Consider the following 53,885-nt stretch of genomic DNA (forward strand, 5'->3'; position numbering starts at 1 on the left):
CGAGCTGGCCGCCACGGTCGACTACCTGTTCGGCTACGACGCCACGACCGGGGTGGTCGCCGACTGGATGTACGACAAGCTCGCCGAGACGTACGTGCTCGACCCGGAGAACCAGGCGTTCATGGCGCAGTCCAACCCCTGGGCCCTGCACGGCATCGCCGAACGCCTGCTGGAGGCCGCCGAGCGGGGCATGTGGCAGCACCCCGACCCGGAGGTCCTGCGCGGCCTGCAGGAGGTCTACCTCAAGACCGAGGGCGACCTGGAGGACGACACCAGCCGCTGAGCCGTCATCGGCTGCCCGGCCCAGTGCAGGTGCAGGTAGGACGCGGTCACCTGAGCGTCGCCGAATCCGTCGGCGCCGCTCTCAAAGCGGAACAGCGGCTCGCCGGCGTACTCGACGGCGGTGCGGTGGAACTCGTGCCCTCGGAAGCGCTCGCCCGGCTCCGTCAGCGGCGAACGCCTGAGCGCGACCGCGTCCCGGTAGCCGAGCGTCAGCCTCGGCGTCATCCGTGCCCGGCCCGGCACCCGCCCGCACATCCGCTGCCCGTCCAGCTCCTCGCACAGGTAGAGCAGCCCGGCGCACTCGGCGGCGATCGGGCCGCGGAAGGCCGCCACCTGCGCGCGCAGCGGCTCGTTGGCGGCCAGCTCGGCGGCGTACACCTCGGGGAAGCCGCCGCCGATGACGAGCGCCGCGGTCCCGTCCGGCAGCCGCTCGTCCCGCAGCGGGTCGAACACCGCGACGTCCGCCCCGGCCGCCCGCAGCAGCTCGACGTGCTCGGCGTAGCCGAACGTGAACGCAGCCCCACCCGCCACCGCCACCACCGGCCGGTCCGTCCGCTCCCCCCGCGCGGGCTCCCAGGGGACGGCGTCCAGCGGCGGGGCCGATGCCGCCAGCCGGAGCAGCGCGTCGAGGTCGCACGAGCGGGTCACCAGCGCGGCCAGCCGGTCCACCGCGGCCAGCGCCTCGGCCTCCCGTTCGGCGGCGGGAACCAGCCCCAGATGCCGCGACGGCGTGGAGACGGCGTCGTCGCGGCGGATCGCCCCCAGCACCGGCATCCCCGCCGCGGCCAGCGCGGAGCGGCACAGCTCCTCGTGCCGGTCGGAGCCCACCCGGTTCAGCACCACCCCGCCCACCCGCACCCGGGGGTCGAACGTGGCGAACCCGTGCACCACCGCCGCCACCGACCTGCTCTGCCGCGCCGCGTCCACCACCAGCACGACGGGAGCGTCCAGCAGCCGGGCCACGTGGGCGGTCGAGGCGAAGTCGGTGTCCCCCTTGCCGTCGAACAGCCCCATCACGCCCTCGACCACCGCCACGTCGCACCCCGCCGCCCCGTGCCGGAACAGCGGCCGTACGCGCTCCTCACCCACCAGCCACGGATCCAGGTTGCGGCCGGGACGCCCGGTGGCCAGCGCGTGATAGCCCGGATCGATGTAGTCGGGGCCCACCTTGTGCGGCGAGACGCGCAGCCCGCGCGCCCGCAGCGCCGCCATCAGCCCCGTGGCCACCGTCGTCTTGCCGCTGCCCGACGACGGCGCGGCGATGACGAGCCGGGGAACTACCACTCGATGCCCTTCTGCCCCTTCTGCCCGGCGTCCATGGGGTGGCGAACCTTGCCCATCTCCGTCACCAGGTCCGCCACCTCGATCAGCCGCTCGGGCGCGTCCCTGCCGGTGATCACCACGTGCTGGTTGCCAGGCCGCCCGGCGAGCGCGGCCACCACGTCGTCCAGCTCCAGCCAGCCCCACTTCAGCGGGTACGTGAACTCGTCCAGCACGTAGAACCGGTACGTCTCGGCCGCCAGATCCCGCTTGATCTGCTCCCACCCTTCACGGGCGTCGGCCGCGTGATCCTCCTCGGCGCCCGGCCGCTGGATCCACGACCAGCCCTCGCCCATCTTGTGCCAGGTCACCGAGCCGCCCTCGCCCGTCTCCCCGAGCACCTTCAGCGCCCGCTCCTCGCCGATGCGCCACTTGGCCGACTTCACGAACTGGAACACCCCGACCGGCCAGCCCTGGTTCCAGGCCCGCAACGCCATCCCGAACGCCGCGGTCGACTTGCCCTTGCCGGGACCGGTGTGCACGATCAGCAGCGGCCGGTTGCGGCGCTGCCGGGTGGTGAGGCCGTCGTCGGGCACGACGGCGGGCTTTCCCTGCGGCATGCTCAGACCGCCTTCCTGTGATCGCGCACGACCGAGCCGAGATCGGCCAGGGAGTCGAGGGAGACGAGACGGGCCCGCAACCGGGCCGCCAGCCGGACCGCCAGGCCCAGCCGTACCGGGCCGCTCTCGCAGTCCACGACCACCGCCGCCGTGCCCTCCAGCAGCGCCGCCGCCCGGTCCACGTCGCCGCCCGCCGTGGCGCGCCCGTCCGTCACCAGCACCAGCAGGGGCCGCCGCGCGGGGTCGCGCAGCCGTTCCACGCGCAGCACCTCGGCGGCCCGCACCAGCCCGGCCGCCAGCGGGGTGCGCCCGCCGGTGGGCAGCGAACGCAACCGCGCCGCGCCCGCCTCCACCGACGAGGTCGGCGGCAGCGCGACCGCCGCGCCCCGGCCGCGGAAGGTGACCAGGCCGACCTTGTCGCGCCGCTGGTAGGCGTCGAGCAGCAGGCTGAGGACGGCCGTCTTGACCGCGGTCATCCGCTTGCGCGCCGCCATCGAGCCGCTCGCGTCCACCACGAACAGCACGAGGTTGCCCTCTCTGCCCTCGCGCACCACCTCGCGCAGGTCGTCCTCGCGTAGCACCAGCCCAGGGCCGCGGCGCCCGCGCCGCAGCTGGTGGGGGGCGGCGGCCAGCACCGTCGCCGTCACGTGCAGGTCGCGCACGCGTCCGGCGGGGCGGCGCGAGCCGGTGGCCCGGCCGTGCGGGGTGCGCGAGCGCGACCGCCGCCCCGCCGCGCCCTCGCCGACCCCGGGCACCTCCAGCAACGGCACCCGGTACGGCGCCGCCACCCCGGCCACCCGCCCGGCCGCTTCCTTCCCCGGCCCTCCGCCGTGCTCCGGCACCGCGCCATCGGGCGCTGTGCCCTCGACGCCCGGCGGCATTTCCCTGCTCCCGGCCGCCTGGGCGGCATCGTCGGCCGCCGTCGGGTACCTCCCGTCAAGCGCACGGTCCTGCCGGTGCCCGCCATCCAGCCCGGGCCCGCCTTGGGGACCGCCGCCCTCGGGTCCGCCGCCTTCAGGACCGCCGTCAGGACCGCCTTCCGAGCCGCCGGGTGGCGGGGTGCCGTCTCCGGCCGTCGTCGGCGTGCCCTCCGGCCCACCAGGTCCGGAAATATCAGGACCTCCGCCGTCGGGATCGTCCGGATCCTCCTCATCCCCCGACGTCCTCGCCAGCAGCTCGTCCAGCAGGGCCTCGTCCAGCCCTGGCGCGTCGAACGGATCGCGCCGCCGCCGGTGCGGCAGCGACAGCCGGGCCGCCGCGCGCACGTCCTCGGTGGTCACCACGTCCCTGCCCTGCCAGGCGGCGTGGGCGATGGCGGTGCTCGCCGTCACCAGGTCGGCCCGCAGGCCGTCCACCTCGAACGCCGCGCACACGGTCGCGATCTGCCGCAGCCGCGCGTCGGGCAGCCGCACACCCGGCACCCCGGCGCGGGCCTGCGCGATCCGGCTCGCCAGCGCCGCTTCCTCGGCCGCCCACCGGGCCGCGAACGCGCCGGGGTCCGCGTCGAAGGCGAGCCGCCTGCGCACCACCTCGGCGCGCTCCTCCGGGTTCCTGGACGCCTTGACCTCGACGGTCAGCCCGAACCTGTCCAGCAACTGCGGCCGGAGCTCACCCTCTTCCGGGTTCATGGTCCCGACCAGCAGGAACCTCGCGGCATGCCGTACCGACACCGACTCGCGTTCCACGTAGCACGTGCCCAGGGACGCCGCGTCGAGCAGCAGGTCGACGAGGTGGTCGTGGAGGAGGTTCACCTCGTCCACGTAGAGGACGCCGCGGTGGGCGGCGGCCAGCAGGCCGGGCTCGAACGCCTTCACCCCCTCTGTGAGCGCCCGTTCCACGTCCAGGGAGCCGACCAGCCGGTCCTCCGAGGCGCCGACCGGCAGCTCCACCAGCGCGGCCGGGCGCTCCAGCCCCTGGCCCCCGGGTTCGTGCGGCCCGTCCGGGCATCCGGCGTCGGGCGCGGCCGGGTCGCAGGCGAACCGGCATCCGGGCACCACGTTCACGGCGGGCAGCTGGGCGGCCAGCGCGCGCACGATGGTCGACTTGGCGGTGCCCTTCTCCCCGCGTACGAGCACGCCGCCCGCCCTCGGCGAGACCGCGTTGAGCACCAGCGCCAGCTTCAGGTCGTCGAGCCCGACGACCGCGCTGAACGGATATGTGACGATCAAATCAGAACCTTCCGGTTGACATGGGCGACCCGCCAGCCGGCGCGCGTGACGGTCAGCTCGGTGACGGACAGCGGCGCGAGATCGAAACGGGCGGCGCTCAGCGGGTCCAGCCCGAGCGCGTGGCCGAGCGCGGCCCGGATGGCGCCCGCGTCGCAGACGGCGACGACGCCGGGCTCCGCGCGTACGGACTCGAGCCAGGCGGCGACCCGCTCGGCGTGCGCGGCCAGGCTGTCACCGCCGTGCGGGGCCGCGTGCGGGTCGGTCAGCCAGCTCGCCAGCGCGTCCGGCTCCTCCCGCGCGACCCGCTCGTACGGCAGGCCCCGCCACCGACCGCAATCCACCTCCGCCAGCGCCGGGACCGCCCGCGCCGCCAGCCCGAGCGCGGCGACGGTCTGGCCGGCGGCAACACTCGGAGCCGCCCACGCCACCACCCCGGCCGTACCCACGACCGCCGCCCCCGGCGCCGCCCCGGTCCCCGGCCCCACCGCCGACCCGGCCGCCGCCCTGGCCACCGTCTGGGCCAAGGCGGTGGCCCTGGCCAGGCTCGCCGTGTCGGCGTGCGCGTCGGACGCGGGGAAGCAGGCGGCCCGCATCCCCGGCGTGCTCGCGTGCCGTACGAACAGCACCCCGCTCAGCCCGGCGACGCGGCGGTCACCGGGCGGCGGGACGCCCGGTCGCAGGCCCACCCGAACAGCACGCCGAAGGCCGCCCAGAAGACGAGCTGCGTCCCCAGCGACGCGAGCCTGAACTGCCACAACAGCGTGGCGGGGAAACCGTCGGGCACCTCGTTCACGGTCGGCAGCAGGGTCCACGCCGCGATCACCGGCACCAGGAACGCCGCCACCGCCGCGCCCCACCGCGCCCACGGACCGGCGGTGACCCGGCGCGCGGTGGCCACCGCGATCGCCGTCGCGGCCAGCCCGACGAGGATCGTGACCACGTAGAGCAGGGTGCGGCTGTTGATCGTCTCCGGGTCGCCCACGGCCGGTGGGTTGGCCGGATATTTCACGAACGGCACAAGGATCACCGCCACGAACGCCGTCCCGGCGGCGGCGAGGGCCAGCCCGCCGTCCGACCGGGGGCCGACCCGTCCGCGCAGGCCCGCGTACACGAGGGCGAAGATCCCTCCCACGGCCAGCCCGTACAGGCCCGTGGCCAGGAAGAGCCCGGCCTTCTGTCCCGGCCTGCCGACGAGTGCCTCCTCGCCGTGGTCATGGCCGGGCGCTTCCTGGGCGGCATGGGCCTCCTCCAGCGCGATGGCGCTGTCCACCCCCGGTTCCCCGAAGGCGAAGGCGAAGCCGCCCGCGATCAATCCGGCCAGCAGGCCCAGAAGCAGGCCCCTGACCAGCAGGGTGCGTACCATGCGCGTGCCTAGTGGCAGGGAACGCCGAGCAGGTGGCGTCCGTCGTGCATGAGTTCGTGCAGGTAGGCACCGGTTTGCGAGATGGCCCCGTTGTCCATCAGCACCAGGTAGGCGACCAGCAGCAGCACCGGAACGGCGAGCAGCCACAGCCGCAGACGGGGGAAGGGGATTGCCGAAGGAGTGGACAGACCACTCATACATGCCTCCTCAGGGATGACGCGTCCCAACCAACGAGGTCACGCAAGTCCAAGCGACCTGGCTCCCGGGATCTACGTCCCGGATACAGTGGCGCGTCCGCACCGGCATCTCACCGGATTTCCCTTGGACAACCGTGAAATCTACCGGAATGTATCTCTTACTCCCGTTCGAGTCAATGACGCGAGCGCCGCGTAAGGTACGGGGGATGAGGCGGTTCCTGGATGGGCCGGCCGCGGCGATCGTGGTCGGGATGTTCTGGTTGCCGCCGACGTTCGCCTCCGCGGACCGGTCACGGCTGGTGGCCGGGCTGGTGCTGGCCTGCGTCACAGGCGCGGTGATGGCCCTGCGGCGGCGACTGCCGACCGTGTCGCCGCTGCTCGCCGCGGGCGCGACCATCGCCGGGAGCGTCCTGGGGGTGTGCCAGGACCCGATGCTGGCGGCGGCGTGGTGCCTGTATCCGCTCGCGGTCGCGCGCGCCGACCGCACCCGTACGATCGTCCTCGTCCTCGCCGGCCTCCTCACGGCGCTGGCGGCGGTGGCAGCGGTCCCGGGCGAGGACGCGAGCGGCGCCGGGCAGCGGCTGACGCTGGCCGTGGCCGCGTTGAGCGTGTCCTGGCTGCTCGGCACGGCGGTCGGCAGGCAGATCGCGGCTGCTCAGGAGGCGGAGCGGGCCCGGGTGCAACTGGCGGTGGCGCGTGACGTGCACGACGTCGTCGGCCATGCGCTCGGCGTGATCAGCGCGGAGGCGGGGGTGACGCGGAGCCTGGCCGACGCGAGCGAGCAGGAGTTACGCGACACGCTGGCCGGCGTCGAGTCGCACGCGAGGAGGGCACTGGAGGAGATGCAGGCACTCGTACGCGGGCTGCGGTCCGAGCCCGGCGCGCCGGAAGGTGTCGCGGGGATCGCGCGGCTGGACGGACTCGTGGCGGCGACCCGCGCGGCGGGCGTGGGCGTCGAGGCGCGGATCGAGGTGAACGGCCCGGTCGACGACGTGGCCGGGACGGTGGCGTACCGGATCGTCCAGGAGTCGCTGGGCAACGTGGTGCGGTACGCGGCGGGCGCGGCCTGCTCGGTGGACCTTCGGCAGGACGGCGGGGAGATCGTCGTGCGGGTGCGCGACCACGGCCCCGGGGCCCGGCCGGCGCGCGGCGAAAACGGGCCGGCGCGCGGCGGGGACGGCTCGGGGCTGCGGGGGATGCGTGAGCGGGCCCGGCTGGTGGGCGGCACGGTGACCTGGGGAAACCATCCGGAGGGCGGGTTCGAGGTGCGCGCCAGGCTGCCGGTCCGGAGCGCGCCTTGAGCGGGGCCGTCAGCGTCTTCCTGGCCGATGACGACGACCGCTTCCGGGCCGCGTACCGGAAGTTGTTCGACCGGACCGAGGGATTCCGGGTCGCCGGGGAGGCGGGCGACGGGGAGACGGCCGCGCGGCTCGTCGGCGCGCTCAAGCCCGCGGTGGCGCTGCTCGACGTTCAGATGCCGGGCATGAGCGGCCTGGAGGCGGCGCGCCGCATCCTCCCGGACACGGCCACCCGGGTGATCATGCTGACGACCTTCGACCTGGACGAGTACGTCTACGAGGCACTGACCCTCGGCGCGTCGGGGTTCCTGCTGAAGAACGCGTCCCCGCAGGAGGTGCTCCAGGCCGTCCGCACGGTCCACGCCGGCCACGCCATGCTGGCGCCGGAGGTCACCGCGCGGCTGATCCGCCGTTTCGCGCCCGAGCGGCCCGCGCGGCGGCACGCGTTCGCCGGGCAGGTGCTGTCCGCGCGCGAGGTGCAGGTCGTGCGGCTCGTCGCACGCGGGCACTCCAACCAGCAGATCGCCGACGAGCTGTTCCTGAGCGTGGAGACGGTCCGCACGTATCTGCGGCGCATGTTCGCCAAGCTCGGCGTGAACGACCGCACGCACCTGGCCGTGCTCGCCCACGAGGCGGGACTGCTCTACGAACCCCGGTAGGTGTCTCCTTTCGGGGGACGCGGGCAGGTGCCCTCCCGCCCGAGGCTGGCGACGTCCATCCGAGGCGAGGCAGGCGATGATCGAGATCTCACAACTCAGCAAGCGTTACGGGGCCAAGGCGGCCGTGGAGGAGGTCAGCTTCACCGCGCGTCCCGGCCGGGTCACCGGCTTCCTGGGCCCGAACGGCGCCGGCAAGTCCAGCACGCTGCGCGTCCTGCTTGGCCTGGACGCGGCGAGCGCGGGCACCGCGTTGGTCAACGGGATGCGGTACCGCGACCTGAGGCATCCCCTGCGCACGGTGGGGGCGCTGCTGGACGGAGCCGGCCCGGTGCCCGAGCGCCGCGGCGTCGATCACCTCACCTGGATCGCGCAGTCCAACCGGATCCCGCGGCGCAGGGTCCGGGAGGTGCTCGAACTCGTGGGTCTGGACGAGGCGGCGCGGCGGCGGGTGAGGACGTACTCGCTGGGGATGGGGCAGCGGCTCGGCCTGGCCGCGGCACTGCTCGGCGAGCCCGAGATCCTGGTGCTCGACGAGCCGGTGAACGGGCTGGACCCGGAGGGCATCCGCTGGATCCGGCGCTTCCTGCGGGACTACGCGGCGGGCGGGCGTACGGTGCTGCTCTCCAGCCACCTGATGACGGAAATGTCCGGCACCGCGGATGACGTGGTCGTCGTCAACCGCGGGCGCGTCGTCACCCACGGCTCGCTCGCCCAGGTCACCGCCGGGCACCGCTCGCTGGAGGAGGCGTTCTTCGCGCTGACCGGCGACCCCGCGAGGCCGGGGTGGTGAGCGCCGTGCGGGCCGAGCTGACCAAGATCCTCACCCTGCCGCGCGTGTGGATCGCCACAGGCGTCGTCCTCGGCCTCCACGCGCTGGTCCTGATCCAGTCGGTCCGGCTGAACGCCGAGGCGGTCGCGGACATCACCCCCGACGGCGTCATCGAGATCTTCATCGGGACGCCGCAACCGGCCACCGAGGCGATCCTCGGTCTCCTCGCCGCGTCCTCGCTGCAGATGGGCCTGCTCGTACCGGTCCTCGCCGCGATGATCGCCGGGCAGGAGTTCCGCTCGAACCAGCTCGGGGTGACCGTGCTCGCCGTGCCGCGACGAGGCCGGCTGATCGCGGCCAAGGCCCTGGCGACCGCCACGTACCTGCTCCTCGTGGCGGTCCTGATCGCGGGGATCAGCTCCGCCTTCATGTACGCCGCCGTCGAGGGCTGGAACCCGGGCCTGCTCGTGACGGGCGCCGCGTTCGTCGGCCACGGGAAGTTCGTGGCCTTCGCGGTCCTGTCCGGGCTGACCGGATTCGGGATCACCGTCATCGCGCGCAGCACGCTCGTCGGCGTCATCGTCACCATCGCCCAGATCGCCGTCACCATGACACAGGCACTGGCCGGGGCTGCTCCCGCCCTGGACGCGCTCCTCCCTGTCAGCGCCGCCCGGAACCTGCTGCTCGACCCCGGGATCAACCGGCTCACCGCCGGCCCCGTGCACGCCCTCCTCGTGCTGATCGCGTGGGCGGGGATCACGACGGCGGCCGCCGGGATCACGCTCGGCAGGAGGGATGCGCGATGAGCGCCATCCGGCTCGCGGATCTGCTGCGCGCGGAGCTCACCAAGACCCGCACGCTCCCGGCGACCTGGGTCGCCCTGGGCGTCGCCTCCGCCGCGAACACCGTGCTCGGCCTCCTGGCGGCGACGGACTCCGTACGGCTCGCCGGGCCGGACGGGCCGGTCGCGATCGGGCAGCTGGGTACCCTCATGGTCGCGCCGGTCTACGTCTTCGTCGCGATCGCCGTCTTCGCGGCGGGCAGCGAGTACCGCGCCGGGCAGCTGCGCGTCACCCTGGCCGCCGTCCCCGGCCGGCACCGGCTGGCCGCCGCCAAGCTCGCCGCGGTCACGGCGGCCTGCCTGCTCGCGGCGGGCCCCGCGGTCCTGCCCGGCCACCTCGTCCAGCCGGTCGCCGATCCGGCCGCCCTCCTGACGGTGTATCTCCTGCTCAGCCTCATCGGATACGGCTTCGCCGTCGTCGCGAGAGGCGTCGTGGCGCCGCTCGCCGTGCTGTTCGTCACGCCGGTCCTCATCTCGCCGGCGCTGCGCGGCAGCATGCCGGACGCGGTGCGGCTCCTCCCCCACGAGGCGGCCCTCAGCCTCCTCGGCCTGCCCGCGGACCCGGCCACCGCCCTGGACCGCACGGGCGGGCTGCTGACGCTGATCGCCTGGGCCGGCCTGTCCGTCGGAGCCGGCTGGGCGGCCCTCGTCAGGCGGGACGCCTGAGGTGTTACGTTACGTTCCTTGCTCTTTGATCGGTTGAGGACTGCTGATGAGACAGGACGTGCGCGTACCGCTGCCGGACGGCGGTTCGCTGGAGGCGACGGTGGCGCTGCCGCAGGGGACGGCGCCCGCGGCCGGGTGGCCGGGCGTGGTGGTCCTGCACGAGATCTACGGCATCGAACCGGACATGCTGGACGTGGTGGACCTGTTCGCCGAGCACGGGTACGCGGCCGTCTTACCGGACCTGTACAGCCACGGCACCAGGGTCGGGTGCCTGACGCGGGCCATGCACCAGTTCGTGACGGAGAAGCCAGGCCAACCGGCCGCCGACATCGACGCCACCCGGCAGTGGCTGGCCGGCCGCGACGACGTCGACGGCGGCCGGCTCGGCGTGATCGGCTTCTGCATGGGCGGCGGGTTCGCCCTCGCGTACGCGGCGAGCGCGCCGCCCGGCATACGGGCCGCGTCGGTCAACTACGGCGCGGTCCCCCGCGACCAGGAGCGGCTGCGGTCGGTGTGCCCGGTCGTGGGCTCCTACGGCGGCCGCGACCAGGGCTTCGGGCGGCACGGCACGCGGCTGCGCGAGCACATGCGGGCGCTCGGCCTCGAGCACGACGTCGAGATCTATCCGGACGCCGGGCACTCCTTCATGACCGACGGCCATCACCCCGTCGCGAAGCTCGCGCTGTTCCCGCTGCGTCACGGCCTCGTCCGCGCGGCGGCGGACGACGCGTGGCGGCGCACGTTCGTCTTCTTCGACAGGTATGTGGCAGGCGACGAGTAGCGCATGACATGCGGGAGGCCGCACGGCCTCCCGCATGTGGGGTCAGACCAGCGGCAGGCGCCGCACGCCGGTCATGGTCGGCATGGGCATGAACACCACGGGGTCCTCCGGATCGGTGCGCAGGTGGTCGAACCGGTCGAGCAGGATGTTGAGGGCGACCCGGCCCTCCAGCCGGGCCAGGGGGGCGCCCAGGCAGAAGTGGATGCCGCGGCCGAAGGCGAGATGCGGGTTGGGGTCGCGGTCGGGGTCGAAGACGTCGGGGTCGGCGAACTGCCGGGCATCCCGGTTGGCCGCCCCGAGCCAGAGCAGGACCGTCTGATCGGCCGGTATCGTCACGCCGCCGAGCTCGGCCTCGCGGGTGGTGCCGCGGGCGATCAGGGCGAACGGGGTGAAGAAGCGCAGGGACTCCTCGATGATCGCCGGGATCGCCGCGCGGTCGGCCCGCGCCCTGTCCTGGTGCTCGGGGAAGGCGTCCAGGGCCAGCACCGTGTTGCCGAGCAGCATCGTCGTGGTGACGTGCCCGGCCAGCAGCAGGACGATCGCGAAGTTGACCACCTGCTCGTCGGGCAGGTGGTCGCCGTCCACCTCGGCCTCGACCAGCTTCGTGAGCAGGTCGGCGCGCGGCCGGCGCCGTCGTTCGGCGGCGTGGCCGGCGAGGTAGGCGGACATCTCCCACCACGACTTCATCGTGGTCTCCGTGTCCTGCTCCCGCCGTTCGAAGAGGTCGTCGAACGAGACCTTGGTGTCCTGCCGGAACAGCGTGTCGGCCCACTGCTTGAACAGCTCGCGATCGCTGCTGGGCACGCCCAGCAACTCGGCGATGACGATGACCGGGAGCGGGTAGGCCAGGTCGCGCACCAGCTCGAACCCGCCGCGCTCGCGCGCCGCGTCGAGCAGTTCGTTGGTGACGGCGGCGATCCTCGGCTCGAGGTCCGCGACGACCTTGCGGGTGAAGGCGCTGCTGACCAGCTTGCGCAGCTTGCCGTGCTCCGGCGGGTCGATCTGGGTGATGAAGCCCTCCAGTGACAGCCCTTCCGGCTTCTGGTCCTCGGGGGCCAGGCGAAGGGTGTCGGAGGAGTACGTCGCGGGGTCGCCGAAGACCTCGTGCGTCTCGGGGTAACCGTAGACGTTCCACATTCCGGTGGCGGCGTTGTGCTCGACCGGCCCGCCCGGCCGCGGGCCGTGCAGCCAGAAGTGCTGTTCGGGGATGTTGTACCGCTCGACGATGTCAGACATCGTCACTCCCTTGATCGTTGGATGAGTTTTCGGTTGAGCGGATCGCACGACCCGGCAGGGGACGCGGTGGCGTCGTGCCGGGGTCCTGCGGTGAACGGCACGTGCTCCTCGACGATCATGTTCACCCGGAGCCCTGATCGTCGTCTTTCAGCCGTTTGCGATACTCCTCCCAGCGCTGGAGCGTCTCGTCCGCGTCGCGCACGAGGAACTCGAAGAAGTCCCTGGTGTCCTGCAACAGCGCCCGCTGCTCGGCGCGGTCGTCACCGATGATCGACAGTCCGAGGCTCAGCGCCTCCGCGATCGGCTCGACGCCGGCCAGCCGGCCCCGCATGATCTGGGCCCATCCTCCGCGAACGACCTGGTAGCGGTGCTCACGAGCCGACGTGGGGACACGCTCGACCATCCCGCCGGCCTCCAGCTGCCTGGCGACCGTGCTGACCATGGTCTTGCTGACGCCGAGCTCGGCGGCCAGATCGGTGAGCGACTGGTCCGGCGGGTCGCAGATCAGCAGCCACGCGTACAGGCGGCCCATCGTCCGGCCCCCGGCGATGCGCTCCATGACGAGCCCCATCCGGTCGACGAACTCGGTCTCCTTCTGATCCACCTTGCCAACTCCGTGAGCGTCGTAAAGCACGTACTTGATGAAGTCTACGTCGCTGCCTCGTCCCTCGCGTTGCCGGGCGCTCGCAGATCGAGATACCGTGAACATCCAGATGATGTCATCATTCAAGGGAGCCGATATGACCGATGTGCCCGAGGTCGACCTGACCGATCCCGCCGTGCTGGCGGACCCGTTCACCGCGTACACGAGCGCCAGGGAGCGGTCGCCCGTGGCGCGACTGGTGGCGCCCGGGTTCGGCCCGTTCTGGGCGGTGACCCGGCACGAGGAGGCCAGGGCCATGCTGAGCGACCCCAGGCTGACGACGAACGAGCACAGCTACCAGCGGCCCGACGTGCCGGAGCACTGCCTGCCGTACCTGCGGACCATGTCGGAGATGAACGGCGCCGAGCACGCCCGGCTGCGCCGGCTGGTCGCGCCCGCGTTCACGCGGCGCAGGGCGGCCGAGTTCGGGCCGCGCATCGAGGCGATCGTGGAGCGGCTGCTCGACGAGCTGCCCGCGGAGCCGGATCTGCTGGCGCACTTCGCGGGCCCGCTGCCGATCGAGGTGATCTGCGAGCTGGTCGGCATCCCCGTCGCCGACCGTCCCCGGTGGCGCGAGTACGGCGCCGCCATCGTGGCCGGGCACGGCGAGAGCTTCCGTGACGCCATCCCGCGGATCCTCGAGGGCGCCACCGCCGCGGTCGCCAGGGGCCGGGCGGAGCCGGGCGAGGACCTGATCTCCGACCTGGCCCGCGTCATGGAGGAGGACGGCGACCGGCTCTCCGAGACCGAGCTGATCACCATGGTCTGGACGCTCGTCATGGCCGGCCAGACGCCCACGAACCTCATCGCCAACTCCGCCGCCGCCCTGCTGTCCCACCCCGGCCAGCTCGCCGCGCTGCGCGCCGACCCCGCCCTCATGCCGCGGGCGGTGGAGGAGCTGATGCGCTGGTGCGGGCCGCAGCTGCTGACCATCCCCCGCTTCACCGCGGAGGACGTCGAGATCGGCGGCGTGACCGTTCCCAAGGGCGTGCCGGTCACGGCCTCGATCGCCTCGGCGAACCGCGACCCGCGCGCCTTCGACGAGCCGGACCGGTTCGACCTGCGGCGCGAGGAGTCGGGGCATCTCGGCTTCGCGCACGGGCCGCACTTCTGCGTCGGGGCCTCGCTGGCCCGCGTACAGGCCGGGATCGCGATCGGGGCCCTGCTGCGCCGCTTCCCCGGCCTGGCGCTCGCCGGCGAGGTGCGGCACATGCCCGACCCCGGCACCTGGCGCCTGACGTCGCTGCCCGTGACCCTGTGAGACGGCGGTTCAGTAGCCGATCGTGAACCTGGCACGGTGATGCCGGGGGTGCTCGGCCTCGTCGAGCAGCGCGACGGCGAAGTCCTCCATGGAGATCGCCGACCTGCCCTCGGCGTCCACCAGCAGCTCGTCGCCGCCGAGCCGGTAGCGCCCGGTACGCTCCCCCGGCTCCAGCAGCGCGGGCGGGCTCAGGTACGCCCAGTCGACGCCCGGCTCGGCCCGGCAGACCTCCAGTTGGGCGTTGCAGGCCAGCGCGATGGGCCGCCACGAGGGCGGGAAGTCCGGGGTCTCGACGACGGTGAGGCCACCGGTGCCCGGCACGGTCAGCCCGGCCGCGCCGCCGACGAGCAGCAGCCGCACGCCGGCCCTGGCCGCCCCGGCCAGCAGCGCCTTGGCGGTCGTGACCAGGTCGGCCTCGTGGCCGGGCGCGGGCCGGGTGGCGCTGACGACGAGGTCCTGCCCGGCGCTGAGCGCGGCCACGTCCCCGATGTCCGAGGCGTCGCCGGTGCGGGCGTGCGCGGCGGGAGGCAGGAGGGGGAAGCGGGCGGGGTCGCGGACGACGGCGGTGACCTCGTGGCCGCGGGCCAGCGCCTCGGCCACGACCCTGCCGCCCACAGCTCCGGCGGCTCCGAAGACGGTGATGCGCATGTCAGGACTCCTTTCCGGCCCTTCCGGCCAGGACGTGGGGCTTCTCGGTCAACGTGCGGGCGGGCTGGCGCTGGGCCACGACCAGAGCGGCCAGGACGACGAGCGCGCCGAGCGCCTGGGCCGCGGACAGCTCCTGGCCGAGGACGAGCCAGCCGAGCGCGGTGGCGACCACGGGGCTGAGCAGGCCCAGGAATGTGACCTTGGTCGCCGACAGCAGCCGCAGGCCCCGGAACCACAGGACGTAGGCGAGCGCGGATCCGATGATCGTGAGGTAGGCGTACCCGGCGAGGTTCGCGCTGGTCAGGGTGGCCGGCGGCGCGCCCTCGACGAGGAACGCCACCGGGAGCAGCAGCAGGCCGCCGGCCACGAGCTGCCAGCCGGTGGTGGCCAGCAGCGGCGCGGGCGACTGCCACCGCTTGCTCAGCACCACGCCCAAGGCCATCACGACGGCGCCGCCGAGCGCCGCGGCCACGCCGAGCGCGTCCAGCCGGGCGTCGGCCCGCAGCACGAGCAGGCTCACCCCGGCCACGCCCGCCACGGCGGCCAGCGTCGTACGCAAGGACAGGCGTTCACCCAGAAGCCCGGCCGACAGCAACGCGACCAGCAGGGGCTGGATGGCGCCCACGGTGGCGGCCACCCCTCCGGGCAGCCGGTACGCCCCCACGAACAGCAGCGCGAAGAACACCCCGATGTTCAGCGCGCCGAGCACCAGCGCGCGCCACCACCAGATGCCCGTGGGCAGGCGGCGGGTGATGGCGACCAGGAGGAGACCGGCGGGCAGCGCGCGGATCACGGCGGCCAGCAGGGGGCGGCCGGGCGGCAGCAGTTCGGTCGTGACGAGGTACGTGGTCCCCCAGATGGCGGGGGTCAGCGCGGTCAGCAGGACGGTTCCCGATTGATTTCTTAGCACTAAGACAAACTATCTCAGCGCTAAGTTACTTGGCGAGGTGATTTACCTCACCGCTAAGGCATCGTTAGGCTGGAGTGGTGGCTGATCACGTCGACCTGATACTCAAGCAATGGGACGCCCAGCGCCCTGACCTGGACGTCTCGCCGATGGCGGTGATCGGCCGGCTGTCGCGGCTGATCCGGCTGATCGACGCGGAGCTGGGCCGTACGTTCGCCGCGCATGGGCTCGACCGGGCCTCCTTCGACGTGCTGGCCACCTTGCGCCGCAGCGACCCGCCGCACCGGCTGACGCCGGCCGAGCTGATGCGGGCCTCCATGGTCACGTCGGGGGCGATCACGCAGCGGCTCGACCGCCTGGAGTCCAGGGGGCTGGTGACCCGCACGCCCAGCGAGGCCGACGGGCGGGTGGTCTACGTGACGCTCACCGACGAGGGGTACGCCCTGATCGACCGGGCCCTGCCGGACCATGTCGCGACGGAGGACCGCGTGCTCTCGGCCCTGCCAAAGGAGCGCCGGGACGAGCTCGCCCACACACTGCGCGACCTGCTGGAGTCCCTCGGGGACACCACCACGCTCACCTGACCAGGCGGCAGGGATCCGATTCGAGCGCTCACCGCCACCACCAGTCGATCGCTGGAACGCTGGGAGCGCCGGTCGCGGCGGGGGTGGCCGAGACGGTGGCCACGGTGCGGACGGCGCCAGGGTGGTCGCCGTCGGGATCGGTGTAGCGCTCGGCGATCAGGCCCCATTCGAAGTTGCCGCGTAACAGGCAGGTGAGGTTGTCCAGGTACCGGTACAGCGCGGGTGAGGCGGACGGCATGACCTGGTCCCGCACCTCGACGAAGCGGGCGACGATCCGGTCTCGGAGGACGGCGGCGGCATGCAGCGCCCGGTCGCGGGGCAGGGTGTGGTCGCGCATGTAGAGGTCGATGAGGTTGCTGACCACGGGCCGGCTGGAGAGAGTCCGCCGCTGGGCGAGCCACTGCTCCTTGCCGTGCGAGTAGAGGTCGTTGTCGAGGGCGGCGGCCATGCCGGCCATCTCGGTCAGTGCCCGTACGCGTGCGCTGGTGATCTCGCCTTCGCTGATCGTGTCCGGCTCGGCCAGTTGGAAGAACTGCAGGGTGGGTTCGGCGGCGGAGTACATCAGCCGTAGGGCGAGGTACTCGTTCGCGTTCAGCGGGGCGGCGCGGGCTGCGGCGCAGAGCTCGCAGGCGGCGCCGAGCAGCCATTTGAGGTGGCTGTCGGCGAGGCGGCGCACCTGTTCGGGGCCGGCTGCCTGGTGGATGCGGCGGGCGAGGTCGGTGACGGGTGCCGTCATGGGGTGTCCGGGAGGCAGCAGGCCCGCGTCGGGGGTTTCCAGGGTGCGGATGATGCGTACGGCCATGTCAAGGAATCCGGAGTCGGCCCCGGCAGTGGCGTCCCAGGGGATGTCGTCGAAGACGAACATGAGATAGCCCCAGTCGACGGCTATCTGGAGGCGGTCGGGGTCGGCCTGGGGGCACAGGTAGCCGAAGAAGTGCGCGGTGCGGGTGCCGGTGATGCGGCGGGCCAGGGTCGGGTCGTCGCACAAGCCGTGGCGGGCCATCCAGTCCAGGCCGCGCCGCTGCATCACCTCGATCTGCGGGTGCCGGCGCAGGGGAGCCGGGAAGTACATCGGGGGCAGGTGCACGGTGATGGCCGGATCGGCGGTGTTGCCCATTGCGGGTCCCTCGCGGTGGATGGTGGGCGGGAGGTTGGGTCGCTCGCGGTGGAGGGTGGGCACCAGGGGCGGGCGGGAGGTGGGTCGTCGCAGCGGCTCAGCGGCGGCTCAGCGGCGGCTCAGTCGCAGGCTCAGGTGGCGGGGATGCAATGCGGTGCGCGCCAGCGGCCTGACCTGCCGTCCCGGGACCGGGTGCAGGTGCCAGCGGCCGGTGATGGTGGCCAGGGCGAGGATGAGCTCGATGGTGGCGAACTGGTCGCCGATGCATCGGCGGGCGCCGTCGCCGAAGGCGAGGAAGTTCTTCGGCGATGGGGGCTTGGGGGCGCCGGAAGGGGTGAGAAAGCGTTCCGGGCGGAAGGTGTCGGGGTCGGGATAGTGGGCCGGCAGCCGGTGGATCAGGTAGGGGCTGTAGATGATCGTGGTGCCCGCGGCCAGGTGGTGGCCGCCGAGGTGGGTGTCGGCGGTGGTGTGGCGGGTGAGCAACCAGGCCGGTGGATACAGCCGCAGGGTTTCGCTGACCACGGCACTGGCGTAGCGCAACTGCGGCAGATCCTCGCCGGTGGCGGCGCGCCCGCCGAGGACGCGCCGGCTCTCGTCGGCCACCCGGTCCTGTACGTCGAGGTGCTCGGCCAGCAGGTGCAGGGCCCAGCTCAGGGCGGCGCTGGTGGTCTCGGCGCCGGCGAGGAACAGACTGGCGACGAGTTCGCCCAGCTCCCTGTCGGTGCGTGGCCGGCCCGTGCCCGACGGGGTGGGCGAGTCGACGGTGGGGCTGTTGGCCAGCAGCACCGAGAGCATGTCGCCGTGGTTGAGGCCGGCGCTGCGGTAGTCACGTACGGCTTGGGTGGTGATGTCGTGCAGCCGCCGCTCAGTACGGTGATAGGCGCGATTGGCCGGAGTGGGCAGCCGATCCAGCGGGGGCGGGGTGATCATGCGGCGGAAGATGCCGCGCACCATCGCCGGAAGCGCCTGGCGGATCTCAGCCAGGGATCGACGGCTCGTGGAGGCGGGGAACAAGGTTCGCGTCATGGCCTCACAGCTGATCCGAAGGGCTGCCGTGGGGACATCGAGGATCTGGCCGTCGCGCCAGGAGTCGGCGACGTGGGCCAGATACCGCCCGAAGATGGTGGCGTAGCCGGGCAGGCGGGTGCGTTGAAAGGCGGGCTGGGCCAATCGGCGCAGAGGGCGGTGTTCGGCACGGCGTGCGCACACGAGCCCACCGTCGCCTTCGACCTCTCGTACGCGCCGCCAGAGGGCACCGTCCTTGTCGAAGACGCGTTCGTCGCCGATCATCTGCCGGGCCAGATCCAGCCGGCAGACCACGACCGCATCGACGGGGCCGAGCGTGATCCGCACCAGGTCTCCGTGGGCGGGCAGCGAGCTGAGGAACGTCAGCGGATCACGAAGCAGGGCCGGGACATGGCCCAGCAGCGGCCAGGCTCCTGGCGCGCGGGGAAGAGGAGCGACCTCGTCAACCGCCGCCGCCGGGCTGCTCGGCCGGATCTCGCCGTGCGGCGGGTGGCCCGTGCCGGGGTCGGCGGGTACGGCGGACGAGTTGGGCGGTGGGTCGTCGATGGGTGCGGCCAAGGGATGCTCCCGCGTGCGCGATGACAGGTGACGTGGTCAGTGCCGGCGGTGGACGGTGATCTGGGCCAGGGCGTGCAGGTCGGCGCGGTGGGGCTCGTCGACGGCTTGGCGCAGCGACTCCAGCGCGGCGCGCCGGAGGGTGTGTTCCCGGACTCCGCCGGCTTCGACCAGTTCGGCGGCGTGCCGCGCCTGGGCGGCGTTCAGGGGGTACGGGTCGGCGTACAGGTGGGCCAGTCGGCGGCCGAGCGGTCCGGGCGTGGACAGGGCCGCGATCACCGGTGCGGCCATCTTCCGTTCGAGAAGGTCCTGCTGGGCTGGTTTGCCGGTGCGGGCCGGATCCCCCCAAATTCCGACGGCGGCTCGTGTGGAGCATCCGCAGCCGGTGCTGCCGCACCCGGCTGTGGGCCGCGAAGAACTCGGACAGGCGATGCTGGCGGGTGAGCATTTCCCCCGGGGAAATCACATCTTTTCTCTACCAATCCCTACGTACTGTAATCTCCCCTGCGTGATAGGTAATCATCGCTGGCAGTGCTGCCGTTCTCGCCCGTTGCGGCGTAACGCCGATCCGCTCAGCGAGGGCGACCGTTCCGCCTCGCCCAGGTGTCGCTGACCGAGGCGGGGCAGGACAAGGGCGACGGTCAGCTGGAGTTCAGCGGCCGGATGATGTCGTCGGCCACGATGACCATTGCCGGTCGAGAGCCACCCTGGTCGTTCACGTTCATTTCCCACTGATCTTTCCGTCGTGATGTCGAGACGGCCGGATCGGCTCCGACCTTCTCGTGACGGCACCGGGCGGCGGCGCCGGATCGGAGGAAGGCGCGCGATGAGCAAGGTAGTGCTGGATGTGTCGATGTCGCTGGACGGGTTCACGGCGGGACCGAACGTCCGGAAGGAGGAGCCCATGGGGGACGGCGGCGAACGGCTGCACGAGTGGATGGCCGGGGAAGGGCCGGACGGCGGGGTCGACCTCGACATCCGCCGGCAGGTGGACGCGGCGGTCGGGGCCGTCGTCATCGGACGGCGTACCTTCGACCTCGGTTTGGTCCCGTGGGGCGGCACGCTATGGCCCGGCGTCCCGAGCTTCGTGGTCACCCACCGGACCAGGGAGGACCTCCTCGGCGACAACGCCGGGACGTTCGCCTTCGACGGGCTGGAGGCCGCGGTCCGACGTGCCAAGGATGCCGCCGGAGACAAGGACGTCCTGGTGCTGGGTGCAGACGTCGCCCGGCAGTTGCTCGCGGCGGGCCTGCTCGACGAGGTGTGGCTCCACCTCGTCCCCCTGCTGATGGGGGCGGGCACGCCGCTGTTCGCCGGGGCGCGGGCCGAGCTGATCCCGGAGGGGGAACCCATCGCGGGAACCGGGTCCGTGACCCACCTGCGCTACCGCGTAGTGACGACCCCGCTGATCCGGACCGAGATCGCCGCTGGACGGTTGGGGTCGATCCGGACAACGTCGGAAAGTGGCCGACCGTGGACGAGCTGACCGATGTCGAGGTGCTCGTCGGGCTCATGCCGGGCGGGGAGCGCGGCGTCGCCCTGAAGCGGCTGCACGATGCTCCCCGGGAGCCGACGTGAGTCGCAGCACATGACCGAGGCCGCCGGGTTTCCTCTCCCGACATCGGCTGGGCCCCTGCTCCGGGAGTTATCTGGGGTGTCGCCGCGCAAGCTCGGCGAGCCGTGCGGAACGTCTACTCCGGCCTGTTCGTCGTCATTGCGTGACCCTCTCCCCGGAACTTGACGAACGCCTGCGCGAGGCGTCTGCCAGGATGCACCGCGCCGAGCACGTCCGTCAGCTGCGCGAGACCACCACGCAGCAGATCGCGGACGTCCGCAGCACCCTGGAGGACCTGGAGTTCGAGCTGGTCGAGGAGGAGCGTGATGTCGCCCGGCTGGAAGGCGGGCTGTCCGCCGTCCTGGCCCGCATGCTGGGCAACCGCGAGGAGCGGCTGGAGCGCGAGCGCGCCGAGGCGATGGTGGCCAGGGAACGCGTGGACGGTCACCGGGCCCGGCTCGCGCAGCTCGAAGCCGACGCGGCGGCGGCCGACGCCGAGCTGGCCGTGCTCGACCCCGCGTCCCGGGAGTACGCCCGGCTGCTGGCCGAGAAGGAGCAGCAGCTCATCCGGAGCAGCGATCCGCGCGCGCGTGAGCTGGCCGACCTCGGCGCCGCGCTCGACCGGTTGAGCGCCGATGTGCGCGAGTGCGATGAGGCCCACCAGGCGGGGCAGCGCGCGCACGAGGCGCTCGGCGTCGTGCTGCGCTTTCTCAACTCCGCCAGGAACGCCTCCACCTTCGACATGTTCGGCGGCGGCCTGCTCGTCGACGCCTTCGAACATGACAGGCTGACCAGCGCCGACAAGGCCGCCTGGCATGCTCAGCGGGCTCTGGACGTCTTCTCCCGCGAGCTGGCCGACGTCGGGGTCGCGGCCCGGCCGGTGATGCCCAAGGTGGACAAGCGGTGGTTTGTGGACGCCTTCTTCGACAACATCATCAGCGATGTGCTCAAGCATCAGCGCATCGAGAAGACCAGGGCCGAGGTGAACAAGCTGGCGCAGTGGGTGCGCGACACCGGAGCGTACCTGGAGGCGCGCCACGCCCAGTTGCTGGCCGAGCGCGCCCAACTGTTGACCAGGCGCAAGGAGCTTCTGCACCCCGCCTAGCCACTCGTCGAGGGCCTCTTCGACGGAATGTCCTCGGACCCCGCGCGATCGTCGCCGGCCTGGCCACCGAGGAAGCCGCAGTCCGGAATGCTGCCCGCCGAGGCCCCACGGCTCCGGGCCCGCCCGGAGGTCGAACAGCGACTCGTCCAGGACGCCGGCGAACGCGGCGGGACCCGCGAAGTCGAACGGCACACCGCCGTCGCCCGCCGTCTCACCGGCCTGCTCACCGACCTCGGCTAGACCAGCGATCCAGGTGACAGCAATTCTTCAGAAAGGCCATCATGCAGGGCGACGGACTGAGGGAACCGCTCACATCCCACTCGATGCGCAGCCCCGACAGCCGGTCGCATCGCCGGGTCACGTCGAGTCCTTCGAGAGTCGGCGATTCTCACAGAAGCACCATCCGCTGCCTGAACGGATCCCACTTCACCACGACGAGCCCGCCATATCCCTCGGCCAGCCTGTGGCGCAGGTCCTGGTCGAAGGTGTTCGTCTCGACGATGACCCGGTTAGTCTCCGCGTCGATCCCCGCCCCGAGGGTGCCGGCCCCATCAAGCAGCCCGTCCCCGTCGTCGAGCACCCGTCTCAGCGCCGCCTGACTGTTCGCGACCCGCCGCACCTCCGGCACGATGTCGTACCTGACCTGCTTCCCCTCGGACCAGTACGCCCCCGAGAGCACCGGAGCGGCCAGTGCGCGCCCTCGCGTCGTGACGTAGGGGGCGACGAGCCGGTACGACCCGCCGTGGGCGATGTAGGGGGGAGCGAGGTCGTCCGGATACGCCTCGGCCCGCTGCTCCGCGAGTAATTGCGCTCGATTGAAGGGCTCGATGCCCTCGTACGACCTGAGCATCACGGGCGAGACGGGCTCGTAGTACACCTCGGCCGCGTCGTCAGTGGCCGGCTGGACGACCACCCGCAGCTCACCGGGCAGGAACAAGGGCGCCGCCGTCACAACATAGACCAGGAGCAGCATGAAGATCATCTTGACTCGCATGCGCGCAGAGTGTAGCGGGAAGCCGCACCGCCGTACTGATCACGCAGCAGCTCCACGGCTCGGGGAGGAGATCGCCTACGCCATCCGATTGACCGGCAAAGACGAGCCGCTGGTCGACAGACCGACCTGGGACCAACCCGCGCTGACGGCACGGCGGCCCGGCCGTCACCGCTGTACCCGCTCGGCCGCCGACCCGGCCGCGGCGGCGGCGCGGCCGAGCCGATCCACCCCGTGGTGCTCTTCCGCCGTCTTCCGGTCGTCGCTCGAAGGCTGACCCTCCTCGCAGGCCGACCCTGGCGCCAGAGCACCACGGCTGATGCTGCTGCCTCCAGCCTTCCGATGGTCAGTCGCTACCGGCCGTTCCGATCATCCTCACGGGCCTTCTTGGTTGCTCAGGCGAAATCAGTCGGCGGGCTTGCCGAACCAGCGGGACAGGTGGTCGTCCAGGTCCTGCTGATCGTCGCCGATCCAGGCGACGTGGCCGTCGGGGCGTAGCAGGACGCACGGAACCTCCAGTGCCGCAGTGGGATCGGCGAGGTGGTCGACCCGGTCTGACCAGCCGCCGACGGTCAGGCGTTCGGTGCGGTCCAGCAGCAGGCCGCGGCCGCGATGCAGCAGACCGTAGAGGTGGCCCTGTTTCACGTCGATGTCGCGTAGGCGGCGGCCGAGCAGGTCGGGGCCTGCGCCGAAGTCGTAGCGGATGCCGATCGCGGTGATCTTCTCGATCAGACGGCGGTTCACCTCGTCGAAGTCCATCAGCTCGGTGAGCAGCCTGCGCACGGCCCGCGGGCCCGGTTCGGTGGACAGCAGTTCCATCTGGGCGCGGGTGTTGTCCAGCACGTCCTCGGCGACCGGATGACGTTCGGCCTGGTAGGTGTCCAGCAGTGTGTCCGGCGCCCAGCCGCGGATCTGTGCGGCCAGTTTCCAGCCGAGGTTGAACGCGTCCTGAACGCCCAGGTTGAGGCCCTGTCCGCCGGTGGGCGGATGGATGTGTGCCGCATCGCCGGCCAGCAGCACCCGCCCGACCCGATAACGTTCGGCCAGCCGGGTGGCATCCCCGAAGCGGGACAACCAGCGCGGGGAGTGCACGCCGAAATCGGTTCCGGCGATGGTACGCAGCTGTTGTTTGAACTCGTCGAGGGTGGGCGGTTCCGCGCGGTCGCCGACTCCCGCGGCGGGGACTACGACGCTGTAGATTCCTTTGCCGAAGGGCCGGAGCCAGAATGGCTGACGGGTCGCGCCGATTTCGGCCACCTTGGCGGCGATCTCCTCCTGCGGCACACCCACTTCCATCTCGCCCATCAGCGTCTCGGTCCGCGAGGGCTCGCCGGGGAAGCCGACGCCGAGCAGTTTGCGCACCGTGCTGCGCCCGCCGTCACAGCCGATGAGATAGCGCGAACGCAGCTGTTCCCCGTCGGCCAGCTCGACGGTCACACCCTCGTCGTCCTGCTCGAAACCGGCGACCGCGCAACCGCGCCGGACCTGCGCACCCAGCCCGATCGCATGCTCTTCGAGCAGGCGTTCGATGACCGGCTGCGGGATGCCCAGCAGATAGGCGTACGCGGAATCCAGGCCCTTGGGCGCGGGTTTGTTGATGGCGGCGAAGAAACCGCCGGCCGGGCGCTGTCTTCCGTGTTCGAGAATGCGATCCAGCAGTCCGCGCATCGCCATCAGCTCGAGACTGCGAATATGCAGACCGACTATGCGGACGAACGACTTGGGCTCGGTTTCCTTCTCCAGAACGAGTACCCGCACGTCGTGCAGCCGCAGTTCGGCGGCCAGCATCGCACCGGTCGGCCCGCACCCGGCAATGATCACGTCGTACGTGAGGGGCGCGCGATCGGCGCCGGAGGCCGGCGACCGGAGTCCGGGGACGTCGCGCTCGACCCTGTCGTTCGACGGCGGCTCGACGGTGAACTGCGAAGAGTGCATAGGTGTTGCCTTTCGGGAGTGCCTTGTTGGCGAGGCGCTCCCGGCGACACCTACGTCAATCGCCCGGCCGTGACGGGAAGGGGGAGCACCCACATCGATACAGCGTTCATGGGTCTCACCTCCTCGGGCCGTGTCACGATCAACTGCAAGCTACAGACCCGAGCATCATCCCGTCCACTCCTTTTCCCAGCCACGTGATCACGGCTCCACATGGGGCCCCTGCGGTGCACGAACGCCAGCCGCTCAGCCGGCCTCAGCGATTCCGGCACCACGAGCAGCGCCGGCCCCACCGAGTTGGCCAGGAGCTCCTCCTGCTCCGGATCGGCACCCTCCGCAGGGCCGACGACGGAATCGGGCAGCCCACGCCTCCCGCACGGCGTCCTCGGCCTCGCTCTCCTCGGCCTCGCTGTCCTCGGCCTCGCTGTGCGAGCCGAGCATCCGACAGGTCACCGCCCCGCGGCGCGTGCGGTGCTCCTCGAACCGCCCGGCCAGAAACTCGCGCTCGTCCACCGGTCACCTTTTCCCCGCACAGTCGCGTCATCCACATGACGCACCACGACCTGCGAAAGTGACCGGCCGCGACACACAACGAGAGATCATGACCGGGCGCGGTGTTCAGCCGCGGCGCCGACGGCCGGAGCCGCGGCCCGAACGCCGCCCCGAGCCGGAAGCGCGGTTGGAATCGGAGCCGGTCCCTCGTGCGGAGGCCGTGCCGCGGGCGGAGCCGGGGTCGCGGCGGGGGCCCGTGCCGCGGGACGGCCGTTCGTAACGGGTGGCGGGCCAGTGGGCGGGACGGGTGAGCGCGGCCGGGAGGCGGGTGGCAGCGTCGCCGGTGGCGGCGTTGAGCTGGGGCTGGGTGAGGAAGAGCGCACCCGACAGATCCGCGCCCGCCAGGTCGGCACCCCGCAGGTCAGCCCCGATCAGATCGGACTCCCGGAGGTCCGCACCCCGCAGATCGGCGCCGATCAGGTACGCCCCGCGAAGGTTGGCACCCCGCAGGTCGGTGCCCGACAGCTTGGCCCCGATCAGATCCGCTCCCCTGCGCTCCTTGCCTTTGCGCCCGGCCCGGACCAGCTCACTCGTCCGCAGCAGCAGCACGTTGACCTCGGCCCGGTGCGCCGGCACGTCCAGCTCCTTCAGCGCGTCCGGACTTTCCCGGGAGAGCCGCTCCGTCGCGTCGAACGCGCCCTGCAGCTCGGCGTGGACGGGCCGGGCGGCCTCCAGCGTCAGCGCCTCCGCCAGATACCACAGCAGCTCGTGCAGCTGCCGCACGACGGGGAAGATCGCGAACATCTCCCCGGCCGTGCCCGGCGCCTGCCGCCAGCTCGTGCCCTGGAAGGTGACCTGCGAGACCTTCTGGCCCGCCCCGAAGCAGTCGTACACGGTGCAGCCGGGAAAGCCGCGCTCCCTGAGCTCCGCGTGAATGGAGCAACGGAAGTCGTCACGCAGGTTGCGGCAGGGCTCCCCGGCCTTCTTGTCCACCGCGAAGTCGGCCGACGCCGCGAACGGCAGCGCGACGCAGCAGAGCCCGAAGCAGCTCTCGCAGTCGGCCAGCAGGCCGAGCTCGCGCGGGTTCGTTCCAGGCAACGTGCGGGCCTCCTCCGGCGGATACGGTCAGGCCATCAAGGGTACTCACTCGTGGACGTACGGCGTCGTCGTGGTGATCGCCTCGAACCCCAGCCGCAGCAGGATCGGACGGCTCTGGCTGGAGGCGTCCACCTGCAGATGGTCGTAGCCGCGGGCGACCGCCTCGCGGGCCCGGTAGGCGACCAACGCCCGGTAGATGCCGCGCCCGCGCCACTCCGGTACGGTGCCGCCGCCCCACAGGCTCGCGAACCGGGTGCCCGGGTGCAGATCCATCCGGGCCGCGCTCACCGGCACGTCACCGGCCATCGCGAGGAGGGCGACGACCTCGCCCCCGGCGAGCTGGTCGAGCAGCCGTTCCCGGAAGTGCGCGTCAGGGGTGCCGAAGGCGCTCTCGTGGACGTCGGCCATCAGCTCCACACCGTCGGAACCGGTCACCGGCACCAGCCGCACCCCCTCGGGCGGTTCCCCTCCGAGGGGCAGGCGCGGGATCTCGGCGATCATCAGCGTCTCGGCGGGCTCCGGGGTGAATCCGGCGGCCAGGAGGCGCCGGTCGAGGTCGCCGGGCCGGTCGTAGCCGTACAGCTTCCACTCCAAGGGCCGCCCCAGCTCCCCGAAGTAGCGCACCTGCTCGGCGATCTCCGCGTCCGCGTTCCGCTCGTCGAGGCCGGACCAGAGCACGCCGTTCCAGCCGTGCTCGGGCGCGACCTGCCGCACCACGTTGCCGACCCGCTCCACTTTGGCGTCCGGCCCGTCGGCGCGGGCCTCCTGGCGCAGCTGCCGGTCGAAGAGTTCCAGCATCTCAGCCCCCGAACCGTCGCTGCCGGGCGGCGAAGCTGCGCAGCGCCCGCAGGAAGTCGATCTCGCGGAAGGCCGGCCAGTACGCCTCGCAGAAGTACAGCTCGGAGTAGGCGGACTGCCAGAGCAGGAAGTTCGACAGGCGCTGCTCGCCGCTGGTGCGGATCACCAGGTCGGGGTCGGGCTGACCGGCCGTGTAGAGGTGGGGCGCGATGTCGTCCACGCTCAACGTCGAGGCCAGCTCCACCATGGACTGCCCGGTCTCGGCCCGCTCGTACAGCAGCTCGCGCAGGGCGTCGATCACCTCCTGGCGGCCGCCGTACCCGATGGCCAGCGTGAGGTGGAAGCCGGTGGCACACGTACGGGTGGCCTCGACGGCGCTCTTGAGCGCGCGGGCCGTGGTGTCGGGCAACATGTCGAGCAGGCCCGCCACATGGACGCGCCAGCGCGCGTCAGGCCGGTCCAGCCGCTCGGCGACCATCTCCTCGATCACCCGCAACAGGTAGGCGACCTCCTCGTCACCGCGGCGCTGAAGGTTCTCCGTCGAGCACAGGAACACCGTCACGTGCTCGATCCCCAGCCCCTCACACCACGACAGCACGTGGTCGATGTGCTCGGCTCCGTACTTGTGGCCGATGCTCGGGCTGGCCAGACCCTGCTGCCTGGCCCAGCGCCGGTTGCCGTCCATGATCAAACCGACGTGGCGGGGCAGCGGACCCGCCGTGGCCTGACGACGCAGCCGCCGGGCATAGAGGGAATGAAGAAGATCAGTCGTCCACATCCTCCAAGGATGGCCCACCCGCCGGACCGGAACCGCCCCCTTACCCATTTCCGTGACCGAGCCGCAAACCGTCGTCGCCCCAGCCGTCCCCCCAGTCGGCGTCCCTGGCCGCGCGGTAGAGGTCGCCCTGCCGCTTGGACACGATCACGTCGCGGATCCCCTCCTCCCCAGCGCACAGCCGCAGGGACACCACGCCCTTGCGTTTGACCGGGTGGCGCAGGATCCGGGCGTCGGCCCGCTCCCCCGGGACCGTCGTGGCGGCCACGTAGGAGAACTTCTCGTCCTCGAAGCTGAGCGTGCCCGCCTTGATCCGGCGGTGCAGTGAAGTCCTGGGCAGCCTGACGGAGAAGTGGCACCAGTCGCGTCCCTGCTCGATCGGGCAGCGCCCGTCGTGGGGGCAGGGGGCGGCGACGCTCAGCCCCTGGTCGACCAGGACCTCTCTGGCCTCGGCGACGGTGGCGTAACCCGCCGGGGTGCCGGGCTCGATGACGATCACCATGGCCGCGTCCGCGGCCAGCCAGCGGACGATCTCCCGGCGCTTGTCCTGGGGGAGCTCGCCCAGCGCGTACGACATGGTCACCAGGTCGGCCGCGGGCCGGTCGAGGCCGGGTCGCACCGACGCCTGCCGCCAGGTGGCCCCGCGCAGGGCCCCGGACGTACGGGCGAGGCGTTTGCCCAGGTCGATGATCTGCGGGTCGTGCTCGATGACCGTGACCCGCTCGATGGACGACCAGGTCTCGCCCGCCGCCCAGATCGCCGCCCCCGTGCCGCCGCCGACGTCGAGGTGGCTCCCCGGCCGGAAGCCCGGCGTCATGACGGCCGCCTGGCGCATGGCCGTGGCCGCGGCGGCGTAGGTGGCGGGCATCCGGTACGCGGCGTAGGCCGCCACGTCGGCCTGGGACCTGATGTGGGTGCCTCCGCCGGTGGCGGCGTTCGTACGGTAACGCTCGGTGAGCCGCGCCACGGAGTCGGACAGCTCCTGCGGCGCGTAGCCGGACAGGGCCTTGTCCAGGGCGGCTCTGAGTTCTTCTGGAAGCATGGATGGGTTCACCTGTGGTCCGTACGTGGCTTGCCTGCGTCAATGATGCTCGCGATTCGACGGTGCTCGGAACTCATGCGGCCCGTGCGGCTGCGCCCCTGGCGAACAGGCCGATCCTCCGGCCCGTGCGGCTGCGCCGCCGGCGAACAGGCCGATTCCCGGCCCCGCGCGGCGGTAGCGTGCCGAGCATGCTGATCATCGACGACGTCAAGATCGCGTACGAGGAGGCCGGCCCCGCGACCCCCGTGGGCACCGTCGTGCTCGTGCACGGCGGGACGACCGACATGCGCCTCTGGGAGCACCAGTTCCGCGCCCTCTCGGAGCGCTACCGCGTGATCCGCTACGACTGGCGCGGCTGCGGCCGGTCCGGCGACGCCGAAGGCGAGGTGTGCCATCACGAGGACCTGCTCGCCGTCATGGACGCGCTGGGAGTCGAGCGGGCGGCGCTGGTCGGCAACTCGATGGGCGGCGCGTACGCGACCGAGGTCGCCCTGGCCGCTCCCTCCCGGGTGGCCGCGCTCACCCTGATCAGCTCGGGTCTGGCCGGCCACCCATGGCCGCAGGAGATGCTGGACCAGGCGCGCGAGCGCGTCCACGGCTCGGTGCCCGCCGACCGCCTGGCCCGCTACCGCGCCGGCACCGCCGACCACGTGGATCCCGCCGACGTACGCGCGATGGCGGAGGCCCACACGCTCTGGCAGACCGCCGGGCCCGACCGTGGCCGCGACGCGCTCTCCGACGAGGTGTGGGAGTCGGCGGTGGAGATGTGCGGCCTGGTGTTCGAGCGCTCCTGGAGCGGCTCCCGATCCACGGAACGCCACCTGGTCCCGCCCGCCGTGACGCGCCTGCCCGAGATCACCGCCCCCACCCTGGTGATCAACGGCCTGTCGGACGTGCCCGGCATCCAGCAGATGTCCGACCTGCTCAGCGCCGGCATCCCCGCCGCCCGCCGCATCGACCTCCCCGAGACGGGCCACCTGCCGCCGCTCGAACGCCCCACGGAGGTGACCGAGGCCCTGACGGCATTCCTCGCGACCGTCTTCACCTCCTGACCCACACCCCCGGCCCGTCGCCCCCGCTTCCAGCTCGCCCCGGCTTTCCAGGGGCGCCACTTCCCCTGCCCCGATCGACGCCACCGCACTTCAACGGGCCCCTCTCGACCACCGCGGCATGGCGAGCGCGGGCGTCACCGGGTCGGCGACCGGCGGGGCACGTCAGGCGAGCGAAGCCGGGGCGTCAAGCCGGTGACGGTGGAGGCGGAGGTCCAGCCAGTCACGGCGGAGGCAGGGGCCAGGCCAGTGACGGCGGGGCGGGTCAGGGCGGTGACGGCGGGGGTCAGGCCGGGGATGGCGGGGGCGGGGGTCAGGACGGAGATGGCGGGGGCGGGGGTCAGGTCGGTGTAGCCGGGGTGCGGTCGGGCTGGGGGCGGGGGCGGCCGGTCGTGGAGGCGTACTCGGCGAGGATCCCGTCGATGGCGGACGCCAGCAGCTCCCGATGCTCCACCGGCAATTCCCCCGTCAACGCCTCCAGCCGCGCCTCGACCCCGTCATGCGCCAGCGCCCCGACGCGCTCCCCTTCGGGGGTCAGCTCGACGAGCCAGGCCCGCCGATCCCGGGAATCACGCGTGCGGGCCACGAGCCCCCGCTTCTCCGCCCGGTCGACGAGCCCCGTCAGGCTCGACTTCTCCAGGTGCAGCGTACGCGTCAGCTCCGTCATCCCCACCGGCCCGCCGACCAGCAGGCACAGCAGCTGCGCCTGCTGCGGCGTAAGGTCCTGGTCCCTGCCGACGTCCCCGAACACCTGCTGCACCAGGTGCCCCAGACGTACGAGGGCGGTAGTGAACGTCGCGGCCACGGCATCGAGTCTAGTTGACAATGGTTCACAATACGAACTAATTTAGTTCTTACTGCCAACTGTTCGCACTACCAACCAAAGTCCGGCGGCGAACGGCACATCCAAGGAGCCCCCATGCCCGACTACGGCCACGAGCTGCTCTTCAGCGTCAGCTTCGCGCCTTCCGCCCACCAGGCCGACACCGTCGTCGCCCTATCCCAGCTCGCCGAGCGCGCCGGACTCGACCTCGTCACCTTCTCGGACCACCCGTACCAGCCCACCTTCCTCGACACCTGGACCCTGCTCGGCTACGTCGCGGCCGCCACCGAGAGCATCCGGCTGGCCGGCAACGTGCATCCGCTGCCGCTCCGCCCGCCCGCCATGCTCGCGCAGGCCGCCGCCAGCCTCGACATCCTCAGCCACGGCCGCTTCGAGCTCGCCCTGGGCACCGGCGGATACCGGGACGCCATCGCCTCCATGGGCGCCCCGCGCCTGTCCCCCGGCCAGGCCGTGGACGCGCTCGAGGAGGCCATCCCGATCATCCGCGCCGCCTGGGACACCGACGCCCCCGGCGCCATCGACCACCACGGCGAGCACTACCAGGTCACCGCCTCGCGAGGCCCGCGCCCGGCCCACGACATCGGCATCTGGCTCGGCGCGTACAAGCCGCGCATGCTCCGCGTGACCGGCCGCCTCGCGGACGGCTGGCTCCCCTCCCTCCCCTACCTCCAGGACGTCGGCAAGATCGGCGAGGGCAACGCCGTCATCGACGAGGCCGCCGCCGAGGCGGGCCGCTCGCCCCGCGACATCCGCCGCCTGCTCAACCTCGGCGAGGAACTGCCCGCCGCCCAGCTCGCCGAGATCGCCCTCACGTACGGCGTCAGCGTCTTCATCCTCGCGGCCAACGACCCCGGCCGTCTCCAGCGCTTCGCCCAGGAGACCGCCCCGGCCGTGCGTGAACTCGTCGCCGCGGAACGCACCCAGGCCGCCCTGCCGCCACCCACCGCCGCGGCAAAAACCGCAAGCCCGACCGCCGCCTTGGGCGCCACCCCGACCCCCGACAACGGTGTACGGCTCACCGACGTACGCGTCTGGGACGAGACCACCCGTCCCACCGGCCCCGCCCCCGACCCCACCAGGCGCTACACCCCCGCCGAACAGGCCAACGGCCGGCACCTCATCGACGTGCACGACCACCTGCGCGCCGAACTCGCCCAGCTCCGCGACCTCATCGACCAGGTAGCCTCCGGAGCGATCGACGCAGGCACCGCCCGCTCGCACATCAACACCATGACCATGCGCCAGAACAACTGGACCCTCGGCGCCTACTGCGAGTCCTACTGCCGCCTCGTCACCATGCACCACACCGCCGAGGACGCCATGGTCTTCCCGCACCTCCGCCGCACGGAGCCCGCCCTGGCACCCGTGCTCGACCGCCTCCAGGAAGAGCACCACGCCATCCACAAGATCATCGAACGCGTCGACCGCGCCCTCGTCTCGTTCGTCGGCGACCCGGACGGCCTCGGCCACCTGCGCGAGACCGTGGACCTGCTCACCGACAGCCTGCTGTCCCACCTGTCGTACGAGGAGCGCGAACTCGTCGAGCCCCTGGCCAGGAACGGCCTCTAGGACCGGCGGGCGGGGAACGCGCGACGGCGCGCCGCGACCACGACCGCCAGGGCCACCGCCACCAGCGGCAACGAGGTCCACGGCAGCGCACCCGCCCCGGCGCCCTCCAGCACCAGCCCGCCGGCCAGCGACCCCGCGGCGATCCCCGCGTTGTACACGGTCGTCTGCATGGACGTGGCCGCATCCGCGTTCCCAGCTCCGGAGGCGTCCACCAGCGCCGACTGCAGCAACGTCGGCACCCCGCCGAAGGCCGCCCCCCACAGCGCGACCGCGCCCAGCGGCGCCCAGCCCGGCCCACCGGAGACGGCCAGCACCGCCATGGCCCCCGCCACCACGGCCAGCACCACCACGAGCGTCACCCGCGGGAACCTGTCGATCACCACCCCGGTCACCCAGATCCCCGCCACCGTCCCGACCCCGAACACGAGCAGCACGACACTCGTCCGCCCCAACCCGGCGAAGGCCACGAACGGCGCCAGGTACGTGTACATCGCCTGATGCCCGACCAGCACCAGCACCGTCACCCCCAGGATCGAACGGACACCGGGCAGCGCCGCCACCCGCCGCAACGGAACCCGCACCGTGGCCGCCTCACCGGGAAAGTCCGGCACCTTCCACAGCACCCACCCCACCAGCGCGACCGCCACGACCGCCAGCCCCAGAAAGGCGGTCCGCCACCCGAACGCCGAGGCCAGCGCCGCCCCCGCCGGAATCCCCGCGCACAGCGCCACCGTGATCCCCGCCGAGACGATCGCGATGGCCCGCCCCCGCCGCTCGACCGGCACCATCCGGGCCGCGTACCCGACCAGCATCGCCCACAGGATCCCGCCCATGACGCCGGCCAGGACCCGCGCCCCGAAGGTCACCGCATAGGACGACGAGAGCGCGGTCACCGTGTTGAACAGGGCGAACCCCGCCAGCGTCGCCACCAGTACGGGCCGCCGCGGCAGCCCGCGCAGCAACGCCGTCAGCGGGATCGCCGACAGGGTCGAGGCCACCGCGTACGCCGTCACCAGGAACCCGGCCCGCCCCTCCGGCACCCCCAGCGCCGCGCCGAGCTGCGGCAGCAGCCCCGCCGGAAGCAGCTCCGTCATCACCGCCGTGAACGCCGCCGAGAACAGCGCCAGCAGCCCCGACCAGGGCATTCTCCCGACGCGTACGGCGTCGGCGATCGTCGCGCCAGACATGTCGAATATGCTGAAACGTTCACATCAATGTGAAGGCAAGCCGGGAGGCCCCGCCGTGAGAATCGGTGAACTGTCGCGACTGACGGGCGTGCCGACCCGCATGCTCCGCTACTACGAGGAGCAGGACCTCCTCCACCCGGAGCGCGCCGACAACGGCTACCGCCATTATCCGGAGCCGGCCGTCTACCGGGTTCAGCAGATCCGCGGCCTGCTCGACTCCGGACTCACCACGGAGATCATCCGCCGTGTCCTGCCGTTCCTGAACAAGCCCGACGAGATCCACCTGCACCCGCAGTGTCTCACCCCGGAGCTGGCCGACCTCCTGGAGGCCGAGGCCGACCGCATCCAGCAGCGCATCGAGTGCCTCTCCCGCAACCGCGACGCGATCCACGCGTACCTGGCGGCCGTGCGATCTTCCTGAGCCCGGCGCCTTTACAATGTAGATCACTTGTACATCCGGGTTACTGATCAACGGCGGCCTGTTGATCGAAAACGGGGTGTGGCGCTGCACCTGGCCCCCAAGATCGCTACGTATAGTGATCTCCGATGTCACTTCGTGATTACAGGGGGAGATCATGAGGAATAGCCTCATCGCCGTCGGCGGTGCGCTACTCGCCGCGACCGCACTGTACGGAAGCGCCACGCCCGCCGCTGCCGACGACGACGGGAAGCACCACAACTCGAAGCACTGCGGCCTCGGGGTGGGCGACGACATTACCTATCACCACGTCACCGACCACGGCGTGTTCGCCGGGACCCGCAAGACCAAGGCCTGCAAGGACGACGGCGGCGCCGGCTGGGACTGGTCGTGGGACCCCCACTGGCATCACCGCAACTGGCCCACCAGCGGCAACGGCAACTGGGCCGGCTCCTGGCCCGACCACGGCTTCCACCACGACGACTGATCAAGCCCCGCATCACGCGCTCGTCCCGGTGCCCGCCACGCGGGCCCCGGGACGAGCGCGTTCAGGGCCCGCCGCCGCCCAGCCCCCCGCCGCCGTTCAGGGCCCCGGCGCCGTTCAGGCATCACCGCCGGGACGGGCGCGCCGCCCGCTGGAACGGACGCGTTCAGGCGCTCGCCGCCGTGCCTTCCCCGGCCGGTTCGGTGTTCCGGTGACGTTGCCGCCATGCTGGGGCGATGGATGATCCACTGAGCTGGTTGGCCCAGGACGCCGAATCAGGGCCTCTCCCCGTCCGCGAGGGGCAGTTCCATCGGGTCGTGATGGGCTCGGACCGGGTCGTGTGCCTGCCCCGCACCGAGGCGGCGGCTGCCCGGCTGCCGCAGCGGGCGGCCATGCTGCGCGTGCTCGCCGGGCTCGGTCTCGGCTTCCGCATCCCCCGGCCGCTGTCCGAAGGCGCGGGCGAGGCGCCGTACCTGGTGCTCAGCCGCGTCCCCGGCGCGCCGCTGGAGGACGGAGCGCTCGACGACCCGGCGGTGGCCGGGGCGGCGGCGGAGCAGTACGCCGAGTTGCTGGCCGCGCTGGCCCGGGCGGGGGCCGACGAGCGGGCGCGGGCGGCGTTGCCGTGGACGCCGGAGGATCGGTGGCGGCGGTTCGAGGCGGATGTCCACGCCGAGTTGTTCGGGCTCATGTCGGATGGCGGACGCCGGCGGGCCGAGCGGGAGCTCGCCGCGGCCGCGGGTCTCCCCCACGTCGCCACGGCGGTGGCGCACGGCGACCTCGGCGCCGAGAACGTGCTGTGGGAGATCGACGGCGGGCTGCCCCGGCTCAGCGGCGTGATCGACTGGGACGAGGCCACCATCGGCGACCCCGCCGAGGACCTCGCCGCCATCGGGGCCGGCCACGGCGACGCGTTCCTGGACCGGGTGCTCGCGCTGGGCGGCTGGGCCGACGACGAGACGGCGGCCCGCATCGCCGCCATCCGCGGCACGTTCGCTCTGCAACAGGCGCTCGACGCCCACCGGGACGGCGACACGGAACAACTGAAGGACGGCCTCACCGCCTACCGCTGAGCGCCACCGCACGGTCCATCCGAGTGGCCGCTACCCGACCCACCGCTCGCCCCGCCCGCGGGCTGGCCGCCGCTCTCGCGCACCACAGCCGGGCAGGCGGCAAACCGCAGACGGCTGAGGCAGCTGGGGAGTCGGCTGAGGGCCGGAGAGCCGGGGGACCGGAGGGATGGGGAAGGCGGAGGCGCGGGAGACCGGAGGGGCGGGGAAAGCGGAGGCGCGGAAGGCCGGAACGGCGGGAGAGGTGGGAGTCCGGAGGGGTGGGGCGGTCAGGGTCTGAGGCGGGAGGAGGGGGTGGCGGGGGAGGTCGGGCGGCCGACTCGGGCCACGTGGAGGAGGGTCCGGGGGTCCGCGACGCCCAGCCGCTCCGCGAGGACCTGCCTGGTCGGCTCGCAGTCGATGATCTGGCTCAGCGGGTGCGTGGCATAGCCGTGCGCGGACAGGGTGAGCCAGTGCCGCATCAGCACGCGCCCCAGCTCCAGCTCGTCCTCGACCGCCCCCACCAGCACCAGGACATCCCCGTCGTAGTCGAGCAGGTCCCGCGAGGCCCCGGCCAGCACCCTCGGGAGGCCCAGGGGACGCAGAGCCGGGTAGAGGGCCAGCGAGGCGCGCAGGCCGATGGCCTCCGCCCTGCTGAGGGACAGGGCCCGGTCGGTGAGGCCGTCGAGCAGGTAGCGGCGGTGGCGGCGGGTGAGCCGCAGCCAGGCGCGCAGCTCCCGCGTCACCTCCTGGTCGCCGAACTGGTGCAGGTCGGCCGCGTGCAGCAGGTCCGCGAGGTCGCGGCAGGCCAGCCGCCGCATCCCGGTGAGATCGGCGACCAGCGCGTCCGGCAGGCGTCCCGGGTGGTACTCGCCGCGGTTGGCGCCGCGCGCCCGGACGTCCGCCGTCGTGAAGGGCGTCCGGTACGGCTGCGCGGCGGCGTACAGGACGCCCACCCGGTGCGGACCCGGATCGGGGCGGAAGCCGACCGGCAGGCCGGCGTCGGCGCAGACGATCAGGCAGCACTCCACGAACGCGCCCAGGCTCAGGCGCAGGTCGCGGCCCGTGGGGTCGCTGATGGGCAGGGCGCGTGACGGGTCCCAGCCGACCTCGGCCCCGTCGGCCGTGTAGGTGAGGGTCCAGGGCTGGGTGTTGTGGGCGCTGGGGGCACGCCAGAAGTCCGGCTCCAGCGGCCGCAGCCGGTCTTTCACGCCGTCAGGCCCTTCTCGTAGAACGTGTAACCGTGCAGGGGCCGGCCGCCCATCGCGGTGTACTGGGCGGCGGAGCCGGGGTTCGTGCGCTCGACGTACGTGCTGCGCAGTGCCCGGTAGCCGCCCCGGCGCAGCCCTTCGTGCAGTTCCCGGGCCAACAGGCGCATGTAGCCGTGGCCCTGCTCGCCGGGCACCGTGCCCTTGATGATGAGCACGGCCTCGCTGCGGTAGCGGGACCGGGTGGCCAGCAGGCGGAGCTGGTTCAGGAGGTGGAGATTTCCACGAATTTTCGCGATAAATCGCGAAATGTCGGGCAAGCACAGCACGAACGCGATCGGCCGCTCCTCCTTCGTCAGGTACAGCAGCAACGACTCGTCCAGCAGGTACGCCAGCCCGTCCGTTTGCGCCGCGAGCTGCTCCGCCGAGATCTCCGTGTAGTAGCCGAGCTGCGCGAAACTGGCGTTCAGCATCTCCCGCAGGATCGGCAGCTGCTCCGCCACGCGCCGCCGGTCGCCCCGGTGCACGCGCAGCCCCTCGGCCGCGATCCGCCCGTCGTCGAACGCGAACACCGGCTCCTCCGGCACCGGGCAGATCCAGGTGTCGGACTCGAAGCGGCGGGCGAAGCCGCACGCCTCGTACGCGACGGGATAGTACGGGTGGTTCCAGGCGCTGTCGATGAAGCCGCGCTCGTCGAAGCCGGAGGTGATGACGCCGCCCGCCTGGTTGGGCAGCAGCGACACCGGCCCGAACACCGCCTCCTTTCCGGCGTCGCGCCCGGCCGCGAGGATGCCGTCGAACAGCTCCTCCGCCGCCTCCTCCGCGAACTCGGTCAGCCCGAACAGCTGCGTGGCCCGGCCCAGCTTGGCGTCCAGCGCGGCGTCGGTGTGCAGGGTGGTCCGCGCGACCACCCGCCCGCGCCGCCTGAGCAGGAACAGCCGTACCCCCTGCCGGTGCCACGTCCGTACCTGCGCGTGCAGCGGCGGGATGAAGCGCGGCTCGCCCGCGTAGACGCGGTCGGTCAGCGCGAGGAAGTCGCGCAGGTCGCGGCGGCTCTCGACGGGATGCAGCGTCACCCGCGCCTCACCCGGGGACCTTCGCCATCCTCGGCGGACAGCGGGGTGAACGTCTCGATGTGCGCCATCGGCCCGCCCTCCGCGCGCCAGACCCCGTTGCTGTAGCCCTCCGGCTCGGCGTTGTAGAGCCGGATGTAGCCGCCGGTGGCGTTCCTGGTGCCGTCCGTCACCCACTGCATGAGCTTGCGGTGGTGGCGGCTGCGGGCGAAGCGCAGCAGTGCGTCGCGGTCCTCGAAGAACGCGAGCGTGCCCAGCGTGAACGGGAACTCCCAGTAGACCTTGTGCCAGCAGTAGCCGCGCATCCGCTTCATGTCCCGCACCATGCGGAACCAGGTCAGGGTGAGCGTGACTATCGACAGCGGCCCCCGGTAGCGGGTCGCGCCGACGAACATCGCCGTCGCCCGCCCCTGCGCCGGGGCCTTGCTGAAGTCCGTGGTCCTCATGCGTCCTTCACCAGGTAGACGTTCTTCATCTTCGTGAGGCCGGCGAACGGACCCTCGCCCGGGTCGAAGACCTTGACGCGCAGGTCGGCGGCCGTCGGGTCCTCCTTGAGCGACTCGGCGAAGTCGCGCGAGACGGCGCTCAGGTGGGCGACCACGCCCTTGCGGCAGATCTCGGCGAGTTCGTCGCGGTCGGCGCCGTCAGGGCCGCGCAGCTCAATGTTGATCACCGGGCGGTACTCCAGGCCCGGCAGCTCCTCCAGCGACAGGCAGAACCGGTTGATCGCGGCCGCGTACGGATTGCCCTGGTAGAGGCCGTACTCGACGTCCTGCGGATACAGGTTGGCCCCCATGTAGGAGATCGTCGAGTCCTTGCGGCCGAACAGGAACAGCAGCGGCAGGTTCATCCGCTCATCGGTCCACGCGCGCTCGTATGCGTCGGCGCCGAGCGCCCGCCTGACGTCGGCGAGGGTGTGCAGCCTGGCCTCGTCACCGACGTTGTAACGCAGCTTGGGCTGCAGGCAGCTCTTGGTGTTGATGGTGCACAGGAGCTCGCCCTCGCCGTTGACCTCCAGGAACGTCTCCAGCGGGTTGTAGTGGAAGATCATCGGCAGCCGCTGCTCCCCCGGTCCGAGTAACAGCTCGCGCAGCCGCTGGTCGGTGGCCAGGCGCTTGCGCAGCCACACGCTGAACCCGCTCTCCGCGCCCATCCCGATCGTCAGGTCGCTGGCGCCGTAACCGGAGCGGACCTCCTCGAAGCGCTCCTCCAGGTAGTCGCGCAACGCCTCGGTCATGCCCTCGCCGCCGACCATGCCGCGGATGCGGTAGTCCCGCCACGGGAAACCGCTCTCGTCCAGGCGGTCGCGCAGATGCTTGAGGAACGGCGGGTACGCGGCCACCACGTAGTCGTAGCCGGGCCCGAAGTGCTCCAGCGTGTCGGCGATCTTCTCCAGGTCGGGGCCGGTGTTCTTGACCATCGCCACGCGCGCCATGGCGGTGCCCGTGGTGGTGCCGGTGGCCCAGGCGCCCATCGAGTACGCGTTGATCACGAACAGCCGCTTCCCGGGGAAGACCAGCTCGATGTAGCCGGCCGCGTTGCGGTAGATGCCCTTGAGCTCGCGCGGCCCGCGTACCCAGTTGTACGGCTTGCCGCTGGACCCCGACGACTCGTCCACGATCACGCCGGGCCGGTGCAGCCTGCCTTCCTGGCAGCGGCTCTCCTCGTCGTACACGGCGGCGTAGTTCTGCTTGCTGGTCTCGGGGAAGTCCGCCAGCCTTCTGGCGTGCCCGGCGCCGTTCGCCCCCAGGAAGTGCCGGTAGGCGGGCACGTCCACGGCGGCGAACTGGCAGGCCAGCCTGGCGTGCCGGGCCGCCAGCCAGTCGAAGGCCGGGTGGTAGCTCCGGGCGACGAGCCGCCAGATGGCGGGGTGCATCGCGCCCAGCCGGTACGCGCCGGTCAGGGACCAGGAGTAGGCCTGGAGGCGGGCCCTCCGCCAGCGCTGGCGGAGGGTGAGCGGCCCGAGAGCCGGGCTGAGGCGGGTCATGAACGGTGAGACTAGTGGGCCGGATAGAAGATCACTTTACGCCCACTTTCACCCGCTTCATGCATTCCCTATCCTTCCCTATTCTGTGCCATCATAGGGAGCGATATGGAGCATTACACCGTCGAACAGGTGGCGGCCCTGCTGGGGTTGCACGTCAAGACCGTCCGCAACTACGTACGCGACGGGCGGCTGCCGGCCGTGCGCATCGGCAAGCAGTACCGGATCGCCAAGGAGGACCTGGCGGCCTTCACCGGTACGCCGCTCGTCACGCCCCGCCGCGCGGAGGCGTCGAGCATCGTGCAGGTCGACGGCATCGCCAGGCGCGACATGGACCGGGTCAGCACGATGGTCCTGGGGTCGCTGGCGAGCCGCCCCCATGGCCTGCGCGTGGAGTTCGTCTACGACGAGGAACGCGAGCACCTGAAGGTCATCGTACTGGGCGCGTTGGAGGAGAGCGCCCAGGTCCTGAGGATCATCGACGCGCTGGTGAGGGAGTGAGGCCCGTGGTCGCGATCTACGCCTCGCCGGAGGGCGCGGGGGCCGTCGAGCGGCGCTACCGGGAGCTCCTCGGGCGCTGGCCGGTGCCGTACGAGCATGTGCGGGTGCCGACCGGGCACGGGGAGACGTTCGTGGTGGCGTGCGGACCTGTCGGCGCGCCACCGCTGCTGCTCCTGCACGGGTCGGGCACCAACAGCGCCATGTGGCTGGCGGACGTCGCCACGTGGGCACGGCGGTTCCGGGTCCACGCGGTCGACCTCATCGGGGAGCCGGGGCTGAGCGCGCCGTCACGGCCGCCGCTGGAGCCCGGCGTCTACGCCGGCTGGCTGGCGGAGGTGCTGGCCGGGCTGGGCGTCGAACGGGTCTCGATCGCCGCGGTGTCGCTGGGCGGGTGGATGGCGCTCGACTACGCCACCTGCCGGCCTGACCGGGTCGAACGGCTCGCGCTGATGTGCCCGAGCGGCATCGGCCGGCAGCGGTGGCTGCCGCTGCTCGGGGCGCTGCCGCTGCTGGCGTCCGGCGGGGAACGGGGCCGCCTCACGATGCCGCTGCTGGTCATCGCCGGAGGCCGCGACCGGATGCTCGACTCGTACGGCACCCGCCGCCTGCCGCGTGCCGCGCCGGACGCGGACGTACGGCTCCTGCCCGGCACCGGCCACCTGCTCCCCGCCCACACCCAAGAGATCATGGACTTCCTGGAGACCGCACATGCCTGACGACCGCGTATACGTCTGCGAGCCGCACGGCGAGCCGCTGCGCGAGACCCGCGACGCGCTCGACCTGCTCGGCGAGGCCTTCGGCAGGGGCGCGAGCTGGGTGGCCGTCCCCGCCGGGCGGCTGCACGACGACTTCTTCGCGCTGCGCACGGGCGTGGCGGGCGAGATCGCGCAGAAGTTCGTCAACTACCGCGTCGGCCTGGCCGTCGTGGGGGACATCTCCCGCTTCACCGCCGCCAGCTCGGCGCTGCGCGACTGGGTGTTCGAGTCGAACCGGGGCGGGCACATCTGGTTCGTCGGCGACCTGGAGGAGCTGGCGGCTCGGCTGCCGGCCCGCGAGGATCCCGCGAGCCGGCCCTGAGGCGAGCCTGCTCCGAGGTGCTCAGGTGCGGCGGGCGGCCACGGCGGCGAGCATCTCCCAGGCCGCCTCGGGGTGCAGCGTCTCGTCCGGGTCCGAGTGGAACGGGTCGAGGACGACCGTCTCCGCGCCGAGCAGCCGCAGCTCCTCCAGGTCGGCCATGACCTGCTCGATCGTGCCCTCGCCCGCGCGCCGCTCCGCCGGCGGCGCGTCGGTGACGCGCAGCAGGATCCTGGGCGTCAGGGCGGGCACCGGCCGGCCCTCCTCGGCGGCGATCTCCTTCAGACGCGACCAGTTCTCGCGCAGCCAGGGCAGGGTGCTCCTGAGCGGGTGCCACCCATCGCCGTAGCGCACCGCCCTGCGCAGCCCCGCCTCGCTGCCGCCGCCGACCCAGATCGGCACGCCGCCGGAACGGTAGTCGCCCTCGTCGGCCCAGGCGGTGCGGATGGCGGCGAGGTATTCGTCGGTCACCTTGCCGCGCCGCTCGTACACCGCTCCGAGCGCCTCGAACTCCTGCCGAGCCCACCCGATCCCCACGCCCAGCACCAGCCGCCCGCCGCTGAGGTCGTTGAGGTTGGCCGCCATGCGGGCGGTGAGCAGCGGGTGGCGGTACGGCACGATGAGCACCGTGGTGCCGAGCCCGATGCGGGTGGTGGAGCCGGCGAGCCAGGCCAGAGTCGTGAACGGCTCGTAGAACGGCGCGGGATACTGCTTGGCGACGTCTGAGGTGATGGCCACGTGGTCGGAGACCATGAGCAGGTCGTATCCGAGCCCTTCGACGGTCTGCGCCCAGCTGCGCAGCACGTCAGGGTTGGTGCCGGGGCCGAAATTGGGAACATTCACGCCTATTCGCACCGGGTCAGGTTATCCCAGCGATCATCTCGTCAGCCGCAGGCGGCACGCACGTCCGCCATGAGGCCCGCCGCGGCGTCGATCGTCCGGGCGATCTCCTCCGGGGTGCGTCCCACCTCCGCCAGCAGCGCCTGGGCCCGCTCGCCGAAGCCGGGCGGGGCGGAGGGGAGCCGGGCGGCCGCGGCGACCATGCCCTTCTCGTTGATCAGCCAGGCGCCGTCGGCGGCGTGCAGGGCATGGCAGGCGACGCCGACGGCGCGGAACAGCGCACCGGCCGCGTACGCCGGGTCCTGGCCCTTGGCGCCGTAGCCGCCGATCATCAGGGCGAAGTCGGCCTCCCACAACCCGCTGATCAGCGCCTGGCGGAGCGCGGGCGGGTATTCGTCCGCGACCTCCCGCCGCAGGGCGGCGAGCTCGCCGGTGGGGTCGGCCAGGACCTGGCACAGGGCGACCTCGCCGGCGTAGGCGTGGGAGTAGAAGCCGAGAGGGTGTCCGGCCTGGAAGCCGATCTCGTAACGGCCCTGGCGGCAGTCGTCCCAGACGCGGTGGACGCGGTCGAGGTCGCGGTAGATCCAGTCGACCCGCAGGCCGTCCACGGTGAGCCAGCCGCCGCCGTCCACCCACGGCCCCCAGCCGCCCGGCTCGGTCACCTCGGTCGGCTCGCCCGTCACCTCCCGCGCCAGGGCGCGCAGGCCGGCCACGTCGAGCGGGCCCCGGTAGTAGAGGCCGAGGTCGATGTCGGAGTCCGGCCGGTGCGTGCCACGCGCCCGGCTCCCACCCAGGACGACGGCCACCACCCCGCGCACTTCGACCAGTCGGGCGGCTATGGCGTGAATGTCCGGCTCCTGCACGGGTCGATCTTAGAGCGGGGCGAGGTACCGCGAGCGTGGAGCGGGCAGGGAAGGGTCGTGAGAGTCGTCGCGTTGTCGGACACGCACGCGCCCAGGCGCTGGCGTTCCTGCCCGCCCCGCGTCGCCGCGCACCTGCGCGGCGCGGACGTCATCCTGCACGCGGGCGACGTCTGCGTGGCCTCCGTGCTGGACGAACTGGCCGCGTACGCCCCCGTCCACGTCGTGAAGGGCAACAACGACGGCCCGGACGTGGTGGCGCCGGAGACGCTGGAGCTGACCCTGGACGGGCTGCGGATCGGCATGATCCACGACAGCGGCCCGGCCAAGGGGCGCCTCGACCGCCTGCGGCGCCGCTTCCCCCAGGCGGACCTGGTCGTCTTCGGCCACTCGCACATCCCGCTGGACGAGTCGGGCGACGGCCTGCGCATCTTCAACCCCGGCTCCCCCACCGACCGCCGCCGTCAGCCGCACGGCACGCTGGGCCTGCTCACCATCGAGGACGGCGTCCTGACCGCCGCCGAGATCGTACCCGTCACCTGACCGCGCCAAGGACGGCGGATCAGTCCGGCCGTACGACCGTCGGTGTAGTACGGGGGGCGGCGGCGCGCGTGCCCCTACGTCCCGCGGCGTACCGGAGACGGAGACGGCGGGCGGATTTTGTCACCGCCGCTTGCGAGGATCCTCGGGACTTAAGGGCCGCGGTAAGTCGACGGGAATGAAGCCGTAAGCGCCCTCCAGCACAGTGATCTCAGATCACAGGAGAGAAGGGCCGAGAGATGAGCCAGCCGTACACCATCCAGGACGAGATCACGCTCCCCGGGTTCGCCGGGGCCGTCCACCTGCCGGGCGAGGCCGGGTACGAGGAGCTGCGCCGCTCGCTCAACCCGCGCGTGGACGCCCACCCGGCCCTGGTGGCCGAGGCGTACGGCGTGGCCGACCTGCGCGGCGCGCTGCTGGCGGCGCGGCAGCACGGGGTGCCGTTCGCGGTGCAGGCGACCGGGCACGGCACGCACGAGGCGTGCGACGGCGGAGTCCTGGTCAGGACCTCCCCCATGGCCTCGGTCCTGGTGGACCCGGACCGGCGGATCGCCCGGGTGGGGCCGGGGGCGCTCTGGGGCGAGGTGGTCGCGGCCGCCGCGCCGTTCGGGCTGGCGCCGCTGTCGGGGTCGTCGCCGTCGGTCGGCGTCACCGGCTACACGCTCGGCGGCGGGCTCGGGTGGCTGGCGCGCAAGCACGGGTTCGCGGCCGACAGCGTGGTGCGCGCCGAGGTGCTGCTGGCCGACGGCCGGCACGTCGTGGCGAGCGCGGACAGCCACCCCGAGCTGTTCTGGGCGCTGCGCGGCGGCGGTGGCGGGTTCGGCGTCGTCACCTCGCTGGAGTTCCGCCTCCACCCGGTCGAGCGGGTGTTCTCGGGGTTCGCGTACTTCCCGATCGAGGCGGCGGCCGAGACGCTGACCGCGTACCGGAGCTGGATCGAGGACGCCCCCGACGAGATCAGCACGGCGGTGGTGCTCAGGCGGATGCCCGAGGACGCGCCGGAGGCGGTGCGCGGCAGGCACGTCGTGATGGTCAAGGTGGTGCACGCCGGCGAGGCCGAGGAGGCCAGGCGGCTGCTCGCGCCGCTGTGGCGGGCGGCCGGCCCGGCGCTGCTGGACGAGACGCGCTCCAGCACGTACGCGGCCACCTCCATGGGCGGCACCCCCAACCGGCACATGGACATGTTCGAGTCGGTGCCCGACGAGGTGATCGGCACGCTGGTGCGGGCCGCGGAGCACGCGCAGACCGTGGAGATCCGCCACTGGGGCGGCGCGATGGCCCGCCCGGGTCAGGACGCCGGCCCGGTCAGCCACCGCGGCACGAAGCTGTCGGTCATCGTGGACACCGTCGTGCCGGGGCTGGCGGAGGAGCTGCGCCCGTACGCCAACGGCGGCACGTTCCTCAACTTCCTGGCCGACCCGGCAAGGACGGCGGCGGCGTACACGACCGGCGACTTCCGGCGGCTGCGCGAGGTCAAGCGGGCCTACGACCCGGACGGCTTCTTCCGCGTCGGTCACGTCACCCGTTGATCGAGCGGATTCATGACCGCGCGGTGAGGCCGGACATGACGATCGCGAAGAGGTGGTCGCGGCGCGAGGCGAGGGACGGCGCCTGGTCGGTGATCCAGCTGAGCGCGTTGGCCAGCGCGAACACGTCCGTCCCGTCGACGTCGGCCCGGATGCGCCCGGCCGCCTGGGCGCGTTCCAGGAGGTGGCCGGCCGCCGAGCGCATCGCCGCGCACGAGGCGTGCAGCGGGGACTCCTCGTCGTTGATCGTGGCCATCATGGACGCGGCCAGCCCCCGGTAGGCCGCCGCGCCCCCGATGAGGTCCTCCAGGAACGCCACCAGCGCCTCGTACGGCGCCTCGCTCTCGCCCAGGTCCTGCGCCCGCGCGGCGAGCCGGTCGAAGCTCTGCCGCAGCAGCGCCTCCAGCAGCGCCTCCCGGGTGGGGAAGTGCCGGTAGAGCGTCCCGAGCCCGACCTGCGCGCGCCGGGCGATGTCGCGCAGGGACGCCTCGGTCCCCTGCTCCTCGACGACGACCCGCGCCACGGCGAGGATGCGCTCCCGATTGCGCCGCGCGTCGGCGCGCAGCTCGGGGGAGGTTTTCGGCGCAGCAGTATCCGGTGATTCGCCCGGCATGCACGGTCCTTCCGTTGACAAGTGGAGCAGTGCTCCAGTTATGATCCGGAGCACTGCTCCGAATCATATCGGGGCCGATTCCGTTGGGAGAACCCATGCCCGCGACCATGCATGCCGTGCGCCTCCACGCTCCGGGTGGCCCGGAGGTGCTCGTGTACGAGGAGATCGCCCGGCCCGAGCCGGGGCCCGGCGAGGTCCTGGTCCGCGTCCACGCCGCCGGGCTGAACCCGCCGGACTGGTACGCCCGGAAGGGCTTCGCCAACATCCCCGAGGGCATGCGGCCGGAGCTGCCCCTGCCGTACACGCCGGGGACCGACGTGTCGGGCGTCGTGGCCGCGCTCGGGCCCGGCGTCACCGAATGGCGGGTGGGGGACGAGGTGTTCGGCCTGCTCCGCTTCCCGAGCCTGGGCGCCCGGGCGTACGCCGAGTACACCACCTCGCCCGCCGGGGATCTCGCCAGGAAGCCCGAGTCGGTCGATCACCTGCGGGCGGCGGGCGTGCCGATGGCGGGGCTCACGGCGTACCAGTTCCTGTTCGACTACATCAAGCTCGAGCCGGGCAGCCGGGTGCTCGTGAACGGCGCGGCCGGCGGCGTGGGGCACTTCGCCGCGCAGCTCGCCGTCGACGCCGGCTGCCACGTGATCGGCGTCGCCTCCGGGCGCCATGAGGCGTTCCTGAACGATCTGGGGGTGACCGAGTTCGTCGACTACACGCGGGCCGCCGTCGGGGAGGTGGTCCGGGACGTGGACTACGTGCTCGACACCGTCGGCGGGCCCCAGGCGTACCGGCTGCTGCCCGCGATCAGGGACGGCGGCGTCTACAGCCCCGTCTTCCTCGGGGAGTACGGCGAGGAGGAGATGGCCCGGCGGGGCATCGAGAAGCGCGGGGGCCAGGTGCGCTCGGACGGGACTCAGATGGCGGAGCTGGCCCGGCTGATGGACGAGGGCCGCCTCCGGGTCGGCGTCGACTCCGTCTTCCCGCTCCGGGACGCGGCCAAGGCGCACGAACGGGCCGAACAGGGTCACATCCAGGGCAAGATCGTGTTGCAGGTGACCGCCTAGCCGGGCCTGCCTCTAGCATTTCGCAGGTGACCACCTTCGACGATCCTGACGCGTTCGAGTATCTGGACTTCTCGGCCCTGCCGCCGCGCCAGCAGCGGATCCTGGCCATGATCCGCGACTGGGTGGTCAGGTACGGCTATCCCCCGGGCACGCGCGAGATCGGCCACGCGGTAGGGCTGCGGTCGTCCTCCTCGGTGTCGAAGCACCTGAAGAGCCTGGAGGAGAAGGGGTTCCTGCGCCGGGGCACGACCATGACCCGGCCGATCGACGTACGTCTGTTCCTGCGGGCCTCGGCGCCGGAGCCCGCCGGCGACGTGGTGAGCGTGCCCGTGGTCGGCGACATCGCCGCGGGCACCCCCATCCTGGCAAACGAGCACGTGGACGACACGCTGACCCTGCCCCGCGACCTCACCGGGCGCGGCACCGTGTTCGCCCTGCGCGTGCGGGGCGATTCGATGATCGACGCCGCGATCTGCGACGGCGACATGGTCGTGGTGCGGCAGCAGCCCGAGGCCCACTCGGGCCAGATCGTCGCCGCGATGATCGACGGCGAGGCCACGGTCAAGGTGTTCCGCCGGCGCGACGGGCACGTCTTCCTCGAACCGCGCAACCCCGCCTACGACGTCATCGACGGCGACGGCGCCGTGGTGCTGGGCATCGTGGTCTCGGTTCTGCGCAGCGTGTGAGCACCCCCGTCAGGCGAGGACGACCGGCTTGAGCACCTCCTCGCACCACTGGCGGAAGCTGGTGGGGGTGCTTGTCCGAGGGGTGCGGACGGCGCCGTTGTCGAGGCCGGCGTCCTTGGCCAGCGCCATGTCGAGCATCCCCTGGGCCATGACTTCGGACATCCCCGACCCCACCAGCCCGGCCTTGAACGCTTCGCCCGACAAGTGCTCGAAGCGGATCGGGCGGCTCAGCACCTCGGACATGATCCGCGCCATGTCCTCGAAGGAAAGGTCCTCGGGGCCGAGCACCGGGACCTCCTCGACACCGCTCCAGGTGTCGTCGAGCAGCAGGCCGGCGGCGACCGCGGCGATGTCGCGGGTGGCGCAGCTCGGAGCCTTGTGGTCGCCGGAGATCGGCGAGGTGAACATGGACCGGTTCCTGATCAGCTCGGCCTGGCGCAGCAGGTTGTCCATGAACGAGGGCATCGCCAGCGCCCGGTAGCTCACGCCCGTGCTCGCGATCAGGTCGTCCATGGCGAGGGACGCCGTCACGTACCCGGCGTTCCCGGCCACCGCCGTCCCGCGGCCCAGGGCCGAGACTCCGACCACCCGCTCGACCCCCTGGGCCGTGATGGCCTCGCACGCGGGGCGGCTGAAGCCGGCGTAGGCGGCATCGACGCTCGCGGAGCGAGGGTCGGACGGCACCAGCCAGAAGACGGTGCGGGCGCCGGCGAACGCCTTGGTGACCACGTCGAGCTCGCGGTGCGAGCCCTCGACGACCTCGGCGTACGCGCGCACCGCGGCGGGCAGCCGGTCTGGCTCGCGCGCGATCACCCGGGTGGGTGCGCCGGCGGCCATGAGACGGTCGAGAACCTGGCGGCCGATCTTACCGGTGGGCGTAGTGACGACGATCATGAAAACCCCTGGAGGGAAGTATGGACGGGAAGGACGAGAGCCCAGTCAACCCGGCGCGGCGGCAGACCTGAAGGACCGATTTGATCACCATTGATACTGTCGAGGTATGAATGACCTGGAGGTCCGGCAGCTCCGGTACTTCGTGGCCGTCGCCGAGGAGTTGCACTTCGGGCGCGCGGCCGAGCGGCTCGGCATGGCACAGCCGCCGCTGTCCCGCGCGATCCGGGCCCTGGAGCGGCAGCTGGGCGTGCCGCTGCTGGAGCGCACCACGCGCCACGTCGCGCTCACCCCCGCCGGCGAGACCCTGCTGCGCGACGCCCGGATCGCGCTCGACGCGGTGACCGCGGCCGCCCGGCGGGCCCGGCACGCCGGCCGGTCCGACCCCGGGCTGCGCCTGGCGCTGAAGGCCGACTACGACGGCGGGCTGCTGCCGCGGATCCTCGCCGCGTACCGGCACGAGGCGGCCGCCCTCCCGGTGGAGCTCGTGCTGGGCGGGAAGGGGGAGCAGCTGTCGGCGCTGCACGACGGCCGCGCGGACGTCGCCCTGGTGCCCGCCACCCTTGACGAACCCCTTGACGCACGTGGCCTGGACGTCGAACTGCTGCTGACCGAGCCCCGGCTGGTCGCGCTGGCCGCCTCCGATCCGCTGGCCTCCCGCTCGCGCCTGCGCCTGGCCGACCTGACCGGCAGGGTCCTCCCCGACGGGACACCCGCCGACGGTCAGGAAGCCTGCCCGGCGACGGCAGGGACCCGGCCGAGACGCCTGGACCTGGCAGAGATCTTCAACCTGGTCGAGGTGGGCAGCATCGTCTGGTTCCCCCCGGCCTCGGTCGCGCCGCGCCACCCCCGGCCCGGCATCGCGTACCGGATCGTCAGCGACCTGGCGCCGCTCACCCTCACCCTGGCCTGGCCGCACCACAGCCGCTCACCGGCCGTCGCCGCCTTCGTCCGCACGGCCACCGACACGGCCACTCACTCGGCGGACGCACCGGAGCCCCAGCCCGCCCCGAGCTGAACAACGCCCGCCGCTCCGCTACGCCGCCGGGCGGAGGCGGGCGGCGGTCGTGACGCTCAGGAGGGTGCGGGCCAAGGCGTCCGTCTGGCGGAACAGCGGGGCGTCGACGCCCGGGCGGGCGAAGCCGGCCGTGCCGGGGCCGCCCGCCGTCCACGGGCCGAGGACGAAGCGGCGGGGGTGGACGGCGCCGGTGCGAGCGACAAGGCGGCGGTCCGGGAGGCGGACGTCCAGGAGGCCGGACTCCTCGCGGCACTCGCCCCGGGCGAAGAGCGCGCCGAGGAGCGGGTCGGTGCTGCGGGCCACGGTCGGCTCCGGCAACCGGGCCTCCACCAGCGCCCGCGCCTCCACCGCGCCGGGCACGCTCGTGCTGACCGCCCGCCAGACCCCCGCCCGCTCGTCCCGCGCGACCCGGATGCCCTCGCCCAGGAACGTGACCACCCCGGCCCGCGCCAGCGCCCGCAGCTCGGCCAGCCGGGACGCGGGCGGGCCGCTGGCGAGGTAGTTGTACAGGCCCTGGAACCAGGGATCCGCCGGCACCACCCCGCGCAGCGCGTTCAGGCCGTGGATCAGGGCCAGGTCCGCGCTGTGCGCCGGGTCGGCCCGGCGCTCCAGGTCGGCCGTCAGGTAGCCGCCCATCCAGCGCCCCAGCCCGGCCAGGTCGCCGAAGCGTATCCCGTGCAGCGGCCGTTCCAGCCGGTCCAGCCGCAGCCGGTCGGCGAAGCTCGGCACCGACCTGGTGACGAGCGCGCGCATCTCCTTCCCGCCCCACTCGGCCTGCGCGAAGGCGGGCTCGAACGCGTCCCAGCCGATCCGGGTCCGCGACGGGTGCCCGTTGAACAGCTCGAAGTAGTACGCGTAGGCCAGCTCCTTGGCCACCGCCCGCCGCAGCTCCCCGGCAGGCGTGCCCGGGGTGACGAACCCGGGCAGGCCGGGCGGCGGCGCGGCGAGCCGGTAGCCGGCCTTGGCGTGGTACGGCACTCCCCTGCGCGACCCCACGTACAGCCGCGGCTCGGACCCGCCGGGCACGTAGTGCAGTTCGCCGCCGTGTTCGGTGAAACGGCCGCCGCGTCCGGACGTGAGCAGCGCCAGCAGGTCGGCGAACGCCAGCCCGGCACCCCGTACGAGCACCGGCTCCCCGGCGGGGATCACGCCCGGGTCGAGGTCGGCGGCGTACCCGGCGGGGAGGTAGGACAGGCCGTGCCGGGCGGCGAAGGCGAGCTCCTCCGCCTCCGGCGGCGAGGGCAGCGCGCCCTGGTGGCCCTGCGCGAGCACCACCGCGTCCACCTCCAGCGCTCCCCCGCCGGACAGCTCCACCCGCTGGCCCCCGCGCACGTCGGCCAGGCCGACGGCGGTGGCCCGGTGCAGGCGCACCCGTACGTTGGGCGGCGCGGTCCGCACCACCTGACCGAAGGCGAAGGAGAGATAGCGGCTGAGGACCGGGCGCGGCGCGAAGTACCCGGGCTCGCTCCCCAGCCATTCGGCCAGCGACGGCCCGGGACGGAGCGGGCCCTCGCAGCGCACCGACCCGTCGGTGAAGACCGTGATGTCGGCCGCCGCCGAGTTGGCCCACAGCAGGTCCGGCTGGCCCGCGCGCCAGACCCGGCCCGCGCCGTGCGGGTACGGGTCCACCACGTGCACGTCCAGCACGTGGTCTCCGAGCAGCTCGGGAGCGTTGGCGCAGATCCGCTCCACGACGGACGTCCCCGTGGGACCGGCCCCGATCACCGCGACAGCGCTCACCCCGACCCGCCCCGCTCTCCCGTGAGAATACCCACATTAACAGTAGGGATTACGGGAAAGATCGTCAACCCGGCGACTGCTCGTCCAGAGGCAGGCAGACCGTGAGCGCACCCGCGGCGGCCTCGGCCTTGAGCCGGCGGGTGGGCTCGCGCTCCCCGCCGTCGAGCTCGTACATCAGCGGCACCCCGAACCGGGCCGACACCTTCCTGGCCCGCGTGATCCGGACGAGCGGCGAGTCGTCGGAGCGCCCCGCGGCCATCCTGCCGATCACCCGCGCCCATTCGAGCGGCCCCTGGGCGGTCGAGACGCCGACCTCCAGCCAGCCGTCGTCCGGCCGCGCGTCGTCGAACGCCTGGACGCCGCCGGCGATCGTGCTCACGTTGCCCAGCAGCAGGCAGCTCGCCCGGCCCTCGAACCAGGTCGTCCCGTCGATCTTGATCTTCATCGGCACGAGCGGCTCGCCGACGTGCCGGACGGCCGCCTTGACATAGCTCAGCTTGCCGAGCCGCTTCTTGGCCCGCCCGCCGGCGTCGGCGACCATCTCGGCCTCGAACCCGGCCCCCGCCATCACCGCGAAGTGCTCGCCGTTGAGCACCCCCAGGTCCAGCTTCTCCCGCCGGCCGTGGAAGCCGATCCGCACCGCCTCGTCGAGTTCGGCGGGGATGCCGACGTTGGCGGCGAACAGGTTCGCCGTCCCCGCGGGGAGCACGGCCATCGGCACGCCGGAGCCGGCCATCGCGTCGGCACAGCGCTGCACCATGCCGTCGCCGCCCCAGACGAACACCAGCTCGGCGCCCTGATCGAGGGCTTGCCGGACCTTCTTGGGCGCCTTCTTGCTCTTGGGCACCTCGTACCAGAGGAGCTCGGCGACGCCCTCCTCGGTGATGAGCACGCGTAGTCTGTCCAGACCCGCGCCGAGGGTCTTCTTGCGGTGCGCGACGACGGCCACGATGGGGGACATGCGTTCCGGACTACCCCGGGCGCCGGATTTCAGGCGGAGGAATCAATCCGGCGAGCCGGGGTAGCCGTGCGCGAATGACTATCCATGGCGACCGCGGACTGGGACTGCGACTGACGCTCGCCAGCCTGGCGGTGGCGCTCATCATGGTCCCGTTCACCCTGCTGCTCGTCGTGGCCAAGATGCCCGTCGACGGACTGGATGCGGGAGCCGCGCGATATCTGCACGCGTACGCGCTCACCCATCCCGAGGTGACGAGGTTCCTCATCGTGTGGACGGATCTGTTCGGGCCGTGGCCGTGGCGAATCGCGGTCATCGCGTACGCCGTCTGGCTGCTCTACAAGGGCGCGCCGAGGCTGGCCGTCTGGGCGGTCACCACCATCACCGTGGGCGGGCTGCTCGGCCTGGCACTCAAGATCGTCGTGGCCCGGGCCAGGCCGCACCTTCCGGACCCCGTCGCACTGGCGCCGGGCGACTCCTTCCCCTCGGGCCACGCGGTGAACGTGACGCTCGGCGCGGGAGTGATCGTCCTGCTCGTCCTGCCCATGCTGCCTCGGTGGGGGCGGGTGGTGGCGTGGGCCGTCGCCTGCTTCCTGGTGTTGTCCGTCGGCTACACGAGGATCGCGCTCGGCGTGCACTGGGTGAGCGATGTGGTCGCCGGGATCGTGCTGGGCGTGGCCGTGATCGCCGCGACGGCGGCGGCGTTCGAGACGTGGCGGCGCGAGCAGGGACGCAGACCCGCCTCGCCGCCGGTCGAGGGAGTGGAACCCGAGTTCGTGAAAGCGGGCGATGAGAAGAAGTGAAGCGCTACGCGTTATCGATCGTGCTGCCGATGATCCTGATGGCCGCGGTGACATACGGCGTGGGCAGGGCGATCCTCGCCTGGCCCACCGGTGAGGCGTCGGTGAGCCGGAGCCTGGCCGCCGGCCGCACCTCGCTGTGGAACACGCTCACCGACTTCGGCAGCAGCCTGTCGGACACCCCGTACATCGTGGCGCTCACCGTGATCGCCGCGATCGTCTTCAGACTGGTCTACCGGCGCTGGCTCGAATCGATCTTCATCGTCGCGGCCGTCTGGAGCCAGTCCCTCATCTTCCTGGCCACCACCGAGGCCGTCGGCCGGCACCGGCCGCCCGTGCAGCACATCGACCCGGCCCCGCCCACCTCCAGCTTCCCGTCGGGGCACGTCAGCGCCGCCGTCGCGTTCTACTGCGGGATGGCGCTCGTCCTGACCACGCATGTCCGCAGCAGAGCGCTCCAGGTGCTGATCTGGGCGCTCGGAATCGCCGCTCCGCTCGCCGTCGGCCTGTCGCGCCTGTACCGCGGCATGCACTTCCTCACCGACGTGGTCTGCGGCGCGCTGCTCGGCGTGGGCTGCGTCGTCATGGCCGCCCGGGCGATCCTGTACGCACAGAGGCGGCGGCGCTCAGAACTCGTTCGACCTGCGTAAACGCGAGGGCCGCCCGTCGGGGTCAACGACGATCCGGTACAGCGGCATGGCCAGCGTCCGGCGGACGCGGTCGAGCCCGGGCCGCGGGTGCGGGCGCAGCCGGCCCGGCGGGCGGGGCCCCCGGCAGCCGTCCCGGTGCCAGGCCTCGAGCCGCTCGGCGGACTCGGCGAACGCCTCGTACGCGCTTTCCGGGTCGAGCAGATCGTCCAGGTCGCCGGGGTCGCGGTCCAGGTGCTCGGCGGCGAGCGTGAGCCGCAGCTCCCTGGCGAACCTGCGGGCTCCCGAGGGCGGACGCGGGTCGGGCTGCGCGTCGAGGACGGCGCAGCTCAGCTCGGAGTCGAACGTCCACGAGCGCAGGTTCACGTTGTCGGAGCCGACGCTCGCCCACACGTCGTCGACCACGCAGACCTTGGCGTGCACGTACACCGGCGTGCCCCGGTGGTTCTCCAGATCGTAGATCGCGACCCGGCCGTCGCCCGCGCGCATCAGCCGGGCCAGCGCTTCCGACCTGCCGATCAGGCTGGCCGGGCCGGCCAACCAGCCGTCCTGGTCGGGATGGCGGGGCACCACGATGATCATGCGCAGGCCCGGCTCGC

At 72.5% G+C, this 53,885-nt stretch carries 59 protein-coding genes, 1 pseudogene and 1 riboswitch (2 of these 61 only partly in view); of the genes and pseudogenes, 28 read left to right on the forward strand and 32 right to left on the reverse strand.

What is annotated here, in order from left to right; translation table 11 throughout:
• Positions 1 to 283, forward strand: the 3' end of a protein-coding gene (gene cobN / locus ABZX61_RS34695) for a cobaltochelatase subunit CobN (protein ID WP_355200312.1). Its footprint begins 3,314 nt before the window's first position; only the last 283 of its 3,597 coding nucleotides appear in the window; its start codon lies beyond the left edge, outside the window; the stop codon is at positions 281 to 283.
• On the opposite strand, the gene ABZX61_RS34700 is transcribed toward cobN, so the two are convergent.
• From ABZX61_RS34700 to ABZX61_RS34725, 6 genes are read right to left on the reverse strand one after another with little or no spacing between them, the layout of a single operon-like run.
• Entirely contained in the window at positions 238 to 1,566 is a 1,329-nt protein-coding gene (locus ABZX61_RS34700; protein ID WP_355200313.1) for a cobyrinate a,c-diamide synthase, read from the reverse strand. The two genes, cobN and ABZX61_RS34700, sit on opposite strands and share 46 nt — an antisense overlap.
• The gene (gene cobO / locus ABZX61_RS34705; protein ID WP_350727425.1) at positions 1,560 to 2,162 is read right to left on the reverse strand and encodes a cob(I)yrinic acid a,c-diamide adenosyltransferase; all 603 of its coding nucleotides are present in this window, start codon (positions 2,160 to 2,162) and stop codon (positions 1,560 to 1,562) included. Before cobO ends, ABZX61_RS34700 begins: the two co-directional genes overlap by 7 nt.
• 2 nt (positions 2,163 to 2,164) lie before the next feature.
• Entirely contained in the window at positions 2,165 to 4,330 is a 2,166-nt protein-coding gene (locus ABZX61_RS34710; protein WP_355200314.1) for a VWA domain-containing protein, read from the reverse strand.
• Positions 4,327 to 5,016 carry a histidine phosphatase family protein gene (locus ABZX61_RS34715; RefSeq protein WP_355200315.1) on the reverse strand — a complete coding sequence of 230 codons (690 nt, stop codon included), beginning with the start codon at positions 5,014 to 5,016 and terminating at the stop codon, positions 4,327 to 4,329. Before ABZX61_RS34715 ends, ABZX61_RS34710 begins: the two co-directional genes overlap by 4 nt.
• On the reverse strand, positions 4,962 to 5,693 hold the full coding sequence (locus tag ABZX61_RS34720; protein ID WP_350727422.1) for a CbtA family protein: 732 nt from the start codon (positions 5,691 to 5,693) through the stop codon (positions 4,962 to 4,964). The genes ABZX61_RS34715 and ABZX61_RS34720 overlap by 55 nt, the downstream gene beginning before the upstream one ends.
• Positions 5,694 to 5,701: 8 nt before the next feature.
• The gene (locus ABZX61_RS34725) at positions 5,702 to 5,890 is read right to left on the reverse strand and encodes a CbtB-domain containing protein (RefSeq protein WP_192784851.1); all 189 of its coding nucleotides are present in this window, start codon (positions 5,888 to 5,890) and stop codon (positions 5,702 to 5,704) included.
• Positions 5,891 to 5,924: 34 nt separating this feature from the next.
• Positions 5,925 to 6,054: riboswitch (cobalamin riboswitch) on the reverse strand.
• A gap of 42 nt (positions 6,055 to 6,096) precedes the next feature.
• On the opposite strand from ABZX61_RS34725, the gene ABZX61_RS34730 reads away from it, so the two are divergent.
• The 6 genes from ABZX61_RS34730 to ABZX61_RS34755 all read left to right on the forward strand — a co-directional run bounded on the left by ABZX61_RS34730 (position 6,097) and on the right by ABZX61_RS34755 (position 10,904).
• On the forward strand, positions 6,097 to 7,191 hold the full coding sequence (locus ABZX61_RS34730; RefSeq protein WP_355200316.1) for a sensor histidine kinase: 1,095 nt from the start codon (positions 6,097 to 6,099) through the stop codon (positions 7,189 to 7,191).
• Entirely contained in the window at positions 7,188 to 7,847 is a 660-nt protein-coding gene (locus ABZX61_RS34735; RefSeq protein WP_355200317.1) for a response regulator transcription factor, read from the forward strand. Before ABZX61_RS34730 ends, ABZX61_RS34735 begins: the two co-directional genes overlap by 4 nt.
• Positions 7,848 to 7,923: 76 nt before the next feature.
• Positions 7,924 to 8,637, forward strand: a complete 714-nt coding sequence (locus tag ABZX61_RS34740) for an ATP-binding cassette domain-containing protein (RefSeq protein ID WP_355200318.1) — start codon at positions 7,924 to 7,926, stop codon at positions 8,635 to 8,637.
• A complete protein-coding gene (locus ABZX61_RS34745; RefSeq protein WP_355200319.1) occupies positions 8,634 to 9,422 on the forward strand; it encodes an ABC transporter permease in 789 nt (262 codons plus the stop codon). The genes ABZX61_RS34740 and ABZX61_RS34745 overlap by 4 nt, the downstream gene beginning before the upstream one ends.
• Positions 9,419 to 10,123: a hypothetical protein gene (locus ABZX61_RS34750; protein ID WP_355200320.1), complete on the forward strand. Its 705-nt coding sequence runs from the start codon at positions 9,419 to 9,421 to the stop codon at positions 10,121 to 10,123. The genes ABZX61_RS34745 and ABZX61_RS34750 overlap by 4 nt, the downstream gene beginning before the upstream one ends.
• 46 nt (positions 10,124 to 10,169) lie before the next feature.
• Positions 10,170 to 10,904: a dienelactone hydrolase family protein gene (locus ABZX61_RS34755; RefSeq protein ID WP_355200321.1), complete on the forward strand. Its 735-nt coding sequence runs from the start codon at positions 10,170 to 10,172 to the stop codon at positions 10,902 to 10,904.
• A gap of 42 nt (positions 10,905 to 10,946) precedes the next feature.
• On the opposite strand, the gene ABZX61_RS34760 is transcribed toward ABZX61_RS34755, so the two are convergent.
• Positions 10,947 to 12,140 carry a cytochrome P450 gene (locus ABZX61_RS34760; RefSeq protein ID WP_355200322.1) on the reverse strand — a complete coding sequence of 398 codons (1,194 nt, stop codon included), beginning with the start codon at positions 12,138 to 12,140 and terminating at the stop codon, positions 10,947 to 10,949.
• Between the two features lie 121 nt (positions 12,141 to 12,261).
• Positions 12,262 to 12,744 carry a MarR family transcriptional regulator gene (locus tag ABZX61_RS34765; RefSeq protein ID WP_355200323.1) on the reverse strand — a complete coding sequence of 161 codons (483 nt, stop codon included), beginning with the start codon at positions 12,742 to 12,744 and terminating at the stop codon, positions 12,262 to 12,264.
• A 136-nt stretch (positions 12,745 to 12,880) separates the two neighbouring features.
• On the opposite strand from ABZX61_RS34765, the gene ABZX61_RS34770 reads away from it, so the two are divergent.
• Positions 12,881 to 14,044 (forward strand): cytochrome P450, encoded by a 1,164-nt coding sequence (locus ABZX61_RS34770; protein ID WP_355200324.1) that lies wholly within the window; start codon positions 12,881 to 12,883, stop codon positions 14,042 to 14,044.
• Between the two features lie 9 nt (positions 14,045 to 14,053).
• Here the strand turns inward: ABZX61_RS34770 and ABZX61_RS34775 are convergent, their stop codons facing one another.
• Positions 14,054 to 14,692, reverse strand: a complete 639-nt coding sequence (locus ABZX61_RS34775; RefSeq protein WP_355200325.1) for an NAD(P)H-binding protein — start codon at positions 14,690 to 14,692, stop codon at positions 14,054 to 14,056.
• Position 14,693: 1 nt separating this feature from the next.
• Positions 14,694 to 15,602 (reverse strand): EamA family transporter, encoded by a 909-nt coding sequence (locus tag ABZX61_RS34780; RefSeq protein ID WP_355200326.1) that lies wholly within the window; start codon positions 15,600 to 15,602, stop codon positions 14,694 to 14,696.
• Between the two features lie 77 nt (positions 15,603 to 15,679).
• Between ABZX61_RS34780 and ABZX61_RS34785 the strand changes: the two genes are divergently transcribed.
• The gene (locus tag ABZX61_RS34785) at positions 15,680 to 16,183 is read left to right on the forward strand and encodes a MarR family transcriptional regulator (protein ID WP_185075997.1); all 504 of its coding nucleotides are present in this window, start codon (positions 15,680 to 15,682) and stop codon (positions 16,181 to 16,183) included.
• A gap of 28 nt (positions 16,184 to 16,211) precedes the next feature.
• Here ABZX61_RS34785 and ABZX61_RS34790 read toward each other — a convergent pair whose 3' ends face one another.
• The 3 genes from ABZX61_RS34790 to ABZX61_RS34800 all read right to left on the reverse strand — a co-directional run bounded on the left by ABZX61_RS34790 (position 16,212) and on the right by ABZX61_RS34800 (position 19,172).
• Complete coding sequence (locus ABZX61_RS34790) at positions 16,212 to 17,300, reverse strand: hypothetical protein (RefSeq protein ID WP_355200327.1); 1,089 nt, start codon at positions 17,298 to 17,300, stop codon at positions 16,212 to 16,214.
• A gap of 108 nt (positions 17,301 to 17,408) precedes the next feature.
• Entirely contained in the window at positions 17,409 to 18,884 is a 1,476-nt protein-coding gene (locus ABZX61_RS34795; protein ID WP_355200328.1) for a cytochrome P450, read from the reverse strand.
• A 36-nt stretch (positions 18,885 to 18,920) separates the two neighbouring features.
• A complete protein-coding gene (locus tag ABZX61_RS34800; protein WP_355200329.1) occupies positions 18,921 to 19,172 on the reverse strand; it encodes a hypothetical protein in 252 nt (83 codons plus the stop codon).
• Between the two features lie 312 nt (positions 19,173 to 19,484).
• On the opposite strand from ABZX61_RS34800, the gene ABZX61_RS34805 reads away from it, so the two are divergent.
• The 4 genes from ABZX61_RS34805 to ABZX61_RS34820 all read left to right on the forward strand — a co-directional run bounded on the left by ABZX61_RS34805 (position 19,485) and on the right by ABZX61_RS34820 (position 21,781).
• Complete coding sequence (locus ABZX61_RS34805) at positions 19,485 to 19,616, forward strand: hypothetical protein (protein WP_355200330.1); 132 nt, start codon at positions 19,485 to 19,487, stop codon at positions 19,614 to 19,616.
• 91 nt (positions 19,617 to 19,707) lie between these two features.
• Positions 19,708 to 20,367 carry a dihydrofolate reductase family protein gene (locus tag ABZX61_RS34810; RefSeq protein ID WP_355200331.1) on the forward strand — a complete coding sequence of 220 codons (660 nt, stop codon included), beginning with the start codon at positions 19,708 to 19,710 and terminating at the stop codon, positions 20,365 to 20,367.
• A gap of 232 nt (positions 20,368 to 20,599) precedes the next feature.
• Positions 20,600 to 21,541 (forward strand): hypothetical protein, encoded by a 942-nt coding sequence (locus tag ABZX61_RS34815; protein ID WP_355200332.1) that lies wholly within the window; start codon positions 20,600 to 20,602, stop codon positions 21,539 to 21,541.
• A gap of 87 nt (positions 21,542 to 21,628) precedes the next feature.
• On the forward strand, positions 21,629 to 21,781 hold the full coding sequence (locus tag ABZX61_RS34820; RefSeq protein WP_355200333.1) for a hypothetical protein: 153 nt from the start codon (positions 21,629 to 21,631) through the stop codon (positions 21,779 to 21,781).
• Positions 21,782 to 21,929: 148 nt separating this feature from the next.
• Here the strand turns inward: ABZX61_RS34820 and ABZX61_RS34825 are convergent, their stop codons facing one another.
• From ABZX61_RS34825 to ABZX61_RS34850, 6 genes and pseudogenes are all read right to left on the reverse strand, one after another.
• Positions 21,930 to 22,535, reverse strand: a complete 606-nt coding sequence (locus ABZX61_RS34825) for a hypothetical protein (protein WP_355200334.1) — start codon at positions 22,533 to 22,535, stop codon at positions 21,930 to 21,932.
• 402 nt (positions 22,536 to 22,937) lie between these two features.
• Complete coding sequence (gene rox / locus ABZX61_RS34830; protein ID WP_355200335.1) at positions 22,938 to 24,467, reverse strand: rifampin monooxygenase; 1,530 nt, start codon at positions 24,465 to 24,467, stop codon at positions 22,938 to 22,940.
• Positions 24,468 to 25,247: 780 nt separating this feature from the next.
• Positions 25,248 to 26,024: pseudogene (locus tag ABZX61_RS34835) on the reverse strand (pentapeptide repeat-containing protein); the annotation flags it as partial.
• Positions 26,025 to 26,099: 75 nt separating this feature from the next.
• On the reverse strand, positions 26,100 to 26,852 hold the full coding sequence (locus ABZX61_RS34840) for a GNAT family N-acetyltransferase (protein WP_355200336.1): 753 nt from the start codon (positions 26,850 to 26,852) through the stop codon (positions 26,100 to 26,102).
• Between the two features lies 1 nt (position 26,853).
• Positions 26,854 to 27,630, reverse strand: coding sequence for a polyprenyl diphosphate synthase (gene uppS / locus ABZX61_RS34845; RefSeq protein ID WP_350727398.1), 777 nt, complete (start codon positions 27,628 to 27,630; stop codon positions 26,854 to 26,856).
• A gap of 40 nt (positions 27,631 to 27,670) precedes the next feature.
• Positions 27,671 to 28,669, reverse strand: a complete 999-nt coding sequence (locus ABZX61_RS34850; RefSeq protein ID WP_355200337.1) for a small ribosomal subunit Rsm22 family protein — start codon at positions 28,667 to 28,669, stop codon at positions 27,671 to 27,673.
• 188 nt (positions 28,670 to 28,857) lie between these two features.
• Between ABZX61_RS34850 and ABZX61_RS34855 the strand changes: the two genes are divergently transcribed.
• Entirely contained in the window at positions 28,858 to 29,721 is an 864-nt protein-coding gene (locus ABZX61_RS34855; protein ID WP_355200338.1) for an alpha/beta hydrolase, read from the forward strand.
• 337 nt (positions 29,722 to 30,058) lie between these two features.
• Here ABZX61_RS34855 and ABZX61_RS34860 read toward each other — a convergent pair whose 3' ends face one another.
• The gene (locus tag ABZX61_RS34860; RefSeq protein ID WP_355200339.1) at positions 30,059 to 30,523 is read right to left on the reverse strand and encodes a MarR family transcriptional regulator; all 465 of its coding nucleotides are present in this window, start codon (positions 30,521 to 30,523) and stop codon (positions 30,059 to 30,061) included.
• Positions 30,524 to 30,637: 114 nt separating this feature from the next.
• Here ABZX61_RS34860 and ABZX61_RS34865 point away from each other — a divergent pair, with 114 nt between their 5' ends.
• Complete coding sequence (locus ABZX61_RS34865; protein ID WP_355200340.1) at positions 30,638 to 32,131, forward strand: LLM class flavin-dependent oxidoreductase; 1,494 nt, start codon at positions 30,638 to 30,640, stop codon at positions 32,129 to 32,131.
• Here ABZX61_RS34865 and ABZX61_RS34870 read toward each other — a convergent pair.
• On the reverse strand, positions 32,128 to 33,318 hold the full coding sequence (locus tag ABZX61_RS34870) for an MFS transporter (RefSeq protein WP_355200341.1): 1,191 nt from the start codon (positions 33,316 to 33,318) through the stop codon (positions 32,128 to 32,130). The two genes, ABZX61_RS34865 and ABZX61_RS34870, sit on opposite strands and share 4 nt — an antisense overlap.
• A gap of 55 nt (positions 33,319 to 33,373) precedes the next feature.
• On the opposite strand from ABZX61_RS34870, the gene ABZX61_RS34875 reads away from it, so the two are divergent.
• From ABZX61_RS34875 to ABZX61_RS34885, 3 genes are all read left to right on the forward strand, one after another.
• The gene (locus ABZX61_RS34875) at positions 33,374 to 33,739 is read left to right on the forward strand and encodes a MerR family transcriptional regulator (RefSeq protein WP_350727392.1); all 366 of its coding nucleotides are present in this window, start codon (positions 33,374 to 33,376) and stop codon (positions 33,737 to 33,739) included.
• A 154-nt stretch (positions 33,740 to 33,893) separates the two neighbouring features.
• Positions 33,894 to 34,223 (forward strand): hypothetical protein, encoded by a 330-nt coding sequence (locus ABZX61_RS34880; RefSeq protein ID WP_350727391.1) that lies wholly within the window; start codon positions 33,894 to 33,896, stop codon positions 34,221 to 34,223.
• Between the two features lie 233 nt (positions 34,224 to 34,456).
• Positions 34,457 to 35,290, forward strand: a complete 834-nt coding sequence (locus ABZX61_RS34885) for an aminoglycoside phosphotransferase family protein (RefSeq protein WP_355200342.1) — start codon at positions 34,457 to 34,459, stop codon at positions 35,288 to 35,290.
• 266 nt (positions 35,291 to 35,556) lie between these two features.
• On the opposite strand, the gene ABZX61_RS34890 is transcribed toward ABZX61_RS34885, so the two are convergent.
• From ABZX61_RS34890 to ABZX61_RS34905, 4 genes are read right to left on the reverse strand one after another with little or no spacing between them, the layout of a single operon-like run.
• Entirely contained in the window at positions 35,557 to 36,477 is a 921-nt protein-coding gene (locus ABZX61_RS34890; RefSeq protein WP_355200343.1) for a hypothetical protein, read from the reverse strand.
• On the reverse strand, positions 36,474 to 37,550 hold the full coding sequence (locus tag ABZX61_RS34895; protein WP_355200344.1) for a hypothetical protein: 1,077 nt from the start codon (positions 37,548 to 37,550) through the stop codon (positions 36,474 to 36,476). Before ABZX61_RS34895 ends, ABZX61_RS34890 begins: the two co-directional genes overlap by 4 nt.
• The gene (locus ABZX61_RS34900; RefSeq protein WP_350727387.1) at positions 37,547 to 37,993 is read right to left on the reverse strand and encodes a DUF4188 domain-containing protein; all 447 of its coding nucleotides are present in this window, start codon (positions 37,991 to 37,993) and stop codon (positions 37,547 to 37,549) included. Before ABZX61_RS34900 ends, ABZX61_RS34895 begins: the two co-directional genes overlap by 4 nt.
• Positions 37,990 to 39,534: a phenylacetate--CoA ligase family protein gene (locus tag ABZX61_RS34905; protein ID WP_355200345.1), complete on the reverse strand. Its 1,545-nt coding sequence runs from the start codon at positions 39,532 to 39,534 to the stop codon at positions 37,990 to 37,992. Before ABZX61_RS34905 ends, ABZX61_RS34900 begins: the two co-directional genes overlap by 4 nt.
• A gap of 105 nt (positions 39,535 to 39,639) precedes the next feature.
• On the opposite strand from ABZX61_RS34905, the gene ABZX61_RS34910 reads away from it, so the two are divergent.
• From ABZX61_RS34910 to ABZX61_RS34920, 3 genes are read left to right on the forward strand one after another with little or no spacing between them, the layout of a single operon-like run.
• Positions 39,640 to 40,032: a helix-turn-helix domain-containing protein gene (locus ABZX61_RS34910; protein WP_355200346.1), complete on the forward strand. Its 393-nt coding sequence runs from the start codon at positions 39,640 to 39,642 to the stop codon at positions 40,030 to 40,032.
• 5 nt (positions 40,033 to 40,037) lie between these two features.
• A complete protein-coding gene (locus tag ABZX61_RS34915; protein WP_355200347.1) occupies positions 40,038 to 40,748 on the forward strand; it encodes an alpha/beta fold hydrolase in 711 nt (236 codons plus the stop codon).
• Positions 40,741 to 41,109, forward strand: a complete 369-nt coding sequence (locus tag ABZX61_RS34920) for a DUF4180 domain-containing protein (RefSeq protein WP_355200348.1) — start codon at positions 40,741 to 40,743, stop codon at positions 41,107 to 41,109. Before ABZX61_RS34915 ends, ABZX61_RS34920 begins: the two co-directional genes overlap by 8 nt.
• Before the next feature lie 21 nt (positions 41,110 to 41,130).
• On the opposite strand, the gene ABZX61_RS34925 is transcribed toward ABZX61_RS34920, so the two are convergent.
• Both ABZX61_RS34925 and ABZX61_RS34930 read right to left on the reverse strand, forming a co-directional pair.
• Positions 41,131 to 41,949 carry an LLM class flavin-dependent oxidoreductase gene (locus ABZX61_RS34925; RefSeq protein ID WP_355200349.1) on the reverse strand — a complete coding sequence of 273 codons (819 nt, stop codon included), beginning with the start codon at positions 41,947 to 41,949 and terminating at the stop codon, positions 41,131 to 41,133.
• Positions 41,950 to 41,990: 41 nt separating this feature from the next.
• Complete coding sequence (locus tag ABZX61_RS34930; RefSeq protein ID WP_355200350.1) at positions 41,991 to 42,809, reverse strand: nucleotidyltransferase domain-containing protein; 819 nt, start codon at positions 42,807 to 42,809, stop codon at positions 41,991 to 41,993.
• Positions 42,810 to 42,866: 57 nt separating this feature from the next.
• Between ABZX61_RS34930 and ABZX61_RS34935 the strand changes: the two genes are divergently transcribed.
• Both ABZX61_RS34935 and ABZX61_RS34940 read left to right on the forward strand, forming a co-directional pair.
• Positions 42,867 to 43,349 carry a metallophosphoesterase family protein gene (locus ABZX61_RS34935; RefSeq protein ID WP_355200351.1) on the forward strand — a complete coding sequence of 161 codons (483 nt, stop codon included), beginning with the start codon at positions 42,867 to 42,869 and terminating at the stop codon, positions 43,347 to 43,349.
• A 236-nt stretch (positions 43,350 to 43,585) separates the two neighbouring features.
• Positions 43,586 to 44,875 carry an FAD-binding protein gene (locus ABZX61_RS34940; RefSeq protein WP_350727379.1) on the forward strand — a complete coding sequence of 430 codons (1,290 nt, stop codon included), beginning with the start codon at positions 43,586 to 43,588 and terminating at the stop codon, positions 44,873 to 44,875.
• A gap of 10 nt (positions 44,876 to 44,885) precedes the next feature.
• Here the strand turns inward: ABZX61_RS34940 and ABZX61_RS34945 are convergent, their stop codons facing one another.
• Positions 44,886 to 45,485 (reverse strand): helix-turn-helix domain-containing protein, encoded by a 600-nt coding sequence (locus tag ABZX61_RS34945; RefSeq protein ID WP_355200352.1) that lies wholly within the window; start codon positions 45,483 to 45,485, stop codon positions 44,886 to 44,888.
• Positions 45,486 to 45,580: 95 nt separating this feature from the next.
• Here ABZX61_RS34945 and ABZX61_RS34950 point away from each other — a divergent pair, with 95 nt between their 5' ends.
• Both ABZX61_RS34950 and lexA read left to right on the forward strand, forming a co-directional pair.
• On the forward strand, positions 45,581 to 46,546 hold the full coding sequence (locus tag ABZX61_RS34950; RefSeq protein WP_355200353.1) for an NADP-dependent oxidoreductase: 966 nt from the start codon (positions 45,581 to 45,583) through the stop codon (positions 46,544 to 46,546).
• A 26-nt stretch (positions 46,547 to 46,572) separates the two neighbouring features.
• The gene (lexA, locus tag ABZX61_RS34955; RefSeq protein ID WP_355200354.1) at positions 46,573 to 47,232 is read left to right on the forward strand and encodes a transcriptional repressor LexA; all 660 of its coding nucleotides are present in this window, start codon (positions 46,573 to 46,575) and stop codon (positions 47,230 to 47,232) included.
• A 9-nt stretch (positions 47,233 to 47,241) separates the two neighbouring features.
• Here lexA and ABZX61_RS34960 read toward each other — a convergent pair whose 3' ends face one another.
• Positions 47,242 to 48,126, reverse strand: coding sequence for an NAD(P)H-binding protein (locus ABZX61_RS34960; RefSeq protein ID WP_355200355.1), 885 nt, complete (start codon positions 48,124 to 48,126; stop codon positions 47,242 to 47,244).
• Positions 48,127 to 48,232: 106 nt separating this feature from the next.
• Here ABZX61_RS34960 and ABZX61_RS34965 point away from each other — a divergent pair, with 106 nt between their 5' ends.
• The gene (locus ABZX61_RS34965; RefSeq protein ID WP_355200356.1) at positions 48,233 to 49,141 is read left to right on the forward strand and encodes a LysR family transcriptional regulator; all 909 of its coding nucleotides are present in this window, start codon (positions 48,233 to 48,235) and stop codon (positions 49,139 to 49,141) included.
• Between the two features lie 18 nt (positions 49,142 to 49,159).
• Here ABZX61_RS34965 and ABZX61_RS34970 read toward each other — a convergent pair whose 3' ends face one another.
• Both ABZX61_RS34970 and ABZX61_RS34975 read right to left on the reverse strand, forming a co-directional pair.
• Positions 49,160 to 50,881 (reverse strand): FAD/NAD(P)-binding protein, encoded by a 1,722-nt coding sequence (locus tag ABZX61_RS34970; RefSeq protein ID WP_355200357.1) that lies wholly within the window; start codon positions 50,879 to 50,881, stop codon positions 49,160 to 49,162.
• Positions 50,882 to 50,945: 64 nt separating this feature from the next.
• Positions 50,946 to 51,842 carry a diacylglycerol kinase family protein gene (locus ABZX61_RS34975; RefSeq protein WP_355200358.1) on the reverse strand — a complete coding sequence of 299 codons (897 nt, stop codon included), beginning with the start codon at positions 51,840 to 51,842 and terminating at the stop codon, positions 50,946 to 50,948.
• A 74-nt stretch (positions 51,843 to 51,916) separates the two neighbouring features.
• Here ABZX61_RS34975 and ABZX61_RS34980 point away from each other — a divergent pair, with 74 nt between their 5' ends.
• Together ABZX61_RS34980 and ABZX61_RS34985 are read left to right on the forward strand one after the other, a co-directional pair.
• A complete protein-coding gene (locus ABZX61_RS34980) occupies positions 51,917 to 52,642 on the forward strand; it encodes a phosphatase PAP2 family protein (RefSeq protein ID WP_355200359.1) in 726 nt (241 codons plus the stop codon).
• Positions 52,639 to 53,289 (forward strand): phosphatase PAP2 family protein, encoded by a 651-nt coding sequence (locus tag ABZX61_RS34985; RefSeq protein ID WP_355200360.1) that lies wholly within the window; start codon positions 52,639 to 52,641, stop codon positions 53,287 to 53,289. Before ABZX61_RS34980 ends, ABZX61_RS34985 begins: the two co-directional genes overlap by 4 nt.
• Here ABZX61_RS34985 and ABZX61_RS34990 read toward each other — a convergent pair.
• Positions 53,266 to 53,885, reverse strand: partial view of a phospholipase D-like domain-containing protein gene (locus tag ABZX61_RS34990; RefSeq protein WP_355200361.1) — the 3' end only. Its footprint extends 937 nt past the window's final position; the window shows 620 of its 1,557 coding nt (coding positions 938-1,557); the start codon falls outside the window, past its right edge — the gene reads right to left on this strand; it ends in the stop codon at positions 53,266 to 53,268. The two genes, ABZX61_RS34985 and ABZX61_RS34990, sit on opposite strands and share 24 nt — an antisense overlap.

This window comes from Nonomuraea sp. NPDC003709 (genome assembly GCF_040610775.1).
GTDB lineage: Bacteria > Actinomycetota > Actinomycetes > Streptosporangiales > Streptosporangiaceae > Nonomuraea > Nonomuraea angiospora_A.

Bases quoted from the DNA above. Each gene is read 5' to 3' on its own strand.
- cobO (WP_350727425.1), bottom strand. From the start codon at position 2,162: ATGCCGCAGGGAAAGCCCGCCGTCGTGCCCGACGACGGCCTCACCACC.
- ABZX61_RS34720 (WP_350727422.1), bottom strand. From the start codon at position 5,693: ATGGTACGCACCCTGCTGGTCAGGGGCCTGCTTCTGGGCCTGCTGGCC.
- ABZX61_RS34725 (WP_192784851.1), bottom strand. From the start codon at position 5,890: ATGAGTGGTCTGTCCACTCCTTCGGCAATCCCCTTCCCCCGTCTGCGG.
- ABZX61_RS34730 (WP_355200316.1), top strand. From the start codon at position 6,097: ATGAGGCGGTTCCTGGATGGGCCGGCCGCGGCGATCGTGGTCGGGATG.
- ABZX61_RS34740 (WP_355200318.1), top strand. From the start codon at position 7,924: ATGATCGAGATCTCACAACTCAGCAAGCGTTACGGGGCCAAGGCGGCC.
- ABZX61_RS34750 (WP_355200320.1), top strand. From the start codon at position 9,419: ATGAGCGCCATCCGGCTCGCGGATCTGCTGCGCGCGGAGCTCACCAAG.
- ABZX61_RS34755 (WP_355200321.1), top strand. From the start codon at position 10,170: ATGAGACAGGACGTGCGCGTACCGCTGCCGGACGGCGGTTCGCTGGAG.
- ABZX61_RS34760 (WP_355200322.1), bottom strand. From the start codon at position 12,140: ATGTCTGACATCGTCGAGCGGTACAACATCCCCGAACAGCACTTCTGG.
- ABZX61_RS34770 (WP_355200324.1), top strand. From the start codon at position 12,881: ATGACCGATGTGCCCGAGGTCGACCTGACCGATCCCGCCGTGCTGGCG.
- ABZX61_RS34775 (WP_355200325.1), bottom strand. From the start codon at position 14,692: ATGCGCATCACCGTCTTCGGAGCCGCCGGAGCTGTGGGCGGCAGGGTC.
- ABZX61_RS34790 (WP_355200327.1), bottom strand. From the start codon at position 17,300: ATGGGCAACACCGCCGATCCGGCCATCACCGTGCACCTGCCCCCGATG.
- ABZX61_RS34800 (WP_355200329.1), bottom strand. From the start codon at position 19,172: ATGGCCGCACCGGTGATCGCGGCCCTGTCCACGCCCGGACCGCTCGGC.
- ABZX61_RS34810 (WP_355200331.1), top strand. From the start codon at position 19,708: ATGAGCAAGGTAGTGCTGGATGTGTCGATGTCGCTGGACGGGTTCACG.
- ABZX61_RS34820 (WP_355200333.1), top strand. From the start codon at position 21,629: ATGCTGCCCGCCGAGGCCCCACGGCTCCGGGCCCGCCCGGAGGTCGAA.
- ABZX61_RS34825 (WP_355200334.1), bottom strand. From the start codon at position 22,535: ATGCGAGTCAAGATGATCTTCATGCTGCTCCTGGTCTATGTTGTGACG.
- rox (WP_355200335.1), bottom strand. From the start codon at position 24,467: ATGCACTCTTCGCAGTTCACCGTCGAGCCGCCGTCGAACGACAGGGTC.
- ABZX61_RS34840 (WP_355200336.1), bottom strand. From the start codon at position 26,852: ATGCTGGAACTCTTCGACCGGCAGCTGCGCCAGGAGGCCCGCGCCGAC.
- uppS (WP_350727398.1), bottom strand. From the start codon at position 27,630: ATGTGGACGACTGATCTTCTTCATTCCCTCTATGCCCGGCGGCTGCGT.
- ABZX61_RS34850 (WP_355200337.1), bottom strand. From the start codon at position 28,669: ATGCTTCCAGAAGAACTCAGAGCCGCCCTGGACAAGGCCCTGTCCGGC.
- ABZX61_RS34855 (WP_355200338.1), top strand. From the start codon at position 28,858: ATGCTGATCATCGACGACGTCAAGATCGCGTACGAGGAGGCCGGCCCC.
- ABZX61_RS34865 (WP_355200340.1), top strand. From the start codon at position 30,638: ATGCCCGACTACGGCCACGAGCTGCTCTTCAGCGTCAGCTTCGCGCCT.
- ABZX61_RS34870 (WP_355200341.1), bottom strand. From the start codon at position 33,318: ATGTCTGGCGCGACGATCGCCGACGCCGTACGCGTCGGGAGAATGCCC.
- ABZX61_RS34880 (WP_350727391.1), top strand. From the start codon at position 33,894: ATGAGGAATAGCCTCATCGCCGTCGGCGGTGCGCTACTCGCCGCGACC.
- ABZX61_RS34885 (WP_355200342.1), top strand. From the start codon at position 34,457: ATGGATGATCCACTGAGCTGGTTGGCCCAGGACGCCGAATCAGGGCCT.
- ABZX61_RS34900 (WP_350727387.1), bottom strand. From the start codon at position 37,993: ATGAGGACCACGGACTTCAGCAAGGCCCCGGCGCAGGGGCGGGCGACG.
- ABZX61_RS34905 (WP_355200345.1), bottom strand. From the start codon at position 39,534: ATGACCCGCCTCAGCCCGGCTCTCGGGCCGCTCACCCTCCGCCAGCGC.
- ABZX61_RS34910 (WP_355200346.1), top strand. From the start codon at position 39,640: ATGGAGCATTACACCGTCGAACAGGTGGCGGCCCTGCTGGGGTTGCAC.
- ABZX61_RS34920 (WP_355200348.1), top strand. From the start codon at position 40,741: ATGCCTGACGACCGCGTATACGTCTGCGAGCCGCACGGCGAGCCGCTG.
- ABZX61_RS34940 (WP_350727379.1), top strand. From the start codon at position 43,586: ATGAGCCAGCCGTACACCATCCAGGACGAGATCACGCTCCCCGGGTTC.
- ABZX61_RS34945 (WP_355200352.1), bottom strand. From the start codon at position 45,485: ATGCCGGGCGAATCACCGGATACTGCTGCGCCGAAAACCTCCCCCGAG.
- ABZX61_RS34950 (WP_355200353.1), top strand. From the start codon at position 45,581: ATGCCCGCGACCATGCATGCCGTGCGCCTCCACGCTCCGGGTGGCCCG.
- ABZX61_RS34960 (WP_355200355.1), bottom strand. From the start codon at position 48,126: ATGATCGTCGTCACTACGCCCACCGGTAAGATCGGCCGCCAGGTTCTC.
- ABZX61_RS34965 (WP_355200356.1), top strand. From the start codon at position 48,233: ATGAATGACCTGGAGGTCCGGCAGCTCCGGTACTTCGTGGCCGTCGCC.
- ABZX61_RS34975 (WP_355200358.1), bottom strand. From the start codon at position 51,842: ATGTCCCCCATCGTGGCCGTCGTCGCGCACCGCAAGAAGACCCTCGGC.
- ABZX61_RS34980 (WP_355200359.1), top strand. From the start codon at position 51,917: ATGACTATCCATGGCGACCGCGGACTGGGACTGCGACTGACGCTCGCC.